48 protein-coding genes, 1 tRNA gene and 1 pseudogene (1 of these 50 running past the window's edge) are annotated in these 56,015 nt (G+C 68.1%); 26 read left to right on the top strand and 24 right to left on the bottom strand.

All coding sequences use genetic code 11. The annotated features are described in order from the left end of the window. The 5 genes from AC1DYP_RS20875 to AC1DYP_RS20855 all read left to right on the top strand — a co-directional run. Nucleotides 1-286, top strand: partial view of a hypothetical protein gene (locus AC1DYP_RS20875; protein WP_477047949.1) — the end only. 926 nt of this gene lie to the left of the window's left edge; 286 of the gene's 1,212 nt are visible here — the last part of the coding sequence; its start codon lies off the left edge, out of view; the stop codon is at nt 284-286. A gap of 172 nt (nt 287-458) precedes the next feature. Then, complete coding sequence (locus AC1DYP_RS20870; protein ID WP_477031901.1) at nt 459-1,061, top strand: RNA polymerase sigma factor; 603 nt, start codon at nt 459-461, stop codon at nt 1,059-1,061. Continuing rightward, on the top strand, nt 1,030-2,049 hold the full coding sequence (locus AC1DYP_RS20865; protein ID WP_477047948.1) for a FecR family protein: 1,020 nt from the start codon (nt 1,030-1,032) through the stop codon (nt 2,047-2,049). The genes AC1DYP_RS20870 and AC1DYP_RS20865 overlap by 32 nt, the downstream gene beginning before the upstream one ends. 92 nt (nt 2,050-2,141) lie before the next feature. Beyond that, nucleotides 2,142-5,315 carry an outer membrane beta-barrel protein gene (locus tag AC1DYP_RS20860; RefSeq protein ID WP_477047947.1) on the top strand — a complete coding sequence of 1,058 codons (3,174 nt, stop codon included), beginning with the start codon at nt 2,142-2,144 and terminating at the stop codon, nt 5,313-5,315. Between the two features lie 91 nt (nt 5,316-5,406). Beyond that, nucleotides 5,407-7,038, top strand: a complete 1,632-nt coding sequence (locus tag AC1DYP_RS20855) for an alkaline phosphatase D family protein (RefSeq protein WP_477047946.1) — start codon at nt 5,407-5,409, stop codon at nt 7,036-7,038. A gap of 32 nt (nt 7,039-7,070) precedes the next feature. Here the strand turns inward: AC1DYP_RS20855 and AC1DYP_RS20850 are convergent. Then, nucleotides 7,071-7,157 (bottom strand) — tRNA-Leu (locus tag AC1DYP_RS20850). A gap of 168 nt (nt 7,158-7,325) precedes the next feature. Here AC1DYP_RS20850 and AC1DYP_RS20845 point away from each other — a divergent pair. From AC1DYP_RS20845 to AC1DYP_RS20825, 5 genes are all read left to right on the top strand, one after another. Then, nucleotides 7,326-8,615, top strand: coding sequence for a Xaa-Pro dipeptidase (locus AC1DYP_RS20845; RefSeq protein ID WP_477047945.1), 1,290 nt, complete (start codon nt 7,326-7,328; stop codon nt 8,613-8,615). 104 nt (nt 8,616-8,719) lie between these two features. Next, a complete protein-coding gene (locus AC1DYP_RS20840; RefSeq protein WP_477047944.1) occupies nt 8,720-10,837 on the top strand; it encodes a hybrid sensor histidine kinase/response regulator in 2,118 nt (705 codons plus the stop codon). A gap of 110 nt (nt 10,838-10,947) precedes the next feature. Continuing rightward, nucleotides 10,948-11,961 carry a methionine ABC transporter ATP-binding protein gene (locus tag AC1DYP_RS20835; RefSeq protein ID WP_477047943.1) on the top strand — a complete coding sequence of 338 codons (1,014 nt, stop codon included), beginning with the start codon at nt 10,948-10,950 and terminating at the stop codon, nt 11,959-11,961. Further along, complete coding sequence (locus AC1DYP_RS20830) at nt 11,958-12,623, top strand: methionine ABC transporter permease (RefSeq protein WP_477047942.1); 666 nt, start codon at nt 11,958-11,960, stop codon at nt 12,621-12,623. The genes AC1DYP_RS20835 and AC1DYP_RS20830 overlap by 4 nt, the downstream gene beginning before the upstream one ends. Before the next feature lie 9 nt (nt 12,624-12,632). Further along, a complete protein-coding gene (locus AC1DYP_RS20825; RefSeq protein WP_477047941.1) occupies nt 12,633-13,001 on the top strand; it encodes a hypothetical protein in 369 nt (122 codons plus the stop codon). A gap of 3 nt (nt 13,002-13,004) precedes the next feature. Here AC1DYP_RS20825 and AC1DYP_RS20820 read toward each other — a convergent pair whose 3' ends face one another. Beyond that, nucleotides 13,005-13,253, bottom strand: coding sequence for a hypothetical protein (locus tag AC1DYP_RS20820; RefSeq protein ID WP_477031911.1), 249 nt, complete (start codon nt 13,251-13,253; stop codon nt 13,005-13,007). Between the two features lie 150 nt (nt 13,254-13,403). Here AC1DYP_RS20820 and AC1DYP_RS20815 point away from each other — a divergent pair, with 150 nt between their 5' ends. Beyond that, entirely contained in the window at nt 13,404-14,204 is an 801-nt protein-coding gene (locus AC1DYP_RS20815) for a MetQ/NlpA family ABC transporter substrate-binding protein (RefSeq protein WP_477047940.1), read from the top strand. A 4-nt stretch (nt 14,205-14,208) separates the two neighbouring features. Here the strand turns inward: AC1DYP_RS20815 and AC1DYP_RS20810 are convergent, their stop codons facing one another. Further along, nucleotides 14,209-14,703 carry a pyridoxamine 5'-phosphate oxidase family protein gene (locus AC1DYP_RS20810; protein ID WP_477047939.1) on the bottom strand — a complete coding sequence of 165 codons (495 nt, stop codon included), beginning with the start codon at nt 14,701-14,703 and terminating at the stop codon, nt 14,209-14,211. A 236-nt stretch (nt 14,704-14,939) separates the two neighbouring features. On the opposite strand from AC1DYP_RS20810, the gene AC1DYP_RS20805 reads away from it, so the two are divergent. The 3 genes from AC1DYP_RS20805 to AC1DYP_RS20795 all read left to right on the top strand — a co-directional run bounded on the left by AC1DYP_RS20805 (nt 14,940) and on the right by AC1DYP_RS20795 (nt 19,495). Beyond that, complete coding sequence (locus AC1DYP_RS20805; protein WP_477031937.1) at nt 14,940-15,683, top strand: GntR family transcriptional regulator; 744 nt, start codon at nt 14,940-14,942, stop codon at nt 15,681-15,683. A 147-nt stretch (nt 15,684-15,830) separates the two neighbouring features. Beyond that, nucleotides 15,831-18,230: a TonB-dependent siderophore receptor gene (locus AC1DYP_RS20800; RefSeq protein WP_477047938.1), complete on the top strand. Its 2,400-nt coding sequence runs from the start codon at nt 15,831-15,833 to the stop codon at nt 18,228-18,230. After that, entirely contained in the window at nt 18,230-19,495 is a 1,266-nt protein-coding gene (locus AC1DYP_RS20795) for an MFS transporter (RefSeq protein WP_477047937.1), read from the top strand. Before AC1DYP_RS20800 ends, AC1DYP_RS20795 begins: the two co-directional genes overlap by 1 nt. 69 nt (nt 19,496-19,564) lie before the next feature. Here AC1DYP_RS20795 and AC1DYP_RS20790 read toward each other — a convergent pair whose 3' ends face one another. Further along, on the bottom strand, nt 19,565-20,278 hold the full coding sequence (locus AC1DYP_RS20790; protein WP_477047936.1) for a TorF family putative porin: 714 nt from the start codon (nt 20,276-20,278) through the stop codon (nt 19,565-19,567). A 254-nt stretch (nt 20,279-20,532) separates the two neighbouring features. After that, a complete protein-coding gene (locus tag AC1DYP_RS20785) occupies nt 20,533-21,336 on the bottom strand; it encodes an SDR family NAD(P)-dependent oxidoreductase (RefSeq protein WP_477031917.1) in 804 nt (267 codons plus the stop codon). A gap of 103 nt (nt 21,337-21,439) precedes the next feature. Here AC1DYP_RS20785 and queF point away from each other — a divergent pair. Beyond that, nucleotides 21,440-21,859 (top strand): annotated as a pseudogene (gene queF, locus AC1DYP_RS20780) (preQ(1) synthase); the annotation flags it as partial. A gap of 43 nt (nt 21,860-21,902) precedes the next feature. On the opposite strand, the gene AC1DYP_RS20775 reads toward queF, so the two are convergent. After that, nucleotides 21,903-24,803, bottom strand: coding sequence for a TonB-dependent receptor (locus tag AC1DYP_RS20775; protein ID WP_477047935.1), 2,901 nt, complete (start codon nt 24,801-24,803; stop codon nt 21,903-21,905). A 330-nt stretch (nt 24,804-25,133) separates the two neighbouring features. Next, nucleotides 25,134-25,751, bottom strand: a complete 618-nt coding sequence (locus AC1DYP_RS20770) for a nitroreductase family protein (protein ID WP_477047934.1) — start codon at nt 25,749-25,751, stop codon at nt 25,134-25,136. A 157-nt stretch (nt 25,752-25,908) separates the two neighbouring features. Here AC1DYP_RS20770 and AC1DYP_RS20765 point away from each other — a divergent pair, with 157 nt between their 5' ends. Continuing rightward, nucleotides 25,909-26,517: an NUDIX domain-containing protein gene (locus AC1DYP_RS20765; RefSeq protein WP_477047933.1), complete on the top strand. Its 609-nt coding sequence runs from the start codon at nt 25,909-25,911 to the stop codon at nt 26,515-26,517. Nucleotides 26,518-26,645: 128 nt separating this feature from the next. Further along, the gene (gene cysE, locus AC1DYP_RS20760; RefSeq protein ID WP_477031922.1) at nt 26,646-27,476 is read left to right on the top strand and encodes a serine O-acetyltransferase; all 831 of its coding nucleotides are present in this window, start codon (nt 26,646-26,648) and stop codon (nt 27,474-27,476) included. A gap of 242 nt (nt 27,477-27,718) precedes the next feature. On the opposite strand, the gene AC1DYP_RS20755 is transcribed toward cysE, so the two are convergent. Beyond that, entirely contained in the window at nt 27,719-28,636 is a 918-nt protein-coding gene (locus AC1DYP_RS20755) for a hypothetical protein (RefSeq protein ID WP_477047932.1), read from the bottom strand. A gap of 187 nt (nt 28,637-28,823) precedes the next feature. Here AC1DYP_RS20755 and AC1DYP_RS20750 point away from each other — a divergent pair, with 187 nt between their 5' ends. Further along, nucleotides 28,824-29,372: a PAS domain-containing protein gene (locus tag AC1DYP_RS20750; RefSeq protein WP_477031924.1), complete on the top strand. Its 549-nt coding sequence runs from the start codon at nt 28,824-28,826 to the stop codon at nt 29,370-29,372. A gap of 120 nt (nt 29,373-29,492) precedes the next feature. Here the strand turns inward: AC1DYP_RS20750 and AC1DYP_RS20745 are convergent, their stop codons facing one another. The 3 genes from AC1DYP_RS20745 to AC1DYP_RS20735 form a co-directional block, all read right to left on the bottom strand. Continuing rightward, nucleotides 29,493-30,434: an aldo/keto reductase gene (locus AC1DYP_RS20745; RefSeq protein WP_477047931.1), complete on the bottom strand. Its 942-nt coding sequence runs from the start codon at nt 30,432-30,434 to the stop codon at nt 29,493-29,495. Between the two features lie 15 nt (nt 30,435-30,449). After that, nucleotides 30,450-32,114: a choline dehydrogenase gene (locus AC1DYP_RS20740; protein WP_477047930.1), complete on the bottom strand. Its 1,665-nt coding sequence runs from the start codon at nt 32,112-32,114 to the stop codon at nt 30,450-30,452. 84 nt (nt 32,115-32,198) lie between these two features. Continuing rightward, entirely contained in the window at nt 32,199-32,849 is a 651-nt protein-coding gene (locus tag AC1DYP_RS20735) for a glutathione S-transferase family protein (protein ID WP_477047929.1), read from the bottom strand. A 188-nt stretch (nt 32,850-33,037) separates the two neighbouring features. Here AC1DYP_RS20735 and AC1DYP_RS20730 point away from each other — a divergent pair, with 188 nt between their 5' ends. Beyond that, the gene (locus tag AC1DYP_RS20730; protein WP_477047928.1) at nt 33,038-33,271 is read left to right on the top strand and encodes a CsbD family protein; all 234 of its coding nucleotides are present in this window, start codon (nt 33,038-33,040) and stop codon (nt 33,269-33,271) included. Here the strand turns inward: AC1DYP_RS20730 and AC1DYP_RS20725 are convergent. Beyond that, on the bottom strand, nt 33,268-35,358 hold the full coding sequence (locus AC1DYP_RS20725; RefSeq protein ID WP_477047927.1) for an ATP-binding protein: 2,091 nt from the start codon (nt 35,356-35,358) through the stop codon (nt 33,268-33,270). The two genes, AC1DYP_RS20730 and AC1DYP_RS20725, sit on opposite strands and share 4 nt — an antisense overlap. A 125-nt stretch (nt 35,359-35,483) precedes the next feature. Further along, on the bottom strand, nt 35,484-36,014 hold the full coding sequence (locus AC1DYP_RS20720) for a gamma carbonic anhydrase family protein (protein WP_477047926.1): 531 nt from the start codon (nt 36,012-36,014) through the stop codon (nt 35,484-35,486). A 315-nt stretch (nt 36,015-36,329) separates the two neighbouring features. Here AC1DYP_RS20720 and AC1DYP_RS20715 point away from each other — a divergent pair, with 315 nt between their 5' ends. Both AC1DYP_RS20715 and AC1DYP_RS20710 read left to right on the top strand, forming a co-directional pair. Further along, entirely contained in the window at nt 36,330-37,115 is a 786-nt protein-coding gene (locus AC1DYP_RS20715) for a PhoH family protein (protein ID WP_477036193.1), read from the top strand. A gap of 127 nt (nt 37,116-37,242) precedes the next feature. Next, nucleotides 37,243-39,231, top strand: coding sequence for an OPT family oligopeptide transporter (locus AC1DYP_RS20710; protein WP_477047925.1), 1,989 nt, complete (start codon nt 37,243-37,245; stop codon nt 39,229-39,231). 216 nt (nt 39,232-39,447) lie between these two features. On the opposite strand, the gene AC1DYP_RS20705 is transcribed toward AC1DYP_RS20710, so the two are convergent. Together AC1DYP_RS20705 and AC1DYP_RS20700 are read right to left on the bottom strand one after the other, a co-directional pair. Beyond that, a complete protein-coding gene (locus tag AC1DYP_RS20705) occupies nt 39,448-40,134 on the bottom strand; it encodes a GNAT family N-acetyltransferase (RefSeq protein WP_477047924.1) in 687 nt (228 codons plus the stop codon). After that, a complete protein-coding gene (locus AC1DYP_RS20700; protein ID WP_477047923.1) occupies nt 40,131-40,772 on the bottom strand; it encodes a TetR/AcrR family transcriptional regulator in 642 nt (213 codons plus the stop codon). Before AC1DYP_RS20700 ends, AC1DYP_RS20705 begins: the two co-directional genes overlap by 4 nt. 69 nt (nt 40,773-40,841) lie before the next feature. Between AC1DYP_RS20700 and AC1DYP_RS20695 the strand changes: the two genes are divergently transcribed. Beyond that, nucleotides 40,842-42,107: an MFS transporter gene (locus AC1DYP_RS20695; protein ID WP_477047922.1), complete on the top strand. Its 1,266-nt coding sequence runs from the start codon at nt 40,842-40,844 to the stop codon at nt 42,105-42,107. Nucleotides 42,108-42,240: 133 nt separating this feature from the next. Here AC1DYP_RS20695 and AC1DYP_RS20690 read toward each other — a convergent pair whose 3' ends face one another. Both AC1DYP_RS20690 and AC1DYP_RS20685 read right to left on the bottom strand, forming a co-directional pair. Further along, nucleotides 42,241-42,450, bottom strand: coding sequence for a DUF3126 family protein (locus tag AC1DYP_RS20690; RefSeq protein ID WP_165189514.1), 210 nt, complete (start codon nt 42,448-42,450; stop codon nt 42,241-42,243). A 101-nt stretch (nt 42,451-42,551) separates the two neighbouring features. Further along, complete coding sequence (locus tag AC1DYP_RS20685; RefSeq protein WP_477047921.1) at nt 42,552-43,472, bottom strand: LysR substrate-binding domain-containing protein; 921 nt, start codon at nt 43,470-43,472, stop codon at nt 42,552-42,554. 71 nt (nt 43,473-43,543) lie between these two features. Between AC1DYP_RS20685 and AC1DYP_RS20680 the strand changes: the two genes are divergently transcribed. Further along, entirely contained in the window at nt 43,544-43,687 is a 144-nt protein-coding gene (locus AC1DYP_RS20680) for a hypothetical protein (RefSeq protein ID WP_477047920.1), read from the top strand. Between the two features lie 150 nt (nt 43,688-43,837). Here the strand turns inward: AC1DYP_RS20680 and AC1DYP_RS20675 are convergent, their stop codons facing one another. Continuing rightward, nucleotides 43,838-46,762, bottom strand: coding sequence for a M16 family metallopeptidase (locus AC1DYP_RS20675; RefSeq protein WP_477047919.1), 2,925 nt, complete (start codon nt 46,760-46,762; stop codon nt 43,838-43,840). 195 nt (nt 46,763-46,957) lie between these two features. Between AC1DYP_RS20675 and AC1DYP_RS20670 the strand changes: the two genes are divergently transcribed. Continuing rightward, complete coding sequence (locus AC1DYP_RS20670; RefSeq protein ID WP_477047918.1) at nt 46,958-48,838, top strand: hybrid sensor histidine kinase/response regulator; 1,881 nt, start codon at nt 46,958-46,960, stop codon at nt 48,836-48,838. A 405-nt stretch (nt 48,839-49,243) separates the two neighbouring features. Here AC1DYP_RS20670 and AC1DYP_RS20665 read toward each other — a convergent pair whose 3' ends face one another. Continuing rightward, the gene (locus tag AC1DYP_RS20665; protein ID WP_477047917.1) at nt 49,244-49,624 is read right to left on the bottom strand and encodes a hypothetical protein; all 381 of its coding nucleotides are present in this window, start codon (nt 49,622-49,624) and stop codon (nt 49,244-49,246) included. A 32-nt stretch (nt 49,625-49,656) separates the two neighbouring features. Continuing rightward, nucleotides 49,657-50,319, bottom strand: coding sequence for an HNH endonuclease (locus AC1DYP_RS20660; RefSeq protein ID WP_477047916.1), 663 nt, complete (start codon nt 50,317-50,319; stop codon nt 49,657-49,659). Between the two features lie 970 nt (nt 50,320-51,289). On the opposite strand from AC1DYP_RS20660, the gene AC1DYP_RS20655 reads away from it, so the two are divergent. Then, complete coding sequence (locus AC1DYP_RS20655; protein ID WP_477047915.1) at nt 51,290-51,547, top strand: hypothetical protein; 258 nt, start codon at nt 51,290-51,292, stop codon at nt 51,545-51,547. Nucleotides 51,548-51,564: 17 nt separating this feature from the next. Here the strand turns inward: AC1DYP_RS20655 and hfaD are convergent, their stop codons facing one another. The 3 genes from hfaD to hfaA are packed head-to-tail and all read right to left on the bottom strand — an operon-like array spanning nt 51,565 to nt 54,200. Continuing rightward, entirely contained in the window at nt 51,565-52,755 is a 1,191-nt protein-coding gene (gene hfaD / locus AC1DYP_RS20650; RefSeq protein WP_477047962.1) for a holdfast anchor protein HfaD, read from the bottom strand. Next, on the bottom strand, nt 52,721-53,734 hold the full coding sequence (gene hfaB / locus AC1DYP_RS20645) for a holdfast anchoring protein HfaB (protein WP_477047914.1): 1,014 nt from the start codon (nt 53,732-53,734) through the stop codon (nt 52,721-52,723). Before hfaB ends, hfaD begins: the two co-directional genes overlap by 35 nt. Next, complete coding sequence (gene hfaA / locus AC1DYP_RS20640; RefSeq protein ID WP_477036181.1) at nt 53,724-54,200, bottom strand: holdfast anchoring protein HfaA; 477 nt, start codon at nt 54,198-54,200, stop codon at nt 53,724-53,726. Before hfaA ends, hfaB begins: the two co-directional genes overlap by 11 nt. 238 nt (nt 54,201-54,438) lie before the next feature. Here hfaA and AC1DYP_RS20635 point away from each other — a divergent pair, with 238 nt between their 5' ends. Beyond that, entirely contained in the window at nt 54,439-54,870 is a 432-nt protein-coding gene (locus AC1DYP_RS20635) for a CBS domain-containing protein (RefSeq protein WP_477047913.1), read from the top strand. An 84-nt stretch (nt 54,871-54,954) separates the two neighbouring features. On the opposite strand, the gene AC1DYP_RS20630 is transcribed toward AC1DYP_RS20635, so the two are convergent. Beyond that, the gene (locus AC1DYP_RS20630) at nt 54,955-55,395 is read right to left on the bottom strand and encodes an RrF2 family transcriptional regulator (RefSeq protein ID WP_477047912.1); all 441 of its coding nucleotides are present in this window, start codon (nt 55,393-55,395) and stop codon (nt 54,955-54,957) included. Nucleotides 55,396-56,015: the final 620 nt, after the last annotated feature.

Raw genomic sequence — 56,015 nt, 5'->3', positions numbered from 1 at the left:
GCCCGGCCCCGGCGGCAAGGGATGGGAGCAGGGGCCGACGCTGGCGCTGGCCGACGAGGGCCTGAAGGACGCCGCCACGGGCGTCCGCGGATGGAACCAGAAGGCCGATGTCGGCCTCCAGCCCGTGGGCCATGGACTGTTCTACGCCGCCGTGAACGCCAAGGTCGAAGGCAAGCAGACCGCCGACCTGACGCTGATGCGCTGGACCGGCGACGCGCGAAAGCCGCTCGCCCCGGTGACGGCGCAGGAGCGGGACGCCTTGGCGAAAGCGTCGACCGCACCGTGAGTTTCGACGCGCGACCGGAGGTTGGAAACCTCCGAGATCGTCCGCCCGCGTGCAAAGAGGATTGAGTGTCACAATTGGCGTCTAGGCAGGGCGTCGAACCGAAGCGGCGCTGTCTCGTCGCTTCCGACGCTGGACCGCTCCGCCAGCGCAATGTCCAACCAACGGGTCAGGGATGAGCGGCGCCGACAGGCAAAGAACACGGTGGTTCCTGCGGAACATCCTGCCTCACGAGCCCGCGCTCAGAGGTTGGCTTTCGCGCAGCACGCCGTCGGGAGTCGATCCTGACGACGTCATCCAGGAGGCCTATACGATCCTGGCCGAGCTGGAGTCCGTGGACGCCATTCGTCATCCGCGCGCCTACCTGTTCCAGGTCGCGCGCTCGGTCATCATGCGTCACGTCCGTCGCGCGCGAATCGTGCCGATCCACACAGTCGACGATCTGGAACGGCTCGAGCATTTCGACGACGCGGCCTCGCCCGAGCAGCACGCGATAGACCGGGACGAATTACGCCAGTTGGCCCGGGCGATCGCGGCGATGCCCCTCAAGACCCGCGAGGCTTTTGTCCTTCGCCGGGTCCAGGGCATGCCGCAGCGGCAGATTGCGGCGCAGATGCGGATATCCGAGAATACGGTCGAGACCCATATTTCACGAGGCATCCTATTCTTGATTGATTGGTTCGGGCGTAGCGGAAACAAGCGGTCCCAAACCTCTAGGAATACGGAAGCGGAGATTGCCTCGATAGATGGCCGAGCGAGACACCAGTCGAGACATTGATCAGGCGGCGTCCGAGTGGACGGCGCGGCTGGATCGTGGGCCGCTGTCCCCGGAGGGAGAAGAGGCGTTCCAGGCTTGGCTGAGTGGGGATCCACGCAGCAAGGGCGCGTTGCTGCGCGCCCGCGCCGTGTCGATGATCAGCGAGTCCGCCCAGGCGCTCGGATCCAGCTTCGACCCGATCGCCTTCGAGGAGCCGAAGCGCTCGCGATTGGCGGGCGTGTCCCGTCGCCAGGCGCTGACCTGGACGGGGGGAGCGGCCGCCGCGGCCTCCCTGGTGGCGCTCGGCGTCGGCATGCCGGCCGCCGGGGCCGTCATCAGCACCGAGCGGGGCGAGATCCGCCTGGCGCCGCTCAAGGACGGTTCGACGGTGCTGCTGAACACCGAGACCAGGATCCGGGTCAGGTACAGCAAGGGCGAGCGCCTGGTTACCCTGCTCAAGGGCGAGGCCTATTTCTCGGTGGCGCGCGATGAAGAGCGCCCGTTCATCGTCGAGGTGGACGGTCGCCGCCTCAGCACGGTGCAGGCCGGCTTCCGGGTCCGCAAGCTCGACCAGGATCCGGTCGATGTACTGGTCAATCAGGGGCGGGTCGATGTCGCGGCCGCGCGGCCGTCCGCCTCGACCGGCGTCTTGGCGCTCAGGGACAACACGCGGCTGATCCTGTCCGATCCCGCCGGCTCCGCGGTCGAGCGTCCCCAGGCGATCACCCCGGAGACGGTCACCCGCGAGCTGGCCTGGCGCGAGGGCAAGCTGGCCTTCGAGGGGGAGACCCTGAAGCAGGCGGCGGACACCTTTGCGCGCTACAGCGGGACACGGATCCAGATCCGCGACGCGGGCCTGGCGCGTGAACCGGTGACCGGCCTGTTCGCCGCCAACGACCCCGTGGGCTTCAGCCGCGCCATCGCGCGCGTGTTCGACGCCAGGCTGGAACAGGACGGCGACGACGTCGTCCTGACCCGCGCCGCGTCCCAGGGTTCCGCCGCGCAATAAGAAGTTTTTGTTACCGATAGTGGAAGCCGCCGACTGACGGCTCTTAACCCCCGAACCTCGCGACTAACGCGATGACTGGGGGCTACCAGCCAATGAATTCTCGTCTTTCCGTCCTCGCCTGCGGGGCCGCCGTCGTGGCGCTCGCGGTCGCCGCGCCGGCCTATGCGCAGGAGCGCGTCTTCGACATTCCGGCCCAGGCCGCCGTTCGCGCCATTCCCGAACTGGCGCGCCAGGGGCAGGTGCAGATCGTGGCGCCCGCACGGAACCTGGAGGGTGTTCGGACCCCCGCCGTCAAAGGCCGGATGGACGTCCGCGCGGCGCTCCGCCTGCTGATCGCCGGCACGCCGCTGCAGATCGACACCGACGACGGCCAGATCATCACCCTGCGATCGTCCGGCCCCGGGGCGTCGAACGATGCCCCGTCCCAATCCCAGGCCGGCGTCGGCGTCGTGCGCGGCCGCATCCTCAACACCGCGACCGGCGAGTACGTCCGTAACGCCGAGATCCGTGTCGAAGGCACGACGATCGTCGCCTTCTCCGAGGACGGCGGCGACTTCCGCCTCGCCGGCGTGCCGAGCGGCGAGGCCACCGTCGTGGTCAAGTACACCGGCCTGCAGGAGACCAAGGTCGTCGTGGCGGTGACCGCCGGCCAGCAAGCGAACCTGGACGTCGCGCTGAGCCCGCAGTCCTACGCCGCCAGGGACGGCGAGGTGGAGGCGGTCATGATCGTCGCCCGCCGCGAGGGCCAGGCCGGCGCCATCATGGAGCGCCGCGCCTCGACCAACGCCAAGAACGTGGTCGCCGCCGACAACTTCGGCGCCCTGACCATGGGCGACGTGGGCGAGTTCATGAAGAACATGCCGGGCATCTCGATCGACTACACCGAGGTCGACGCCACCGCGGTGCGCATCGGCGGCCTGGACCCGAAGTACTCGACCTTCACCACCGACGGCGCCCGCATGGCGACGGCCACGTCGAACAACAACTCCGGCCGCCAGAACTCGTTCGAGCAGATGTCGATCACCGGCATCGACTCGATCGAGCTGAACAACACGCTGCAGGCCAACATGGACGCCGACTCCCCCGGCGGCGCCATCAACCTGCGCAGCAAGTACGCCTTCCAGCGCACCAGCCGCCTGCTGCGCTTCCAGGTCGGCGCCGTCGGCACGTCGGACTCCGGCCTCTCGCGGATCTATCTGCCCGACGACAAGCTGCACGCGCGGATCTTTCCCTCGGCCCAGGTCGGCTATGCCGACGTGTTCCTGGACGGTCGTCTGGGGATCGCGTTCAACGCCAGCTACAACGCCAACTACGTCCAGCAGGACCGCATCCAGACCGACTGGTCCTACCTTCCCGGCGGCCGGGTCATGCCCTACCAGGTGATGTGGCGTCCCGGCCCTAAGCTGACCAGCCGCAAGGCCGCCAACCTTTCCGTGGACTACAAGATAACCGACCAACTGGCGCTGTCGCTGCGCAGCACCTACTCGTTCTACGACGTCGAGTACTTCAACCAGTACACCTACCTGATCTTCGGCACGACGACGGTATTGCGGGCCACAGCGGACTCCACGCCCACCCACATCGTGGTCAATCCCAACGGGACCAACACCCGCCTGCATACGCAGTATTCCCACCGCTACGCCGGCACGCCCTCGGTGCTGTTCGCGCCCAAGCTGGAATACCGGGGCGACACGACCGAGGCCGTGCTGCGCACCAGCTATTCCAGCTCGCAGTTCAACTTTCGGGACAATGACGAGGGCTTCTTTCAGCGTACGGACAGCTACCTGACCCGCATCGGCTTCACCCTGGACCGCGCGTCACAGGATTCGAACGCCTGGACGCTGAAGCAGACCGCCGGCCGCGACTGGAGCGTGCCGTCGAACTTCAACCGCGACGACGACATCGGCAACAACATCCGCACGTCGCAGTCGAACGCCAACAACCAGATGTACAGCGCCTACCTGGACCTGAAGCAGCGGCTCAACATCGGCGAGGTGCAGGTCAAGGTCCTGGCCGGCGCCGGCGCCCGCACCAACGTCTGGAAGACCAATGAAGGGTCCTACAAGCAGTTCCAGTATGTCGGCCCGACCGGCGACCTGACCCAGAAGGCTCCCGAGGCCTACATTCCGTGGACCCAGAAATACCAGTTCAAGATGCTCGGTTTCGACGCGGGCAACATGAACGACCAGAACTGGCGCGCCGACAGCAACTACGCCGTCTACGACATCTACAAGGCGCACCCCGAGTACTTCGTGCCCGACACGGCGGGCAACCTGTCGCGCCAGTTCGCCAACAACAAGAAGGTCGGCGAGGAGATCGCCGCCGCCTATGTCGAAGTCCAGCCCCGCGTCGGCAAGGCGCAGTTCGACTTGGGCCTGCGCTTCGAGAACACCAAGACGGAGGCTCGGGTCGGCGAAAACGGGACCTACACCACGCGGCACGGCGAGTATGACGACTGGTTCCTCAGCGGCGGGGCCAAGTACGACCTCACCAAGAAGCTGGTCGGTCAACTGGCCTTCAGCCAATCCATCCTTCGCCCCGACTACGGCAACCTGGGCGGCGTCGTCTCGGTGGACGACAACAACCAGATCGTCACGGTGCCGAACCCGCTGCTCAAGCCCGAGCACTCGACCAAGTACTACGCCAGCCTGCAGTACTTCCTCGAGCCCTCCGGGATCATCGGCATCTCGGCCTACCAGCTGGACGTGGAGGACATGCAGGTGACCGGCCTCACGGTCGATCCCGAGGATGTCGGCTACGATCCCGACGCCTACGCCGGCTACACCTTCCGCAGCGCGCAGAACCTGCCGGGCACCAGCACCAACAAGGGCCTGACCCTGGAATACGACCAGCAGCTGACCTTCCTGCCGGGGGCGCTGAAGGGCCTGGGCCTGCGCGGTTCGATCACCAAGATCGATCCCGACGGCGAGCGCGTGAACCTGCCCAAGACGGCCGCCAACTGGGGCGTCCGCTACAGCAACGGCCGCTTCGACTTCCAGCTGACCGGCAACGCGCAAGGCAAGTATCGCACCAGCGCCTTGAGCAACACGCCGACCACCGCCAACAACGGCATCCTCTATCACACCGCGCGCGAGCTCTGGAACATCAGCGCCAGCTACAAGATCAACCGAAGCTTCGAGGTGATGCTGGCCGGGCGGAACATCTTCAACGCGCCTGACGTCATCTACTCCAACGTCCGCGACCGAGTGCAGCAGTACAGCATCTACGGTTCGATGTGGAACGTCGGGATCAAGGGCACCTTCTAGGCGCCGATCCCGTCCGTGGCCGCGCCGGCTCCCCTCGGCGCGGCCACTCTTCCTTCTGCCTCCCCCCCGCATTCCAGTCGAGGACCTCGTCATGGTTCTGAAGATCGATCGTCGCAGCATGGTTCTCGGCGCCGGGCTCGGGCTGAGCGCGCTCCTTCTGCCGGCCGGCCATGGCCTGGCCGCCGAACTGATCGGCGCCACCGGGTTCACCCACAGCGTGGCCAGCGGCGAGCCCGGCCCCGACGCCATGCTGCTGTGGACGCGCTACGTCCCCGCGAGCGGCGACGGCGTCATCCGGCTCGAGGCCGAGGTGGCGCTCGACCCGCAGTTCACGAAGGTGGTCTCGGGCGGCGTCGTCCGCACCGGCCCCTATCGCGACTGGACCGCCAAGATCACGGTCGACGGACTGAAGCCGGGAACGGTCTACTGGTATCGGTTCGCGGCCCCCGACGGGACCAAGTCCCCGGTCGGCCGCACCAAGACCCTGCCTGTGGGCGACGTCGCCCGCTTCAAGCTGGGCGTGTTCTCGTGCTCGAACCTGCCCGTGGGCTGGTTCAACGCCTATGGCCACGCGGCCGCCCGGCCCGACCTGGACCTGTGGCTGCACACCGGCGACTACATCTACGAATACGGCCTGGCCTCGGTCCGCGAGAGCGACCGGGCCGAAGGGCGGTCCCAGGAGCCGGCCCACGAGATCCTGGCCATCGCCGACTATCGCCTGCGGTTCGCGTCCTATCGCGCCGACCCCGATCTGCAGCGCCTGCACCAGATGGCGCCGATGGTCGCGCTCTGGGACGATCACGAGTCGGCCAACGACAGCTGGGAAGGCGGCGCGCAGAACCATCAGGCCGCGACAGAGGGAGACTGGAACATCCGCCGCGCCGCCGCGATGCAGGTCTATCGCGAGTGGATGCCGGTCTCGGACGAGCCCTGGAAGGCCTATCCGATCGGCACGCTGGCGACGCTGTACCGCACCGAATCCCGCCTGCTGGGCCGCACCCGCCCGGCCGACATCGGCGCCGCCTTCCGGTCGGACGATCCCGACGCCGCGCTCAAGGCGTTCCGCGACGGCGTCTGGCGCGATCCCTCGGCGACGATGCTGGGCTCGACCCAGGAAAGCTGGCTGGCGCACCAACTGAAGACCAACGCGCGCTCCACGGCGTGGCAGATGGTCGGCATGGGCACCATCATCGGGCGGACCGTGATGCCGCAGGACGCCGTCGGCTGGCTTCGCCCCGAGGTCACCGAGCGCAAGGTCGCCGGCTACAAGAACAACATCCGCGCCGCCAAGCTGGGCCTGCCGATGTGGATGGACCGCTGGGACGGCTATCCGGAGGCGCGGTCGCGACTGCTGAAGGCCGCGCAACAGGCCGATGCGGACCTGGTGATGCTGGCCGGCGACAGCCACAACGCCTGGGCCTACGGGCTGGTCGAGGACGGCCGGCCCGCCGGCGTCGAGTTCGCCGGCCAGGCCGTCACCTCGGGCGGCGCCGAGGGCGATTTCGGAGCCGATCCCAAGGTCGTCGCCCAAGGCTTCATGGCCGCCAATCCCGAACTGAAATGGGCGGACACCAGCCGGCGGGGCTACATGATGATCGACATCACGCCGCGGCGCGTGACCGGCGAGTGGCTGTTCATGAACACGATCAAGGCCCGCGACACCGCGCTTTCGGGAACCCACCGCATGCACGTCGAGCGCGGCCGGAAGGTGTTCGCGGCCTAGGTCCGCCAGTTCCCCGAGCCTAGGTCGGGAGCTGGTGCGGGCGGCCGGGGTCGAACCGGCATAGCCTTGCGGCTGACGGATTTTAAGTCCGTTGCGTCTACCAGTTTCGCCACGCCCGCGCTGGTCCTGCCCGTATAGGATGAGGGGAGAGTCTCGCCAAGGCCGTGCGAGCGCCGGGCGCCCTGGTTCGCGGCGCCGGCGTGAAACTTGACCGTTACGGCTCGACGTTCGGCGGGCGCGTGATAGCGTCGCCGTCCCCGATCGTCCGGGGACGGGGGATCGTGACCATGCAGCGCAAACTGGCCGTTCTGGCTTTCCTGACGGCGGCCTGCGCCGCGCCTCTGGCCCCCTCCGCGGTTTGGGCCGCCGACGTCGAGGTGGTGCGCGCCGCGCGGCTGCTCGACGTGGCCACGGGCAAGTACCTGGACAATCCGCAGGTGGTGGTCACCGACGGTCGGATCACGGCGGTGGGCAAGGCGGGCGACGCGGTTCCGGCCGGCGCGAAGGTGGTCGAGCTGCCGGGCGCGACCCTGCTGCCGGGCCTGATCGACATGCACGTGCACTTGGACAGCGTCGCCGAGATCGGCGGCTATCAGGGCCTGCAGTACAGCGACGCCTTCTGGAGCGTGGTCCAGACCCGCAACGCCAAGGTCACCCTGGAGGCCGGCTTCACCACCGTGCGCAATGTCGGCTCGGCCCAGTTCGACGACGTGGGCCTGCGCGAGGCGATCGACGAGGGTTACGTGCCCGGCCCGCGGGTGGTCAGCGCCGCCTATGCGATCGGCGCGACCGGCGGTCACTGCGACTCGACCTTCTTCCCGCCGTCGATGGACGAGAAGAGCCCCTACAACGTCGACAGCCCCGACGAGGGCCGCAAGCGCGTGCGGGAGCTGAAGAAGTACGGCGCCCGGGTGATCAAGATCTGCGCCACCGGCGGGGTGTTCTCGCGTGGCAACGAGCCGGGCCAGCAGCAGCTGACCCTGGCCGAGATGCAGGCGATCGTCGACGAGGCCCACATGGCCGGCCTGAAGGTCGCCGCCCATGCCCACGGCGCGGCCGGCATCAAGGACGCCATCCGCGCGGGCGTCGACACCATCGAGCATGTCAGCCTGGTCGACGACGAGGGGATCAAGCTGGCCGTCCAGAAGGGCGCCTACTTCTCGATGGACATCTACAACACCGACTACACCCAGGCCGAGGGCGCCAAGAACGGAGTGCTGGAGGACAACCTGCGCAAGGATCGCGACATCGGCGAGATCCAGCGCGAGAACTTCCGCAGGGCCCTGAAGGCTGGCGTGAAGATGGTCTACGGCACCGACGCCGGGGTCTATCCGCACGGCCAGAACGCCAAGCAGTTCGCCGTCATGGTGCGCTATGGCGCGACGCCGCTGCAGGCGATCCAGTCCGCGACGATCACCGCCGCCCAGGCCCTGGGCCAGGAGAAGGACGTCGGCCAGGTCGCCGTCGGCCGCTACGGCGACCTGATCGCGGTGGCCGGCGACCCGCTGAGCGACGTCACGACCCTGGAGAAGCCGGTGTTCGTGATGAAGGGCGGGGCGGTGGTCAAGCAGCCTTAAGCTCCGCCGCTTCAGAATGTCGCGGCGCCGCGAAGCCTGGACTTAACGCCAGGGCTTCGCGGCGGTGATAGTCCAGGATGGTCATTCCTCGGAGCCTCCCAGCCATGAGCCGGACCTCGGCCCACCGCGCGTTCAGGCGGACCATGACGCTGATCGCCGGCGGCAACCCGCTGTCGTCCGTGCTCCTGGCCATCGTCCAGGCGGTGGAGGCCGAGGACCCAGACATCCTGTGCAGCATCCTGCTGCTGGACGACGAGGGCCGCCACCTGCTGCTGGGCGCGGCGCCCGGGCTGCCCGACTTCTACAATCAGGCTCTGGACGGGGCCGAGATCGGGCCCGCCGCCGGCTCCTGCGGGACGGCCGCCTTCCTGGGACGCCGGGTGATCGTCGAGGATATTCAGACCGATCCCCTGTGGGCGGACTACAGGGACCTGGCCAGGCTCGCCGGCCAGGCCGGTCTCGCCGCCTGCTGGTCGCAACCGATCGTCGCCGCCGGCGGCGCGGTGGTCGGCACGTTCGCCATCTATCTCCGACAGATCCGCGCGCCGGACAGCGAGGACATCGCCTTCATCGAGGCCGCCGCCGAACTGGCCGCGATCGCCATCGACCGCCAGCGCGCCGAAGAGACCCTGGCCGCCAGCGAGGCCCGGGCCCGGCAAGCCGCCGAGGCGGCGCGGGAGACGGCGCGCGACCTGACGACCTTCTTCGACGTCTCGCTCGACATGCTGTGCATCCGCGACATGCGGGGCAATTTCGTCAAGCTGAGCCGGGCGTGGGAGGACGTCCTGGGCTACCCCATCGAGATGCTGGAGGGGACGCCGCTTCAGCCCCTGGTTCACCCGGACGACCTGCCCGCGACCCAGGACCTGATGGCGCGGGCCAATCTCGACGACGAGGTGGTCGGCTTCATCAACCGCTACCGCCATCGCGAGGGCCATTATCGTCAGCTGGAATGGCGGGCGCGGCGCTCGGGCGACCTGGTGTTCGCCGTGGCCCGCGACGTCACCGAACGGCTGAGCCAGCAGGCCGAGATCGAGGCGGCCAAGTCGGCCGCCGAAGCGGCCAACCGCGCCAAGACCGATTTCCTGGCCAATATGAGCCACGAGATCCGCACGCCCCTGAACGGGGTGATCGGCGTGGTCGCCGCCCTTGACCAGACCGACCTGACGCCGGCCCAGCGCGAGATGGTCGAGCTGATCCAGAGCTCCGGCGCGACCCTCGAGCGGCTGGTGTCGGACATCCTGGATGTCTCGAAGATCGAGGCCGGACGCCTGGCCATCGAGGAGCGCGACTTCGACCTCGACGCCGATTTGGGCGGCCTGCTGGAGATCACGCGCATCCGCGCCGGGGACAAGGGCCTGGCCTTCCGCGTCGAACGCTTTGGCGAGACGCGCGGCGTCTTCCGAGGCGACAGCGTCCGCATCAAGCAGGTGCTGGGCAACTTGCTGTCCAACGCCCTGAAATTCACCGACCAGGGCGAGATCGTCGCGCGGATCGCGGTGGTCGACCCCGCACCGGTCGACGAAGCCGCGCGCCTGATCATCGAGGTGGCCGACACCGGCGTCGGCTTCGATCCCGCCCTGGCGGCCACCCTGTTCCAGCGGTTCAGCCAGGCCGACACCACCATCACCCGCCGGTTCGGAGGCACGGGCCTGGGGTTGTCGATCAGCAAGACCCTGGTCGAGATGATGGGCGGCGAGATCGTCGCCGATTCCGAGCCCGCTCGCGGCAGCCTGTTCAAGGTGACCATCCCCCTGGCGCGCGCCCGCGGCCCGGCCGATCACGACGCGTCGCGCGAGGTCGCCGCGCCGCCGCTCGCTCGCTCGGACGGCCTGCGGGTGCTGCTGGCCGAGGACCATCCGGTCAACCAGAAGGTCGTGCAACTGATCCTCGCCCCGTACGGCGCGGAGGTGACGGTGGTCGAAAACGGCGCCCTGGCCGTCGAGGCGTTCGAGACCGGCCTGTTCGACGTGGTGCTGATGGACATGCAGATGCCGGTGATGGACGGGCTGGCCGCCACCCGCGTCATCAGAACCCGCGAACGCGAGCGCGGCGGCGCGCGTACGCCGATCATCATGCTCAGCGCCAACGCCATGGACCACCACCGGCAGGACGCCCTGGCGGCCGGCGCCGACCTGCATGTCGCCAAGCCGGTCGACGCGGTCGCCCTGATGACCGGCATCGGCCGGGCTCTGAACCCGGCCAGCGTCGCCGCGATCTGAGGGCGGCGGACCTGTCTGCGCGGGACAGGCTTCACCTTTCGCGCCGCAGCGCCTAAATCGGACGGCTCCCGGCCGCGTGACGGCCGCCCTTCCGCTTTCAGGCCTCGCCCTTGATCACCTTCGACGATGTTTCCAAGACCTATGCCGGAGCCGGCGCCAAGGACGATGGGCGCGCCGCTCTCAGCGGGGTCAGCCTGTCGGTCGCGCCCGGCGAGGTGTTCGGGGTGATCGGCGCGTCGGGCGCGGGCAAGTCGACGCTGATCCGGCTGATCAACGGCCTGGAGAAGCCGTCGGGCGGCAAGGTCGTGGTCGACGGCGACGACGTGGCGGCCCTGGGCGTCGAGGGGCTGCGGTCCCTGCGCCGCCGGGTCGGGATGATCTTCCAGCACTTCAACCTGCTGTCGTCCAAGACCGTGGCCGGCAACGTCGCCTTCCCGCTGAAACTGGCCGGTCGGCCAGAGGCCGAGGTCAAGGCGCGCACCGCCGAACTGCTGGCGCGGGTGGGGCTGAGCGATTTCGCGAACAAGTATCCGGCCCAGCTGTCGGGCGGCCAGAAGCAGCGGGTCGGCATCGCCCGCGCCCTGGCGACCGGTCCCAAGGTGCTGCTGTGCGACGAGGCCACCAGCGCCCTGGATCCCGAGACCACCGAACAGATCCTGGAGCTGGTCTCCAACCTCAACCGCGAACTGGGCCTGACCATCGTGCTGATCACCCACGAGATGGACGTGGTGCGCCGGGTCTGCGACCGGGTGGCGGTGCTGGAGGGCGGCAAGGTGGTCGAGACCGGGGCGGTCGAGGAGGTGTTCCTCCACCCGGCCAGCGCCACGGCCCGGCGGTTCGTCATGGAGGCCGACGGCGTTCCGGGCGAGGCCGGGGCGGCGGTCGACGGCCGCGTGGTGCGCCTGACCTTCCGCGGCGAGGCGACCTACAAGCCGATCCTGGGCGCGGTGGCCCGCGAGACCGGCGTCGACTATTCGATCCTGGGCGGCCGCATCCATCGTCTGCGCGAGACGCCCTATGGTCAGCTGACCCTGTCCCTGACCGGCGGCGACGTCGAGGCGGCGATCAGGCGGTTCCAGGCCGACGGCGTCCGGGTCGACCTGGTCACGGAGGCGGGCCGATGAGCGCCTTCATGGAGAACATCGACTGGTCGGAGATCGGCCAGGCGACGCTGGACACCCTGTCGATGCTGGGCGGCTCGATGGTGCTGACCGTGATCCTGGGCCTGCCGCTGGGCGTGATCCTGTTCCTGACCGGCAAGGGGCAGATGCTGCAGAACCGCGTGGCCAACGGCGTGCTGTCGCTGGTGATCAACATCCTGCGCTCGGTGCCGTTCGTGATCCTGCTGATCGTGATGATCCCGCTGACCGTGGCCCTGGTCGGCACCTCGCTGGGCGTGCCGGGGGCGATCCCGCCGCTGGTGGTCGGCGCCGCGCCGTTCTTCGCCCGCCTGGTCGAGACCGCTCTCCGTGAAGTGGACAAAGGCGTGATCGAGGCCAGCTTCGCCATGGGYGCCAAGCGGCGGCAGGTGGTGCTGGGCGCTCTGCTGCCCGAGGCCATGCCGGGCCTGATCGCCGCTGCGACCGTCACGGCCATCGCCCTGGTGTCCTACACCGCCATGGCCGGCGTGGTCGGCGCCGGCGGCCTGGGCGACCTAGCCATCCGCTTCGGCTACCAGCGCTTCCAGACCGACGTGATGGTGGTGACGGTGGTGGTGCTGCTGGTGCTGGTCCAGGCGCTGCAGATGGTCGGCGACGCGGTGGTGCGCCGCGTCTCGCACCGCTAGAACCCTCCCATGACCGACGACGACATCCCCATCCTGTCCGCCCCGCCGCCCGAGCACTGGGACGAAAGCTTCGCCCAGGGCCTGGTCGGCAAGATCATGCTGGTGAACCTGACCTATCTGGACGCCGACGGCGAACTGGAAGGGCGCGAGGCCTTCCACGGCGTGGTGATCACCGCCGATGCGGAGGAGGGGATCCTGCTCGACCTGCTGGGTCCGCAGGACGGCGACACCACGACCCTGCCGCCCCAGACCTCGAACATCACGGCCGCCAAGCCGGGTCTCTATCCGCTGACCGGCGGTGAGACGGTCGAGAACCCCGACTTCCTGTCCAGCTGGACCATCGCCGGGCCGGAAGAGCCGGCGAACGACGAGGAATAGGCCTCAGGCCTGATCGAACGGGAACGGCAGTCGGCCGGCCTTGAAGATGATCTGTGGATTCTCGTCGTAATCGCCCAGCTCGACGTCGGCCGAGGCGGCGAAGGCCACGACGCCTTCGCGGATCGGCGCCAGGCGCTCGGCCTTGCGGCGGGCTTCCTCGGCGTCCTTGCAGCCGACCTGCTGCTCGGCCTTCAGGCCCTTGCCGCGACCGGCCTTGTAGGCTTGGACGATATAGACGGTTTCTCTGGCCATCCTTCTCCAGGCGACCTGTTTGGCCTTCGGGTCAAGACGCGGGGCTGAAATGATCCAAGACTCTGCGCGTCGGTTCAGGAAAACTGATTTCCCGATCCGACGGGAAGCGGGCAATACCCGACCCGATTAATCGCCTTAACGGAGCCGTTCATGGTCGCCCGCCGCGCCCTTCTCGTCAGCCTCGCCGTTCTTTCGCTGGCCGCCTGTGGCAAGAAGCCCGCAGCCAGCAGCGCCGCCGACACCCTGACGGTCGCCGCCACGGCCATCCCGCACGCCGAAGTGCTGGAGTTCATCAAGCCGAAACTGGCCGCCGAAGGGCTGAAGATCGAGGTCAAGGTCTTCAACGACTACGTCCAGCCCAACATCCAGGTCGCCGAGAAGCGCATGGACGTCAGCTATTTCGAGACCCTGCCGTACCTGGAGACCTTCAACGCCGACAAGGGCACCAACCTGGTGCCGGTGATCGGCGTGCACATCGAGCCGATCGGCGCCTATTCCAGCCGCCACAAGGCGATCGCCGACCTGCCCCAGGGCGCGACGGTGGCCATTCCCAACGACGCCAGCACCGAGGACCGCGCCCTTCGCCTACTGGCGCGCGGCAATGTCATCGGCCTGGACACCAGCAAGAAGTCGCTGAGCCTCAAGGACATCGACAGCAACCCCAAGGGCCTGAAGTTCAAGGAACTGGAGGGCGCGACCCTGCCGCGCACCCTGGGCCAGGTCGACCTGGCGGTGATCAACACCAACTACGCCCTCGACGCCAAGCTGGACCCGTCCAAGGACGCCCTGCTGATCGAGGACAAGAACAGCCCTTATGTGAACTATCTGGTCGGACGGCCGGACAACAAGGACGACCCGCGCGTCCAGAAGCTGGCCAAGGCCCTGACCTCGCCGGAGGTGAAGGCGTTCATGGAGCGCAAGTACGGCGGCGCGGTGGTGCCGGCGTTCTAGGGCGCTAATCGGCCCGTCGGAGCGCGCCGGTCAGCGGGTCCACCCGCAGCAGCGGAGACTGGTCCAGGCCGCCGTGGGGATCGATCAGCGAGATCACCAACGGCGTAGCCTTCATCACCGCCACCGACGCGCCATGCGGATTGAAGACCTGTTGTTCTGGGTAGCGCTTCACGAGCATGGCGTTGAGGCGGCGAACCTCGTTGGCGTCGGTGACCTCGATGGCGTCGGCCGCCATCGACAGGCCGCGAAGATCGGAGCCGTCACCGTCATGCCGCCCGATCGCGATCGAGACCCGGGCGTCTCGCTGGATGTTGGCGAGCTTCTGTCCATCGCGGGCAACGACGAAATACAGCGTCAGGCCGTCATGGATGTAGCCGACCATGGTCGCCTGTGGCCAGCCGTCGGGACGCAGGGTGGCCACCGCCATGATCCGGTTCTCGGAGAGGATTTGCAGCGCCCTCTTGCCGGCTGCTTCGGCGGCTATGTCCGTGGAGGTCATGGCGTCGTCTCCTGCTCGCGTCGGATGACCGAAGGTCCGCGAAGAAAGCCGGCAGAAATCTCGGCGAAGAGCGGCGTGGCGCGGGCGCGGCTGCCGTGAAGACTAGCACAACCGCCGATTTCCGCTGGTGGTTTGCTTGCTTGCGTCCTGAAGTAGATCAGTCGCCCTAGGCGAAGCTGACATTTCACCGTACATATCAGGGCTTGCTTACTCGGAGCCCCGCCTTGCGACAGTTCATGGCCCCTGACGACGCCCTGGCCGGCGCCCAACCGGCTGGCGGCCGCGACCGGATGCTGGTGCTGGACATCTGCTCGTCTTCGGGGCTCGAGGACTGGTCGCCCGACCTGCAGAAGGCCAAGGTCTACGAGCGCATCCTGCTGGACCTGATCCTGGGTCGGCTGGCGCCGGGCGCGCGCCTGGACGAGCAGTCGTTGGCGGCGCGCTACGACGCCGGTCTGGCCGGGGTGCGCGACGCCCTGGGACGGCTGGCCCTGGAGGGGCTGGTGATCCGCCGCGCCCGCTCGGGCACCACGGTCGCGCCGCTGGACCTGGTCGAGCTGCGCCAGGGCTATGACGCCCGGGCCCTGATCGAGCCGCACTGCGCGGGTCTGGCCGCCAAGCACGCCAGCAAGGCCGAGGCCGACGCCATCCGCGCGGCCTTCGACGGCGGCGAGCAGGCCGCGCGCGACCGCGACCTGCCGGCCCTGGTGGCCATGGACCAGCGCTTCCACGCCGCCGTGGCCCGCGCCGGCGGCAACATGGCCCTGGCCCGCATCCTCATCCCCCTGCAGCACAAGGCCGCCCGCTACTGGGTGTTCTCGTTCGGCGCGGCCACCGAGGCCGAGCTGATCTCGGACGTCGAGCAGCACCGCGCCGTGGCTGACGTGATCGCCCGCGGCGACGTCGAGGGCGCCAAGCTGGCGATGATGCGCGTGCTCAACATCATGCCCGAGGCGACCCGGCCGCTGCTGGAAGGCTGAGAGCGTCCCGCGACGCCTTCTGCTTTCCTAATCGCGGCCTCAATATAATTTCTTCTGAAATGTTACATAACGTCTTGACGAACGTTGCGTAACATCCCATTTGCTAGCTCCACCGCTGCTCCCTCGGCGGATTTGGAGCTTTCCACGATGTCGATCCGCGTCTTCCTGCTGAGCAGCGCCATGGCGACCGGCCTGTTCACGGCCGGATACGCCTTGGCCCAGGATGCGCCCCAGGCCGACGCCGTAGACGAAGTCATCGTCCTGGCCCGCGACAAGGCGGGTCTGCTGGAGAAGCAGCCCAGCACCACGGTGTTCGGCCTGGAGAAGTCGCTGCTGGAGACGCCGCGCTCGGCCAGCTTCGTCAGCGACACCACCCTGCAGCGGTTCGGCATCGAGACCATCGACGGGCTGACGGCGGTCTCGCCGGGGACCTACACGGCCAGCTTCTATGGCGTCCCGGGCGCGCTCAACATCCGCGGCACCCTGGCCGAGAACTACTTCCGCGGCTTCAAGCGGGTCGAGAACCGCGGCACCTATTCCACCCCGATCGGCGGGGCGGCCCAGATCGAGATCGTGCGCGGTCCGCCGACCCCGATCTATGGCGCGGGCAAGGTCGGGGGCATGCTGAACTTCATCCCGAAGTCCGCGCGCGACGAGGGCCGCTTCCTGACCGATCCCAAGGGCGAGGTCACCGCCACCTTCGGGGCCTACGACAAGAAGAACCTGACCGGCCAGGCCGCCCTGCCAGTCAAGCTGGGTTCGGCCGATGGCGGGATCTACGCCTATAGCGAGCTGGACGACTCCAAGAGCTTCTACCGGGGCCTGCACCCCAAGCGGCAACTGGCCGAGATCTCGGCTGACTTCGACCTGAACAACGGCTGGAGCACGGCCTTCGGCGGCATGGTCTATCACTCGACCGGCGACATCCAGACGCCGGGCTGGGACCGCCTGACCCAGGACCTGATCGACCATCAGACCTACATCACCGGCCGCGACACCACCCTGGTCGACGCCGACGGCAACGGTCGGCTGACCCCGGGCGAGGTGGGCTTCTACCCGTTCGGCAGCGCCCTCTACATCCCGTATTTCGGGGCCCCCGCCACCGACGCCAACCACACGCTGGACACCGGGGTGGGAACGACGAAGCTGGACCCGCGCACGGTCTATGTCAGCGCCGCCGACTTCTCGAAGACCTGGACCAACACCCTCTATTTCGACCTGGCCAAGCGGTTCGACGACGACAGCGTGCTGAAGCTGCAGCTGTTCTACGACGACCAGGAGAACAAGCGCTTCGTCTCGTACGGCTATCCGGCCTGGTTCGACAGTTCGGTCTGGGAGGCGCGGGCCAGCTACGCCTTCAAGCGCGCGTTCGGGGCGGTGAGCACGAACACCATCGTCGGGGCGGGCTATCGGGCGTTCGACGGCCGTCGGCGCGAGAGCTTCAACAGCGGCATGATCGCCATCGATCGTCGCGACATCTCGGTCGGCGCCCAGCCCAACGACATCATCGACAGYCCGTTCAGCACCGAGCCGGCCGGCGTCCAGGGCCTGGAGTGGGAGAACGACAACAGGAGCACCTGGAGCCAGACGGGCCTGTTCTTCACCAGCGACATCAAGTTCGGCCAGCGCCTGACCCTGACCCTGGGCGGCCGCTACGACTGGTACGAGGTCGAGGCCGAGGACACCGGCTTCCTGCCGTTCACCGTCGCCGGCCGCCAGACCGACAACCGGGGGAAGGGGACCTACAGCGCCAGCCTGACCTACCAGACGCCGGTCGGGCTGATGCCCTATATCAGCTACGCCAAGGCCTCGGCCCTGGAGGTCAGCCAGGCGGGCGACATCGCCCCGGGCCTGGTCGCCGACGGCTCGTGGCTGTCGGACAGCGACCTTGCCGAGGCCGGGGTGAAATTCCAGCTGCTGCGCGGAACCCTGGTCGGCTCGCTCGCCGCCTATCGCCAGAACCGCACCCAGCTATCGGGCCTGACGCCGGTGGTGCAGGGCACGCGGGCCAAGGGCGTGGAACTGGAGGTCCGGTGGCTGGCCTCCGAGCATCTGAGCTTCACGGCGACCGGGAACACCCAGCACACCACCGTCAAGGGGCCGGACCAGTCGTTCCAGTACATCCCGGCCTATACGGCGGGCGTGCCCGGCGCGCAGGGCTATGGCGGCAGCTATGTCGTCTGGACCTTCAACACCTTGCCGGGACGGGCGGGCGACTACGACTACACCCTGATCCCCAAGTCGGTGGTCAGCCTGTACGGCGCCTATACCAGCGACGCCCATGACTGGGGTTCGGCGGGCGCCACCCTGGGCGTCACCCATGTGACCAAGACCTCGGGCACGGTGCAGGACGCGGTGACCTATCCCGCCTACGCCGTGGTCAACGCCTCGGCCTATGTGACGCGCGGGCCGTACACCGCAGAGCTCAACGTCGATAACCTGCTCGACAAGCTCTATTTCACCCCGGATGCCGACACCTATGCCAATCTCGGGGCCTTGCCCGGCAAGGGGCGGGAATGGCGCGTGACCCTGAAGCGGACGTTCTGATGACCGACCTGTCGATTTCCCGGACCACGACCGCGTGGCGTCCCTGGCTGCTGGTCGGCGTGTTCAGCCTGCTGCTGTTCCTGATCACGGCGGCGACCTATTCGTCGCTGGGCGTGGTGATCCCGGCCATGGTTCCGGAGCTGGGCTGGAGCTGGGAGCATGCCTTTCTCGGCTTCACGATCCTGGGGGTGTTCACGGGCCTCTCGTCCTGGCTGCCGGCCCTGCTGATCCGCCGGATCGGGGTGCGCGGCGCGATCCTGGTGGGGGTGGCGGTGATGGCCGGCGGCCTGGCCTGCCTGTCGCGGGTCCACGCCCTGCCGATCTATTTCTTCGGGACAGCCCTATGCGGGATCGGCTTCCAGATGGCGGCCCTGATCCCCGGCACCCACGTGCTGTCGGCGATCTTCAAGGAACGGGCCCTGCCGTTCGGGATCTATTTCACCTTCGGCGCGCTGGGCGGGGTGGCGGGACCGTGGATGGTGGTCAGCGTCCTGGGGGCGACCCACAACGACTGGCGGCTTTATTGGGCGCTGCAGGCGGTGGCCGTGGGGCTGGTGGGCCTGATCTGCGCCGTCGCCGTGGGCGGCCCGCGCTGGCTGGAGCAGGCCGGCGCCGCGCTGGACCGGGAGCTGGACGCCGAAGCCAAGGCCGGCAAGACGCCAAGCCACGTCTATCACACCGACCACGAATGGAGCGTCCGCGACGCGGTGCGCACGCCGCAGTTCTACGTGCTGCTGGCCGCCTATTTCAGCCATCTGCTGGCCGGGATCAGCGCCGCCAGCCTGACCCAGGCCCACCTGACCCAGCTGGGCGTCGCGGGCGCGGTGGCGGCGGGCATGCTCAGCCTCGAAGGCGGCATGCAGGTGGTCGCGCGGCTGGGCGGCGGGGCGATCGGCGATCGGATCGATCCGCGCTGGCTGCTGGTGTTCGCCCAGGGCCTGCTGGTGGTCGGGCTGCTGGCCCTGTCGCAAGCCGCGACGCCGTTCCTGCTGACCCTCTACGCGGTCGGGGTGGGCGTCGGTTTCGGCCTGACCGTGCTGGCCGTCAGCCTGCTGCTGCTGAACTACTTCGGACGCCGCAACAATGTCGAGCTGTTCTCGCTGACCTGCCTGATCGGGGCGGTGTCGGCGGCGGGACCGTTCATCGGCGGCGCCATCCGCGACCGCGTCGGTTCGTTCACCCCGGCCTTCCTGCTGTTCGCGGCGCTGACGGCGGTGGTGTTCGTGGCCGCGCTGTTCATGCGGCCGCCGAAGCCGACCGCATGATCGCCGCCCAAAGAAAAAGCCGCCCCGACCGAAGTCGGGGCGGCTCGTTCGTCAGGCAGTTCTAAAAGCTTAGAACGAGGCCTTCAGCGAGGCGGTGAAGGCTTCGCCGAAGATTTCGCCGAACTTGTGTTGGCTGGTGTCCGAGTAGCGGAAGTCAGCCGACAGGTGGTCGGTGATCGCGGCGGTGACGCCGATGTTGTAGGTGGTGTAGCTGCTGCTGATGCCGGCGTAGTAGCCGTCGGCGTCGACTTCCTGACGGCCCAGGGCGCCAGTCAGGGTCAGCTTTTCACCGATCGGAACCGAACCGTTGATTTCGCCGTAGAGGGCTTCGCCGCCTTCGCCCGGGAATTCCGGCGAGTAGTACAGGGCGGCGCCGACGGTGCCCGGGCCGACCGCGGTCGAGGCGGCGGCCTTGACTTCGATGTAGCCGTACTGGCCCGGAGCGCCGTTCTTGTCCTTGTCGTAGCCGTAGTAGATGACGCCGAAGTCCAGCGCGGCGGCGCCGATGGTCGGCTTCACGCCGGCGTAGACGTCGATTTCGGTGTCGGGGTTCGGCGTGCCGAAGTCGACGTTCGAGGCCCACACGCCCGCGTAGCCGATGCCGTAGGTGGCGTCGACGCCGCCGAAGACCTGGCCCTTGCCGTTGGTGTTGCTGACGCCGCGGAAGATGTAGTCGCTGGCGACGCCGACGTTGTACGAGAGCTTCAGCTCTTCAGCCATGGCGGCGCCGCTCATGGCGACCGAGGCGGCGGCGGCGACCAGCGCCAGTTTCAGAAACTTCATGTGTTCTATCCCCTTATTTCGTTTTGCCGACCGAAGGGTTTGGAGCCTTCGCCGTCCAGCGACGCCTGCAAGCGTGTTTGGCCACAACAGGAATAGTTGTCGGCTTAGCCCTAGTTGCAATCGCAGTGGTTAAATCGCCAGCACAAACGGCGCCCTGGGCACAAAGAATGGGCGAAGTGTGACGATTTTGCTTCAGAAGTGACGTTGGGCGCCACAGTGTCGACGGAACGTTTGTTTGGGCTTTACCTGCGGCTTTAGCGCATCGCCAGACTCGCTCCGCCCAAGTGCAGTCCGGCGTCTACCAACAGCGTTTCGCCGGTGACGTGCCTTGATGCGGGCGAGGCCAGGAACACGGCGGATCCGGCGATGTCCTCGGCGGTCGAGGCGACCTTCAGCGGCGTGGCCGCGGCCGCTCCCGTGCGCAAACGATCAACACGTTCGGCGTCCATCGCCTTGCCGAACCAGGGCGTGTCGATGAATCCGGGGCAGACGGCGTTGACCCGGATGCGGGGCGCCAGGGCCCGGGCCAGCGAAAGGGTCATGGTGGTCAAGGCGCCCTTCGAGGCGGCGTAGGGCACGGACGAGCCGTTGCCGACCACCCCGGCGATCGAGGCGGTGTTGACCACGGCCCCCGGCTGGGGCGCGGCCTCCAGCAGGCTGCGGGCGGCGCGGACCATCTGGAACGCGCCGACCACGTTGACAGCGTAGAGCCGCAGGAAGTCCTCGGCGTCGACCGCGTCGAGGTCGGAATGGTCTGGCGCGAACTTGGTGACGCCGGCGTTGTTGAACAGCGCGTCGATCCGGCCCGTGCCGGCCGCCGCCTCGGCGATCCGACGACAGTCGGCGTCCTGGGCCACGTCGCCCTGGACCAGGACGGCCTTGGAGCCCTCGGCCGCGATCAGCCGCGCGGTTTCCTCGGCTTCCTGCGCGCTGCTGGCGAAGTTGACGACCACCAGGCCGGCGCCGCGCCGGGCGGTCTCGACCGCCATGGCCCGGCCCAGGCCCGTGGAGGCGCCGGTGACCACCACCGTGAAGCCGTCGAAATCCCGTCCGCTCATCTGCCGTCTCCCCAGGCCCTTGGGCCTAAACGCTTGTTTGGTGCGACGATAGCGACGCCGCGCGCGCTTGTCTCGCGGCGGTCCGGGGCCTAGATGACCGCCCATGACCGAACTTCATGTCACCCAACTGGGCCAGGTGGTCGAACCCGCCGCCAGTCCCGACCAGGCCGTTCTCGAGCGGGTGCCCAACCCGCAGAGCGACGTGACCTATCTGGCCCGTTTCGTGGCCCCGGAATTCACCTCGCTGTGCCCGGTGACCGGCCAGCCGGACTTCGCGCACCTGGTGATCGACTATGCGCCCGGCGACTGGCTTATCGAGAGCAAGTCGCTGAAGCTCTATCTGACCAGCTTCCGCAACCATGGCTCGTTCCACGAGGACTGCACGGTCAAGATCGGCCGCAAGATCGTCGAGATCGCCCAGCCCCGCTGGCTGCGCATCGGCGGCTACTGGTATCCGCGCGGGGGCATCCCGATCGACGTGTTCTGGCAGACCGGCCCGGCGCCGGAAGGGCTGTGGGTGCCCGGAGGGGCGCGTCCGGCCGGMCGCGCCCCTTTTTTCTTTGCGCCTAGCGCGGCTGTTGCGCCGGCGCGGGCGGCGGGGTCGGAACCGGGGGCGGGCGGCGGCCTGGCGGCTGCACCGGGCGGGCCGGGCCGATCAGCTTGCGGAAGCTGATCCGCACCGTCCGGCCGATCGGGTCGCGATAGTCCGGCTGATAGGCCTGGGGCGTGATGCCGAGGCGGTCGTGCACGTCCTGACGGGTGTCGAACAGGTTCTGGGCCTGCAACTGCACCCGCGAACCGCGCAGCCACGGATGGGCCCGCAGCAGGTCGGGGCGCGACGACAGGTCCGCGAACAGGTTCAGGCTGACCGTCGACAGGTCCCCGAAGAACAGGTCGCTATCGGCGGTCCTGCCGTTCAGGCGATAGCCGCTACGCCAGCTGCCGTTCAGGAACGCGCCCATGCCGCTCTTGGAGAGGCCCGCCTGGAGCTGGACCTCGTGCTCGGGACTGGCGCCCGAACCGCCGTTCAGGCGATCGATGATCGGCAGGCCGTCGCGGATGGTGATCTCGTCCTTCAGTTTCCAGGTGTGGTAGAGCGAGACCTGGAACTGGCCCTGGCCGGGGCGCGGACCACGGAAACCACCGCCGCCGCCACCACCGCCGCCACCGCCTCGGAAGCCGCCTCCGCCTCCTCCGCCTCCGCCGGTCGCGCTGGGACCGCCGGTGTTCTCACCGCCGCCGCTCGGGCCGGGGCCGCCGCCGGGGCCTTCGCCGCCACCGCCGCCACCACTGCCGGAAGGCGGACCGCCGCCGCCGCCCGGGAAGCCGGCCGGCGCGGGACGTGGCTGGCCGAACGGCCGCGACAGGTTGAAGCCCCAGCGGATCTGCTGCTGCTGGGTCTTGGCATAGTTCACCGGCCGCGCGTCGACCGAGAGCAGGTTGCCGTCGACGTCGCGGCGGATGCGGTCGGGGAAGGCTTGTTCGATGTCGGCCGTGATGGCCGGGAAGTTGTTGGTCGAATCGTCGACCCGCGTGGCCGTGTAGTTGGCGTTGATCTGCAGGTTGGTCTTGGCCGTGCGGGGCAGGGGCCGGATGGTGGCGCTCAGCCTCAGCACCTGGCGGCTGTCGGACAGCAGGTTCGGATTGCCGCCTTCGATGCGGGTGGCCAGCACGGTCCGATTGTTCCTGAAGTCGAAGATCGAGACGTTCGGCGTCGAGAGGATCGGATCGTTCAGTTGCGAGGCGCTGGGCGCGCCCTGGTCGTCGCTGTAGCTGACGATGAAGGTGACCGGATCGACCGGCGTCCAGTTGGCGCCGGCCCCCACGGTGGTCAGGCCGCCGAAGTCCGACACCTCCTCGTACTGGCCGTTGAAGTTGACCGACAGGTCGCCCAGGAACGGCAGCACGTCCTTGGAGCGACTGGTCAGCGGGACGCTGATATTGGCCTGCAGGTTGCCGCTGGTGCGGGAGATGTCCCGGTCGACCGCAATGCCCTGGCGGGTGCTGCGGGAATCCTGGTTCTGGGTGTCGGCGCCGGCCTTGAAGGTGGTCGAAACACCGCCGGCCGGGACCTGCATCAGTTTGCCGATCAGCACGACCTCGCCGTTGGCGGTGTTGGAGGTCGAATGGGCGGTGTCGGGCGAGACGCGGCTCATCAGTTCCGACGGGATGTTGCCGAACGGGTTCAGCGCCGGGTTGCCGGCGGCGACGCCTTGGATGAAGGCCGTGGCGTCCAGGCCGCGTCCGGTGGTGGTCTCGCTGGTCGAATAGACGTAGCCGCCGGTGGCGCTCCAGCGCCACTCGTCGATCCGGCCGTTGGCCGCCGCCGACACCGTGGCCTTCTGGGTGTCGGTCTTGCGCAGCATCGACACGTAGTCGTCGGCGAAGCGATAGACCGCGACGTCGGTGGTGAACGGCGAGAACGGATTGCCGGTCGGCACGATCAGGCGCTGATCCGGGCCGCCCACGGCGAGGGGCAGACCTCGGACGCCGGGCAGGCCCAGATAGCTGAGCGAGCTGGTGTCGTCGAAGCCGCCGCTGATCGTGATCATGGACGCCTTGCCCAGCGGCCGGGTCACCGCGCCGGTCAGGCTGGCGGTGGTGTTGTTGGGGGCCAGGCTGCGCCAGGCGGTCAGGTCGTCGCTGGCCGGAACGCCTGCGTTCGCGGCGAAGTCGGCCAGGGTCGGCGCGCCGAGCGCGGCCGAGGCGGGGACGGGGGCGTACCGGACAGGCGACCCGACAATGGCGCTCAGGGCCGGATCGATCTCCCCGCCGTTCACGCCGACGACGTTGCCGGTCAGGTCGTAGGGTTGGCTCAGCTGCGCGCGCGTGATGTCGCGTTCCGTCTCGAACAGCGTCGAGTCATGCGTGACCTTGCCGTTGAACAGCCAGCGCTGGTCGCCCTGCACCCGGAACAGCGTGCTCTGCAGGTCTTCGCTGGTGCGCCCGCCGTTCGTGGCGCCCTTGAGGCCCGCCTCGGTGGTCACGGCGCGGAAGCGGCGGCGCAGGACGATGTTCACCACCCGCTGGTCGGCGCGGTAGCCGTAGGTCAGCGAGACTTCCTCGGGAAGGATGTCCCAGCGCTCGATGGCCTCGGGCGGGATGTCGCGGATTTCCTGCATGCCGGAGGTGCGACGGCCGTTGATCAGGATCACCGGCTGGCCGTCGCCTCGGCTCGAACCCGTGCGAAGCTGGGGCTCCATGAACGCCAGAAGTTCCGTGATGCTGCCGGCGCCGTAGGCGCGGATCTGGGCGGCGTTGAGGCTCAGCTCTGGCTTGACGTCGCCCTCGACGGAGCCGCGCGGCTTGCCGGCCACGACCTCGACCGCGTCGACCTCGGCGGCGTACGGATCGGCCTCGGCGCCGGCAGCCGCCCCGGAGGCCTGCTGCGGCGTCTGCTGGACCTGCGCCGCCGGTTGTTGCTGCGCGGGAGCGGCTTCAGGCGCGCCTTCGAGGGCGGCGGACATGCCGAGAATTAACAGTGAGAGCGTCATAAACCCCGTCGGCCGAAAAGTTTTGGTCGGCGTGTAAGTACGCAGACAACGTCGAGCTTGGCCTTAGGCAACCCAAGGCAAGATGACAAGTTACCGATACTTAAGGTCGAATTGATGCAGGACTGTTACATAAAATGTCGCGCATGATGCACGACGAAGCTTGCGCTCTTTAAGTCCCACGCTTTGGGAGTAGAGACTAGCCAAGTGGCCATTCTATGGCGTTAGCTGTCATTTCGAGCGGGACGAGCCCGAATAAAGGCGCGGGACCGATGCGGAAACGCAACAGGCGGCGCCATGGGTCTCTCAGTCGGCGGACCATTCCGTGGTGATCGCCGCCACGTCGGGCCGCACGCGCTCCTGCGGAGCCTCGGTCGAGGTCCCCAGATAGAGGAAGCCCGCCACGAGTTCGCCGTCGGCCACGCCCAGGACGGCCTTGGCGCGCGAATCGTAGGAATACCAGTCGGTGATCCAGTTGGCGCCCCAGCCCATGGCGGCGGCGGCCAGCAGCATCTGCTGGCAGACGGCCGAGGCGCTCTGGCGCTGCTCCCACTCGGGGATCTCGCCGGGAATGAAGCGCGAGATCACCGCCACGGCGACCGGCGGGCGGGTCAGCTTGCGCAGGGCTGCGTTGGCCTTGACCGGATTGGCCTGGCTGTCGGCCAGGGCGGTGATCTTCTCGGCAAAGGCGTCCTTGGCCGGTCCGCGCAGGATCACGAACCGCCAGGGCGACAGCTTGCCGTGATCGGGCACGCGGGCGGCCAGGCGGAGAAGGTCGGTCAGTTGGGCGTCGTCGGGACCCGGCGCGGTCAGGCTCATGGCGGACGCCGAGCGCCGCTTGGCCAGGAAGTCCAGCACCGCCTGCGACGGCTCGATCGGCAGCACTTCGCCAAATTCGGGGGCAGGGGGAACGGAACCGGTCAAGACGACCTCCAGGAAGCGCGGCCGGAGACCGTGCCGGTCTCCAGATTTTTGTTTGGCGCATTTTCTTCACGCGAACCGGAATCCACTTCGCTCGAAAATGCTAGAGCGAGCACACCTATGGCCGAGCCTCGGTCACCACAAGTCGCGAGTCGTTCGCATGACCGATAAACCTGCCTGGCTCAAAGCGCACGGGACGCCGTGGTCGGTGACCAGCGAAACGATCGTCTACGACAATCCCTGGATCACCCTGACCGAGTATCAGACGATCGCTCCGACGGGCCGGCCGGCCCTCTACGGCAAGGTGGCGTTCAAGAACCGGGCGATCGGGATCGTGCCGCTGCACGCCGACGGTACGGTGACCCTGGTGGGCCAGAACCGCTTCACCCATGCCAACTACAGTTGGGAGATTCCCGAAGGCGGCGCGCCGCTGGACGAGGATCCGCTGGAGGGCGCCAAGCGCGAACTGGCCGAGGAAGTCGGCCTGCTGGCCGGCGACTGGCGACTGATCCTGAAGATGGAGCTGTCCAACTCGATCACCGACGAGTTCTGCCACGGCTATCTGGCCCTGGACCTGACGCCCACGGCGACCGCGCCGGACGAGACCGAGGACCTGGCGATGGTCCGCGTGCCGTTCGGAGAGGCCCTCGACGCAGCGGTTTTGGGCCACATGCCGGACTCTTTGACGGTGGCTTTACTGCTTCGAGTGCACCATATGGCGGTGAAGGGCGAGCTGCCGGTCGACCTGGCGCGACTTGTGCTGGCTTAGGCGCGTTCTTAAATGCCTGAGTGTTTTTTGAAAATGGCGGTTCGGCGGCTTGGCCGTTGAATCCAAAGGACGTCTGGAGCATCTTCAAAAAGGATGCTCTATAGGCGACGTGGGCGAGGGAGATCCCGGTGGCCAAGCATCTTGAGGTCGTGACGCAGGAAACGACGCCCCCCGTGTGGGCCGCGCTGCGCAACCAGGCCGAACACGCCGCCAAGGCCGAGCCGGCCCTGGCCTCGCTGCTCAACGCCGTGATCCTCAGCCACGACAACCTGGCCGACGCCCTGACGTTCCAATTGGCGCGCAAGCTGGGCGACCAGGAGATGCGGGCCATGACCGCCCGCGAGTTCGCCGCCGACGCCTTCGAGAGCGACCCGTCGCTGGTCGCCGCCGCCGAGGCCGACCTGATGGCGGTGTTCGAGCGCGACCCGGCCACGAAGGGCTATGTCCAGCCGTTCCTGTTCTTCAAGGGCTTCCTGGCCCTGCAGACCCACCGCGTGTCGCACTGGCTGTGGGCCCAGGGCCGCGAGACCCTGGCCTTTTACCTGCAGAGCCGGGCCAGCGAGGTCTTCCAGGTCGACATCAATCCGGCCGCCCGCATCGGCAAGGGCGTGTTCATCGACCACGGCACCGGCATCGTCATCGGCGAGACCGCGGTGGTCGGCGACGACGTCTCGATGCTGCACGGCGTGACGCTGGGCGGCACCGGCGCGGACCGGGGCGACCGCCACCCCAAGATCGGCAAGGGCGTGCTGCTGGGTGCGGGCGCCAAGGTGCTGGGCAACATCACGATCGGCGAATACGCCAAGATCGCTTCCGGTTCGGTGGTGCTCAAGCCCGTGCCGCCGCACTGCACGGCCGCCGGCGTGCCGGCCCGGATCGTCAACTGCCCCACCTGCGAAGAGCCGGCCCGGACGATGGACCATACGCTGGCCGACGTGGTCTACGACTACGTGATCTAGAGCGCGCGGGTTACACACCGGCCGCCCCTACCCACCCACCGTCATCCTCGGACTTGTTCCGAGGACCCCTCGTTCAACTGAGCTGTCGGCTCAATGGCGGGCAGGCCCGCCACCCCACGGCCGTCGCGGCGGACCTAGGGATCCTCGGAACAAGTCCGAGGATGACGGGCGTTTGAGGTGTCAAAAAGAAAGGGCCGCTCCCCGAGGAAGCGGCCCTTCTGCCTTCTGGATTATCCGCCGTCCTAGTAGACGACGCCGCCGACGCCGCCGTCGAGGCTGAGGCTCAGGCCCGAGCTGGACTGCTCGCGCACCGTTTCCTCGCGATAGGCGGTGTACTTCTCGGTGGTCAGCATGGTCAGGACCTTCACGCCGGCGCCGTAGCGGCGCAGCAGCGAGCGCTCGTTGCAGTCGCGGGCCGGGCGTTGCGGCCGGCAGGCCACGGTGCCGCCTTGGGCGCCGGGGGCGTAGTAGAGAGCGTCGTTCTTGCCGCAGACATAGGTCTCGCCGGCGAAGTTGTTTTCGCTGGAGCCCTCGTAGGCGCCGATCACGTACTGCATGCGCGAGCCGGCGATGCAGCGGTAGAGCTCGCCGTCGTAACCGTTGTCGATGTCGCGGTCGGGGGTGACCTGCGAGGCGGGGTGGGGCACGTCGCGGTCGTCCAGGCAGACGGCGCGGATGACCACGCGCTTGAACTTGGTGCGGGTGGCTTCGTAGGACGCGCGACGGCGGGCCTCGCTGCCCTCGACGTTCAGGCCCTGGATGTAGCCGGTCGAGACCGGGCCGGAATAGTAGCCGCCATGCGTGCCGCCGCCGTAATAGACGGTCGTGCCGGCCGAGGCGCCGGCGCCGGCCCCCGCGCCGGCCCCCGCGCCGGCCGAGGCCGAGCTGGTGGCCGAGGCGCTGGCGTTGACGACGACCGAGCCGCCGACATGGATGTTGATGCCGGGCACATAGACGTTATGGCCGCCGCCGCAGGTGTTGCAGCTGGGCGGGGTGGGCGGACGCGGCGGGGCCGGGGGCGGCGCGCAGCAGGGCGGCGGCGTGCAACTGCCGCATTGGGCTTGGGCGGCCCCGCCCAGCACCAGCGCGCCCAATCCTCCGAGGAGGCCGGCGGCGAGGCTGATCCACAGCTTGGGCAAGGTCAATTTCGGCGCCCGCATAGGCCTCTTCCCTTCACAACACGTCGGCGTGCCGCTCGGCCAAAAGCCAAGCAAGAACCACGCCATGGTCGCCGTTCGACCGAGAAACTGTCCCAGGACGATACGGTCCGGGGGCTGGCCCGGTTCTCCCTGCAAGCCCGGTGCGGTCGAAAAAGGGACCGCGAGCGAGCCCGCGAGGGGAACGACGATGTTCCATCCAAGCACGGAACGGTTGATAGACTATTGGCGTAGCAAGGCCGTTAACGACGGCGTGCCCGCGCGCGCCAGCGTCAATCCGGGCGAATTCCTGGATCTGCTGCCCCAGGTGTTCATTCTCGGGCGCGACGAGAAGGGTCGCTATCCCGTGCGTCTGGCCGGCGGTTTCGTCACCGACCTGCACGCCCGCGACCTGCGCGGCGAGGACGCCCTGGGCTTCTGGGCGCTGTCGCATCGGCTGGAGGTCAAGTCAGCCCTGGAGGTCGCGCGCCGCCGGGGCGAGCCTGTCGTGATCACCGCCGACATCCGCGCCGTGGGGGCGCCGTCGGTGGGCATGGAGGTGCTGCTGGCGCCGATGGTCGGCGCCGACGGCCAGACCGACCGTTTCCTGGGCCTTTACCAGCCTGTCGCCATGATCCAGCGCCTGATGGGCCGTCCGGCCTCTGAACTGGGCGTGCGCAAGATCCAGAGCCTGGGCCCGGCCAACGAGGAATCGCCGCGCCTGCGGCTGGCGACGCTGCACGGACGGCGCATCGCCTAGAGAGACATTTCGAGCTTTTCCGTGCCGGGGGGACGGAAAGGGCGGCGCGGGGGCTTCGGGGGCGCGCCGCGGATGGGGAGGGGGCGCTGAGGGGCGACCCCTCCCCATTGATCTTCAAGCCTAGCCCGCCGCGTTCAGCGCCTCGATCACCTCGGCCGGCAGGGCCAGCCGGGCCGCGCCCATCAGTTCGTCCAGTTGCTCGACGCTGGTGGCGCTGGCCAGCGGGGCCGTGATCGCCGGATGGGCCATGATCCAGGCCAGGGCGACCTGGGCCGGGCTGGCCGACACCGCCTTGGCGGCCGCGTCCAGGGCGACCAGGATCCGCTTGCCCTTGTCGTTCCAGTAGTCGCGCAGGATGGTCCGCGACCGCGCCTTGCCCTCCAGGTCGGCGTCGGTGCGGTATTTCCCGGTCAGGAAGCCGGCGGCCAGGCCGTAAAAGGGGATGACGCCCAAGCCCTCTCGCGCCGCCAGTTCGGCCAGCGGCCCCTCTACCTCATGGCGGTCATAGAGATTGAATTTCGGCTGGATGGTCTCGTAGCGGGCCAGACCCAGCGTCTCCGACGTCTTGAGCGAAGCCGACAGCCGCTCGGGCGAGAAGTTCGAGGCGCCGATCGCCCGCACCTTGCCCGCCTTCACCAGCCGGTCGAAGGCCTCCAGCGTCTCCTCGATCGGGGTGGCGTCGTCGTCCTGGTGGGCCTGGTAGAGGTCGATGTAGTCGGTCTGCAGCCGCTTCAACGACCCCTCGACCGCCGAGGCGATGTTGGCCGCCGACAGCCCGGGCTGGGCCGGCCACATCGCGACCTTGGTCAGGATCAGCACGTCGTCGCGTTTGCCCCGCGGCTTCAGCCAGCGGCCGATCACGCTTTCGGACTCGCCGCCCACGTGACCGGGGACCCAGGCCGAATAGACGTCGGCGGTGTCGACCGCGTTGAAGCCGCCGTCGACGAAGGCGTCGAGCAGCCGGAACGAGGTCGCTTCGTCCGCGGTCCAACCGAACACATTGCCGCCGAACACCAGCGGCGCGACGGAGAGGCCTGAGCGGCCCAGGGGGCGGTGGTTCATTGGGTTTCCCTGCCGCTAGGCCGCCGCCGCCCGGCCGTCCTCGAACACCGGTACGTCCACGGCCGGCAGAACGGCCTTGCCGCGGATCAGGTCCGAGGCGCGTTCGGCGATCATGATGGTCGGGGCGTTGGTGTTGCCGCCGATCAGGTTGGGCATGACCGAGGCGTCGATCACCCGCAGTCCCGAAATCCCCTGCACCCGCAGCTGGTCGTCGACCACGGCCAGCGGATCGCCCGTCGCGCCCATCCGGCAGGTGCCGACCGGGTGGTAGATGGTCTCGGCCTTGGCCCGCACCCAGGCGTCGATGTCGGCGTCGCTCTTGATGTCGGCGCCGGGCGCGTATTCGGCCTCGCGATAGGGATCGAAGGCGGCCTGGGCCACCACCTCGCGGGCGATCTTCACGCCCTCGCGGATGGCGCGGCGGTCTTCCTCGGTCGCCAGGTAGTTGCCCAGGATGGTGGGATCGTCGAACGGATCGGCCGAGCGCAGGCCGACCTTGCCGCGGCTCTCGGGACGCAGCTGGCAGACGTGCAGGGTGAAGCCGTCCTTCTCGACCTGGGTCTTGCCGTGGTCCTGCATGATCGCCAGCACGCCGTGGATCTGCAGGTCGGGACGGTCGAGGTCGGGACGCGACTTCAGGAATGCGCCGCTCTCCAGGAACTGCTGCCGGCCCAGGCCCTTGCCCATCAGCATGTAGGACAGGCCCGTGCCCAGCTTCTTCAGGCCCTTGTTGGCCGAATAGGCGGTGACCAGGTTCTTGGTCGTCCACGACAGGCAGACGTCCAGGTGGTCCTGCAGGTTGGCGCCGACGCCCTTGGCCGCGTGGGTCACCGCGATGCCCTGGGCCTTCAGGTCGTCCGGATCGCCGATGCCCGACAGCTGCAGGATGTGCGGCGACTGCACGGCGCCGGCGCTGAGCAGCACCTCGGCGTCGGCATGGGCGACGACGCGTTCCGGGCTGGTCCCGACCACGTACTCGACGCCGATCGCCTTGCCGTTCTCGATCAGGATGCGGGTGGTGCGGGCCTCGGTCACGCAGGTCAGGTTCGGCCGGGTCAGGGCCGCCGTCAGATAGGCCGCCGCCGCGCTCCAGCGCTTGCCGTCGCGGATCGTCAGGTCGTAGGGGCCGAAGCCCTCCTGCCGGTAGCCGTTGAAGTCCTTGGTCGTCGCATGGCCCGCCTGACGGCCGGCCTCGATCAGGGTCGGATAGAATGGGCTCTTGGATTCGCCGTGCGACACGTGCAGCGGTCCCGAGCCGCCGTGATAGGCGTCGCCGCCGCCATGGTGGCTTTCCGAGCGCTTGAAGTAGGGCAGGACCTCGGCATAGGACCAGCCCGACAGCCCCATCTGCCGCCACTGGTCGTAGTCGCGCGCATGGCCCCGGATGTAGATCATGCCGTTGATGGCCGAGCTTCCGCCCAGGCCCTTGCCGCGCGGCCACCACAGCTTGCGATCGTTGAGATGCGGCTCGGCCTCGGTCCAGAAGCCCCAGTTCTGGTCGCCCTTGGCCTTGATCAGCTCGCCCACGCCGGCGGGCATCCGCACCAGGATCGAGGTGTTCTTGCCGCCGGCCTCCAGCAGCAGGACCTTGACGTCCGGATCCTCGGTCAGCCGGGCCGCCAGGACGCAGCCGGCCGAGCCGGCGCCGATGATGACGTAGTCGTAGCGCGTGCTGGCCATGGCCCGACGTCGCCTCCCTGGAATGTTATCGTTGTTAAGACAGAGAGTGACGCGGGTTTGGACGGGCGGCAAGAGGCCGTTACGTCAGCCTGCCGAGCCGGCGTTGAACACCGCCAGCTGAGCGTCGAACGCGCGCTTGAAGGCGGGGCGCGCTTCGGCGCGGGCGACGTAGGCGGCCAGGTTCGGATAGTCCTGGACCAAGCCCGACGACCCCAGTCTGCGCAGCACGGTCACCATCGCGATGTCGCCCGCGCTGAACACGCCGTCGAGCCATTCGGCGTCGCCGAGCCGGTTGGAAAGGTCGCCCAGCCGGACGCGGACCTGTTGCTCGAGGCCGGACAGACGGTCCTCGAACCAGGGCTTGTCGCGTTCGAACAGCGTGGCCATGCCGTGCTCGACGATCGGCGGCTGCATCGTGACGAGCGCGGCGAACATCCAGGCGATCGCGCGCCCCCGGGCGTTGGCGTCGTCCGGCAACAGGCCCGGATGGCGCTCGGCGATGTGCAGCACGATGGCGCCCGACTCGAACAGCGTCAGCTCGCCGTCCTCATAGGTGGGGATCTGGCCGAAGGGCTGGATCGCGCGATGCGCGGGCTCCTTCATTTCCGTGAAGGTGACGAGCCGCACGTCATAGGGTTGGCCGACTTCCTCGAGCGCCCAGCGAACCGACATGTCGCGCGCCAGGCCACGGCCGCGATCGGGCGAAGTCTTGAAGGCGGTGATGGTGGGGCTCATCGTCTTTCTCCGAGGTCCAGGTATCTAGATGACGAACGACCGGACGGCTTCGCGACATGCGCGCCGAGTTTTTATCGCGGATCGCGGCGTCGCGCCGAGAATGCAAGTCTCTGGATCGTTATGGCTCCGCTTGCGTTGAAGGCGTCTGGCCGCTCTGGCCGCATCCCCTTCCAACGGAGTTTTCGACCATGAGCCAGCTGCGCCCCCTTTGCCTTGCCTTGACGCTCATGATCGCGGTGGCGGGATTGAGCGCTTGCGACAAGGAGGCCGGGCGCAAGCAGGAGACCGTGGGAAAGGTCGAGTCCGGAGTCGGCAAGGTCATCGGCGACAAGGACCTGAAGAAGCAGGGCAAGGAAGACAAGGTCGTCGGCGGCGTCAAGCAAGGCGACCTGAAGGGCGCGGTCAAGGACGCCAAGGACTAACTGGCCCGCGTCCGCGTCGTCTCTCCACGGTCCATCCCCAACGCTCGCGAAACCGCGGCCAGCAGGTCTTCCCGGCGGATCGGCTTGGCGACGTGGTCGTCCATGCCGGCCTGGCGGCAGCGGGCGATCTGTTCGGGCAGAACGTCGGCGCTGAGGGCGATGATCGGCACCGAGCCTTGCGGACCGGGCAGGGCGCGGATGGCGCGGGCGGCGGCCAGGCCGTCCATGCCGGGCATGTGGACGTCCATCAGGATCAGGTCGAAGTCGTCCAGGCGCGCGGCCGCCAGGGCCTGGGCGCCGTCGTCGGCCGTGGTGACCTCGCAGCCGGCCAGGGTCAGCAGGGCGTGGCCCAGTTCGCGGTTCATCGGATGATCGTCGACAAGCAGCACGCGGGCGGGGCGGGTCGCCTCCAGCTCGACCGGCGCGGGCGTCGCGGGCTCCGGCCGGGCGACGACCTCGGCGGACAACGCCACCCAGAACCGCGAGCCCTCGCCGAGCGTGCTGGCGACGCCGATCTGCCCGCCCATCTGGCTGACGAGGGATTTGCTGATCGCCAAGCCCAGCCCCGCGCCGCCATATCCGCGGCTGATCGAGCTGTCGGCCTGGCTGAAGCGCTGGAACAGGCGGGCCTGGACGTCGGGCGCGATGCCGATGCCGGTGTCGCTGATCTCGAAGCGCAGGTCGCCGGGACCCGGGCCGATCGTCAGCCGCGCGGCGACCTCGCCCTGGGCGGTGAACTTCAGCGCGTTGGCCAGCAGGTTCAGCAGCACCTGGCGCAGGCGGGTCTCGTCCAGGGCCAGCAGGGCGGCCTCGTCGCCCTCACCGGTCGTCTCGACGGTCACCGCGAGCGGCAGGTCCTTGGCCTGGGCGGCCGGGGTGACGATGGCGACGGCGTCGGCCAGCAAGTCGGCGGGCGAGACGGGGGCCAGGGCCAGGTCCAGGCGGCCCGCCTCGACCTTGGCGAAGTCCAGCAGGTCGTTGACGATCTCGGCCAGGGAGCGGCCGGCGCTGCCGACCAGGTCCAGGCGACGACGGCTCTCGGGCGAGAGGTCGGGGTCGTCCCTGACCAGGGCCGCGAAGCCGATGATGCTGTTGAGCGGGGTGCGGATCTCGTGACTGATCGTGGCCAGGAAGTCCGACTTGGCCTGGTTGGCGGCCTGGGCCTTGGCCTGGGCGGCCCGCGCCGCGGCCTGGCGGCGGACCAGCAGGGCCTGCAGGCGCGACTGGCGGCTCAGCGCCAGGGCGGCGGCCAGGCAGACGGCATAGAGCACCAGGTGGAAGATCTGGGCCTCGCGCAGCGGCGGCACGGCGGCGACGGGGTTCAGACCGGTCTTGTGCAGGATCGCCGGGATGGTCGCCGCCAGCGAGCCGGTCACCAGCACCGCCGCCGCGCGCGGTCCGCCGCGGAACACCGCCAGCAGGGCGGGCGCGAACAACAGCACCTGCAGCGAGGCGTCGGCGGTGAACACGGTCACGGCGGTGGCCAGCACCAGCGCCAGGACCAGCACGGACTCCAGCGTGCTGATGCGGAAGCTCTCGCGGTGACGGCGGTCGAACAGGATCAGCAGGGTCGGCAGGGCGATGGCCACGCCCAGCACGTTGGAGGTCGTCCATTCGCTCCAGGCGCGCAGGAACGGGCCGCCGAAGCTCATCGACAGCAGGCCGTTGACGACGATCGCGCTCGCGGCGGTCAGCGCGGTCGCGGCGGCCATCAGGGCCAGGAAGCCGCGCATCGAGCGCACGCGGATCGGCAGATGCATCAGCCGCAGCACGGCCGCCGTCGCCGTCGTCTGCAGGACGTCCAGCACGGTGACGGTCAGCACGAACCGGGGCGAGTCGCCGACCGACAGCTCCATCAGCACATGGACCACGGCGGTCAGGCCCAGAAGGGCCAGGCCTTGCCGGCGGTTGAGCAGCAATAGGCCGCCGATCAGCACGGCGTTGGCGGTCCAGATCGTCGGGATGCGCTGGGCGGCGCCGGCCAGGAACAGGCTGTAGGCCATGCACCCGGCGTAGGCGAGCGTCAGCACCGCCAGGCGTTGCTGCGCCGGATTCCAAACTCGTCTCGGGTTCGCCGCGATACGCATTTCCCAGGCCATGGCCTTAAGGATGAACGCAAACCGTCGGTATTTTATTAAGTCGGGCTGCCGACGTATCGGAGGCTGGGGCGTAACGGGCGCCGAGGCCGGCATCCGCTTTCGGCTGTCACCTCCTAGTCGATCCGCGTCAATTCAGCCCGGTATCGCTTCCAGTTCTCGACATAGTGCAGGGCAGAGGCCTGCAGGATCAGGGCGTGGCCTTCGCTGATTTCGCGCACGACCTTGCCGGGCGCGCCCATGACCATCGAATTGTYGGGGATTTCCTTGCCCTCGGTGATCAGGGCGCCGGCGCCGATCAGGCAGTTCTTCCCGATCCTGGCCCCGTTCAGGATGATCGAGCCGATGCCGATCAGCGAGCCGTCGCCGATCGTGCAGCCGTGAAGCATCACCATGTGGCCGATTGTCACGTTCGCCCCGATGGTCAGCGGGCTGCCGACGTCGGTGTGCAGTACTGAGCCGTCCTGGACGTTGCTGTTCTCGCCGATCTCGATCGGATCGTTGTCGCCGCGAACTATTGCACCCCACCAAATGCTCGAGTTCTTCCGCATGATGACGTTTCCCATCACCGAGGCACTGGGCGCGATCCAATATTCGCCATCCGCGGGAAGCGAGGGATCTGTGGCGCCCAAGGAATAGACAGTCATCCGTACACCTCGTGTTCTAAAATCGGGCAAAGCCTTAACGGCTCATAAACCATGCTCGCCCCATTGTGTTTGTGCGATTCGAGGGGGAACACTCCCATATCGGGAGACATTCTTCTCGTATCCGAGCCGTGCTCGATCATCGATCACGGCCTCCCGACGACGGAGACCTTGGGTGTCGGTTTTGGGGTTTGGGCGTACGCTACCGCCTTCGGGGGCAAGCTCCGAACCGCCCGGCCGCGCTCGCGTCTCTGTTTTTCTCCTCCCCACCTGCTCCAAGGACGTCGCCATTCGGCCACGTCCTTTTTTCATGCCTGAATGGAGGCTTACATGACCAAGCGAGCTCTCAAGCGGATGGTGCGCGAAGGCGCGAACGACGCTGGCCGTTACGACGACGACGCCAAGGTGCGCCGCCTGCCGGTGGAGCATCGCCAAGCTTGGTCGCCCTTGGGCAATCCGGGGCATGAGGACCGGGACCAGAGTTACCTCAAAACGATCAAACCCAAATCGCCAGGCCAGGCCAGCCTGATGGAGGCGATCGACGACAAGAACCTGATCATGGCGCTGGGTCCGGCGGGCACCGGCAAGACCTACATCGCGATCGCCAAGGCCGTCGAAGCTCTGGAGGCCGGCAAGGTCGGCCGCATCGTGTTGTCGCGTCCCGCCGTCGAGGCCGGCGAGTCGCTGGGCTACCTGCCGGGCGACATGGAAGAGAAGCTGGCCCCCTATCTGCGCCCGCTCTACGACGCCATGAGCGACCGTCTGTCGGTCAAGCGGATGCGCGCCCTGATGGCCGAGGGGGCGATCGAGATCGCGCCGGTCGGCTTCATGCGCGGCCGCACGCTCAACAACGCCTTCGTGGTGATCGACGAGGCCCAGAACTGCACCTACATGCAGCTGAAGATGCTGCTGACCCGCCTGGGCTGGAACTCGACCATGGTGGTCACGGGCGACCCGAACCAATCGGACCTGCTGCCGGGCATCTCGGGCCTGGGCGACGTGGCCGAGAAGTTCGAGGCGCTCGAGAACATCGCGGTGGTCCGTCTGGCCGACCGCGACATCGTCCGCCACCCGCTGGTCGCCGAAATGCTGGGCGTTCTCTGAAGCCTTCCTGAAAAGGCGCTCTGAAGGGTAGCGCCGACCCGCAAAACGCGAAAATGCGGAACAACACTTGAGTTTGGGGCGGTCGGACGTGCAAGGTCCGACCGCCTTAACTGTTTTGGGACCCTTCATGTCGTCCGACGCCGCCGCGACTCCTCGTTCGGAGTTCACTATCCGAGGGGTCCTTCTCGGGATCGCCATCACCGTCATCTTCACGATGGCCCAGGTCTATCTGGGTCTTAAGGTCGGTCTGACCTTCGCCACTTCGATCCCGGCCGCCGTCATCTCGATGGCCCTGCTGCGGCTGTTCCGCACCGGCACGATCCAGGAAAACAACATTGTCCAGACCATCGCCTCGGCGGCGGGGACGCTGTCGTCGGTGATCTTCGTCCTGCCGGGCCTGCTGATGATCGGCTGGTGGAGCAAGGTGCCGTTCCTGGCCACCTTCGGCGCCTGTCTCGTCGGCGGGATCCTGGGCGTGATGTACACCATCCCCCTGCGCCGGGCCCTGGTGACCAATTCCGACCTGCCCTATCCGGAGGGCGTCGCCGCCGCCGAGGTGCTGAAGGTCGGCACCGGGTCGCGGGCCGGCGCCGCCGAGGGCGTCTTCGGTCTCGTCGCCGTGGTGCTGGGCACCGTCGCCTCGGCTCTGTTCGCCGCCCTGGCCGCCGCCAAGATCTTCGCCGCCGAAGTGGCGGGCTACTTCAAGGCCGGGGCCGGCGCGACCGGCCTGGGCGCCTCCAGCTCGCTGGCCCTGATGGGCGCGGGCCACCTGATGGGCATCACCGTCGGCGTCGCCATGTTCGCCGGCCTGGCCATCGCCTGGGGCGTTTTGGTCCCCGTCATGACCAGCCTGCATCCGATGCCCGGCGCCGACGTCGCCAAGCACGCCCTGACCGTCTGGAAGACCGAGGTGCGGTTCATGGGCGCCGGCGTTATCGGCGCCGCCGCCATCTGGACCCTGGGCAAGCTGGCCCTGCCGATCTGGGCCGGCCTGATGTCGGCCTTCGAGGCCAACAAGGCCCGCAAGGTCGGCGGCGCGGTGATCCCGCGCACCGAACAGGACATCCCGATCGGCATCGTCGGCCTGGTGTCGCTGCTGCTGCTGGCCCCGGCCGGCTGGTTCCTGGCCCACTTCCTGACCGGCGGCCCGATCGCCAGCCTGGCCGCGCCGCTGGTGGCCATCGGCATCGGCTACGTGCTGATCGCCGGCCTGCTGGCCGCCGCCGTCTGCGGCTACATGGCCGGCCTGATCGGCTCGTCCAACAGCCCGGTCTCGGGCATCGCCATCCTGACCGTGCTGGGCGCCTCGCTGATGGTCGGCGTCGTCGGCCGCGGCGTGATCGGCCCCGACATCGCCAAGGCCCTGGTCGCCTACGCCCTCTATGTCACCACCATGGTTCTGGCCGTGGCCGTGGTCGCCAACGACAACCTGCAGGACCTGAAGACCGGCCAACTGGTCGACGCCACGCCGTGGAAGCAGCAGGTGGCCCTGGTCATCGGCGTCACCGCCGGCGCGATCGTGATCCCCTTCGTGCTGGAGCTGCTGAACCAGTCGAACGGCTTCTCGGGCGCGGCCAACCTCAACACCGTCGCCGGCGCCACGCCGCTGGACGCCCCGCAGGCGACCCTGATCTCGACCCTGGCCAAGGGCGTGATCGCCCACGACCTGAACTGGACCCTGCTGGGCTACGGCGCCCTGATCGGCCTGGGCCTGGTGCTGGTCGACATCATCCTGCGCAAATCCAGCAACGGCCGGTTCAGCCTGCCGCCGCTGGGCGTGGGCCTGGCCATCTACCTGCCCAGCGCGGTGACCGCGCCGGTCGTGGTCGGGGCCCTGGCCGGCTGGATCTACGAGAAGGTCGTCGCCAAGGACCGCATGGCCGAGCCGGCCAAGCGCCTGGGCGTGCTGGTCGCCTCGGGCTTCATCGTCGGCGAGAGCCTGTTCAACGTGGCCCTGGCCGTGCTGATTGTCGCCACCCAGAAGGCCTCGCCCCTGGAAGTTCCCTTCGCGCCGTCCGAGCACGTGGGCATGATCTTCGCCCTGATCGCCGCGGCGGTCGTGGTCGTGGGGCTGTACGGCTGGGCGAGGCGCTCGGCGAACAAGATCCAGGCCTAGGTACGGGTCTGAGCGTTCAAAGGGACCCGGAAGGCGAAAGCTTTCTGGGTCCTTTTTGTTTCGGTCCTAGTTACTCCGCTTTTCCCGGCGAAGGCCGGGACCCAGATGGAATAGCGGTGGGTCTGACCCCACGAATGCTGAGCCACTCCAACCCACCACACAGCCATGGGATCTGGGTCCCGGCCTTCGCCGGGAAGAGCGGTGTTTTGGGGGAATTTAGGCCGGCGCCAGAACGGTCAGCACCTGCTCGCACCGGAACCGGAACCCCAGCGCCTCGTACAGCGCGATGGCCCCGGCGTTGTCGGCGTAGCTGTGCAGGAACGGGGTCTCGCCGCGCGCCACGATCTTATGGGCCACGTGCAGCATCAGCTTCGCCGCATAGCCCTTGCCGCGATGGTCTGGATGGGCGCAGACGGCGCTGACCTCGGTGAACCCCGTGGGCCGTAGGCGCTCGCCGGCCATGGCGACCAGCCGGCCGTCGACCTTCACGCCGACGAATTCTCCCAACTGATGGGTGCGCGAGAAGAACGGGCCGGGCGCGGTCAGGATGGCCAGGGCCAGCATCTCGGGCGCGTCGACGTCAGCGAGGGGCAGGATCTCGAAATCGACCGGCCTCGGCGCGGCCAGGGTCTCGGCGACCATCTGGTTGAGCACCGCGCGCCGCGTGACTTCCGTGCCGGGAACGGCCGGCGGGTCGAACCGTTCGACGACGCCCACCTCGCCCGGATGGGCGTGCACCAGGCGGGAAAGGGCGGCCAGGGTCTCCGGCGCGTGATCCGCCGTGGCGACGAACAGGCCAAAGTCGGGATGGACCCGCAGGGCTCCGCCGTCCCGCAGCGCCAAGTGCGCCTGCCGGCTGGTGAAGGCGTTCCAGATCACGCGATCGAGGGGATGCTCGCTCATCGTCCCTCAGTTGGGGAGCAATACGCCCCGATCAACGCCTTGACCGCCCCGACCACGGCCAGGGCCGGCTTGTCGTCGTCGTCGAACATCTGGCTGGAGGTGAACACCCCCTCGACCAGCAACATCATCGCGTCGCCCAGGCCGCCGGGATCGGAGGCGCCCATCGCCTCGGCCTTGGCCCGCAGCCGGGTGCGCAGGTCCTGCTTGTGCACCTGGGCCACGGCCCGGCCGGCATGGTCGCGGTCCGGATACTCGACCACGGCGTTGCTGAGCGCGCAGCCGCGATAGTCGGCCCCGCCCGAACGCGCGGCCAGGCCTTCGAAAAAGGCGACCATCTGGGCCTTGGGATCGTTCGGGAACGCCGCTTCGGCCGCGTCGAAGCGGTCCCAGAAACCGACCTCGACCTCGCGCAGCACCGCGGCCACCAGGTCGTCCTTGGACTTGAAGCCGCGATAGAGGCTGGGCTTGGTCACGCCGGCCTTGGTGACGATCTCGTCGACCCCGACCGCCCGGATGCCTTCACGGTAGAACAGCTCCCGCGCGGTCTCGAAGATCCGCTCGGCCGCGCGCGGTCCGGGGCCGTAGGGCAGGTGGTGTTCGGGGATCAAACCCGAAGATTTCTCGTCGTTCTTGGCCATGGCTCTTGACGATGTTACTTACCGGTACGTATGCAGGGCGACAAGCCCCGTACCGATCGGTCACATCGCATGCAGATCCTTCGCCGCACCCTGGGAAATCGCTACGCCTTCGTCGTCGCCGCAGCGACTTTTCTAGCGCTCTTGTCGGCCGCTGGCCTCCGGGCCGCGCCGGGCGTGCTGATCCTGCCGCTGGAGAAGGCCTTCCACTGGGATCGGGCCTCGATCTCGTTGGCGGCCGGGATCGGCATCTTCCTCTACGGCCTGACCGGACCGTTCGCGGCGGCGCTGATGCAGTCGTTCGGCGTGCGGCGCACGATCAGCCTGGCTCTGCTGCTGATGGCGGTCTCGACCGGGCTTTCGGCCTTCATGACCCAAAGCTGGCAGTACGTGGCCACCTGGGGCGTGATGGCGGGCGTGGGCAGCGGGGCGGTGGCCATGGTGCTGGGCGCGACCATCGTCAATCGCTGGTTCGTCCAGCGGCGCGGCCTGATGCTGGGCCTGCTGACCGCCGCCACGGCCACGGGTTCGCTGATCTTCCTGCCGGCCATGGCCTGGATCGCCGATCACGGCGGCTGGCGGCCGGTGGTGCTGACCGTGGCCGCCGTCGCCGCGATCATGGCCCCGATCTGCTGGCTGCTGATCCCCGAGAGCCCCGACGCCATCGGACAGCGTCCGTTCGGCGCGCCCGACGACTGGACCCCGCCGCCCAAGGGCTCGGCCTCGAACGCCCTGGCGACCGCGTTCGGCGCCCTGCACCGGGCCAGCAAGACCCGCACCTTCTGGCTGCTGTTCGGCGGCTTCTTCATCTGCGGCCTGACCACCAACGGCCTGATCGGCGTGCACATGATCGCCTTCTGCGGCGACCGGGGCCTGCCCGAGGTCAAGGCCGCCGGCCTGTTGGCGCTGATGGGCCTGTTCGACCTGTTCGGCACCACGGCCTCGGGTTGGCTGACCGACCGCTACGATCCGCGCAAACTGCTGTTCGTCTACTACGCCCTGCGCGGACTCTCGCTGATCTACCTGCCGTTCTCGGACTTCTCGCTGATGAGCCTCTCGGTGTTCGCGGTGTTCTACGGGTTGGACTGGATCGCGACGGTGCCGCCGACGGTGCGGCTGGCGACCGAGGCGTTCGGGGATCGCGACGGGCCGATCGTGTTCGGCTGGATCGGGGCGGGCCACCAGCTGGGCGCGGCGACGGCGGCGATCGGCGCGGGGGTGATCCGCGCGCAGCAGGGGCAGTATCTGGAGGCCTTCGTCATCGCCGGCGTCGCGGGACTGCTGGCGGCTGGGGCGTCGCTGATGGTGCGGCGGAGCTTGGTCGTGAGCGCGGCCTGACTTGCCCCCTACGGGTCGCTTCGCGACCGTCTTCCCCCATAGGGGGAAGAGGTTCTTGAGCGCTGCGTCCTCCGACCCCTATGGGGGCGGACAGGCGGCGAAGCCGCCAGGTGGGGGCAAGTCGAAAGCCGAACTAGCCTTCCAGGTCTTCGGCCAGGATCGCCATCTCGAACATGAACGAGCCGTCCTCGTCCTCGTCCTGGAAGATGACGCCGATGAATTCGCCGGCCACTTCGACCTCGGCGGAATCCTTCTGCTTGGGACGGGCCTTGAGGGCGATGTGCGGGTTGCCGAAGGTGCGCTTCAGATGGCCTTCGAGCTTGGCGATGGTGGCGGCGTCCATGACGGGCTCCTGATATCGATGGGGCGCGCGGGGCGCGGGGGATCGGCGGAAACTAGAGGGCGTCAGCGCAAAGTGTAAGGGGTTTTGCGTCCGAAGGCGGCTCAGCTTGTTGAGAACCCGGTTCCGATGTCGGACGGCGGGGCCGTCGCCGCGCCCTGGACGACCAGCCAATCGCGGAACCGGCGGGCCGCCTGGGTGGCCTTGCCCTTGGGCGTAAGGGCGCAGACCCCGGCGTGGCCGGGGACGAAGCCCAGCGGCGCGACAAGGCGTCCGGCCCGCAGGTCGTTCTCGACGAAGGCGAACGGGCTGAGCGCCACGCCCAGGCCCGCGGCGGCCGCTTCCAGCATGTAGAAATAGTGGTCGAACTCGCGGTTCATCGCCGCTGGCGATACGGTGACGCCCGCTGCGGCCTCCCATTCGGCCCAGGCCTCCATGAAGGTGCGGGTGTGCAGGCGCGGCGGGCGGGCCAGGCTGTCCAGGTCGTGGACCTGGGCGGCGAGGTCGGGCGAGGCTACGGGGCCGACATAGTGCTTGAGGAACGGCGTGACGTCGGCGTCGGTCGAGGGCGGCGCGTCGGGCAGCCGCATGCGGATGGCCAGGTCGACGCCGTCGGCGCGGAAGTCGAACGGTCCGTTGGACTCCACGATCCGCGCCTGGATTTCCGGACGGGCGGCTACGAAGTCGGGCAGGCGCGGGATCAGCCACTTCATGGCGAAGGTCGGCAGGCACGAGACCACCAGGGTCCCGTCACCGCCGGCGGGTCGGGGCAGGGCGGCCTCGATCTGGTCCAGCGCCACGGTCAGGGCCTGGGTCAGGGTCAGGCCGGTCTCGGTCAGGGTCAGGCGGTTGCGCGGCCCGTCTGTGAGCGCAACGCCCAGGTGGTCCTCGAGCTGGCGGATCTGGCGGCTGATCGCCCCGTGGCTGACGCACAGCTCGTCGGCCGCCAGGGTCATCCGGCCGCGCCGACCGAACGCCTCGAAGGCGCGCAGGGCGTTGAGCGGCGGAAGCGAGCGGGCGGCCATGTGACGAAACCTCACAGATGTCCGCTGATAAGTCGTTATTCGAGGAAGGGCAACTGGGGGATAGGGAGGGCATGAACCGGACCAAGCCCCACCAAGTCACCTTTGCCCAATGGCTGGCCGTGGTGGCGATCTGGAGCCTGGCGGCCTACGGGGTGCTGGCCTCGCCGAAAGCCGAGGCGCGGCGGGATCAGGTCCACCTGATCGCCTGCCGGTAGCTCTGTTCCCTCACTCCATTCATCCCGGCGAAAGCCGGGACCCAAGCCGAGCCTAGAGTTTGGCTTGGCGGACCCAGTCGCACAGACCTATCCTGATCGTCAGCTTGGGTCCCGGCTTTCGCCGGGATGAATGGAAGTTTGAGTTGGACCCTACTTCCCCTCCGGCTTGACGATCATCGTCCACGACTTGTCGTCGCCCAGGAAGGTCTGGGCGGCCTTCTGGACGTCGGCGATCGTCACACGTTGCAGGCCGGCGATCACCGAGCGGGTGGCGGTCAGCAGGCGCGGATCGGTCTGGGCGCCCGACAGCGCCCCCAGCCAGTATTCGTTGGTCTCGCGGGCCTTCTCGATCTGGTCGATGCGCGGCTTCTTGGCCCGCTCCAGCTCGTCGGCGCTGACCGGCTTGTCGCGCAGGTCGGCGGCGATCTTGCGGATGCTGGCCACGACGCCGTCGATCTTGTCGGGCGGGGTCTCGACGCTGACCGCCAGATAGCCCCAGCCGGTGAAGGCCACGCTGGCCGTCGCCGAGGCCGAGGGCGAATAGGTCGCCCCCTGCTTCTCGCGCAGTTCGTCGGTCAGGCGCAACTGCATCACCTGGGCCAGGACCTGGGTGTTGCGGGCGCGCTGCAGATCGCTGAACAGGTCGTCGGTCTTCCAGGCCATGAAGAGCTGGCCTTGGTCGGCCCGACCCTTGTGGGTGCGGACGATCGGGGTCGGCGATGGGGCGGGGAAGGGCGCCTTCTCGGCCCCGGCCGGGGCGGGGGTGTCGGCGCGGGTCGGCAGGGCGCCGAAGGTCTGGGCCACCGCCGCCACGGCCTTGTCGACCGTGATGTCGCCGACGATCACCACCTCGATGGAGTCGGCGGCCAGCGGGCCGGACACCGTGGTCTTCAGCTGGTCCAGCGACGTCGCGGCGATCTGCTGGCGGCTGGGGAAGGTCCAGCGGCCGTCGCCGCCGTGCAGCAGTCCGCCCAGGTCACGGCCCATCACGCCGCCGGGGGTGCTCTCCAGTTGATCGTGGATCGAGCCGTAGTAGGTCTTGATGCGGTTGAAGGCCTCGGGCCGCCAGCCGCCCTCGGTGGCGTAGGCGGCCAGGACCTGCAACTCGGTGTCGAAGTCTTCCGGACGCGTGCGGCCCGACAGGCTGAAGGCGTCGTCCTCGACCCCCAGGCCGGCGTTGTAGACCTTGCCGTTCAGCACCCGCTCCATGTCCTGGGTGCTGATCTGCTTGAGGCCGCCCTCGATGAAGGCCGAGCCGGCCCACATCGGGCTCTGGCTGTTCGCGGGCAGGTCCAGCAGGCCGTGGCCGATCCGGGCCTTCACCAGGATCTGGTCGTCGCGGAACTTGGTCGGCTTGACCGTCAGGCGCACGCCGTTGGCGAAGCGCACGAAGACGGCGTCCAGGTCGGCGACGTCCTTCTGCTCGACGACCGCGCCCTTGGGACCGAAGCTGGCATAGGGCCAGTTGGTGACGCCCGGCGCGGCCGGGGCGGCGACCGGGGTCTTGGCCGAGGTGGCGTAGGCGTCGGTGACAGCCTTTTCCGCGCCCTCGATGGCGGTCGGCGTCGGGATGACGATCAGCGGGCCGGAGCCAACGAACTGGTCCTTCAGCAGGACCGAGACCTTGTCGGCGGTCAGGCCTTTCGTGGCTTCGTCGAAGACGACGAGGTTCTGGGAGGGGCTGGTGACGACCTCGCGGTCGCCCAGCGTGCCGACGATGCCGCCGGCCAGGGCCGTGGTGCGCTGGGTGGCCTCGCCGGCGGCGGCGGCCACGAAGCCGGCGCGCATGGACGCGATCTCGCGATCCAGCTCGTCCTGGCGCACGCCGTACTGCACGATGCGGCGCTGTTCCTGTTCGAGCGCGGTCAGGGCCTCGTTCCAGTGGCCCGGCTGGACCGTGGCGGCCAGGGTGGTGATGTCGGCGGCGTGCTCCTGGTCGTTCTGCACGGCCATGGCGACGATGAACGGCGGGTTGTCCGACCGGGTCAGCACCTGCAGCCGGCGGTTCAGCACCGCGAAGCCCAGGGCCTTGGCCAGCTCTTCCTTGTCCTTGGCGCGGGTCTCCAGCTCCAGGTCGGGCGGCAGGATCCAGGCCATCTGGACCGAGGTCTGGGCGCCGGGCTCGACCAGCACCTTGGCGGTCAGGCCGCGCTTGGCCACGGGGCCCAGGTCCGGCTTCACGCCCGGCTGGCCCTGGCCCTTCCAGTCGCCGAACCGGGCCTTGATCTTGGCCTCCATGGCGTCGACGTCGAAGTCGCCGACGGCCACGACCACGGCGTTCTCGGGCCGGTACCAGGCCTGGTAGAAGTCGCGGATGGTCTGGGCCGGGGCGGTCTTGAGGATCTCGGTCTTGCCGATCGGCAGGCGCTGAGGCGGCCGCTGGCCTTCCAGCTGGAAGCCGAAGGTGTTGACGAACACCCGGTAGCCGGGGCTGTCGCGGGTGCGTTCCTCCGACAGCACCACGCCGCGCTCGCGGTCGACGGCGTCGGGCGCGATAGTCAGCTCGCCGGCCGCCTCGCGCAGCAACATCAGCGAGGTGTCGACCGTGTCGTCGTCGGTCTTGGGCAGGTCCAGCTGATAGGTGGTCTCGCTGAAATTGGTCGAGGCGTTGGTGTCGGCGCCGAAGGCCAGGCCGTGGCGCTCGAGGATCTTGGTCATCTCGTTTTCGGGCACGTTCTTGGAGCCGTTGAAGGCCATGTGCTCCAGGAAGTGGGCCAGGCCCTGCTGCTCGTCGGTTTCGTCCAGCGAGCCGGCGTCGAACCACAGGCGCAGGGCGGCCTGGCCGGGCGGGGTGGCGTTCTTCTGGATCGCGTAGCGCATGCCGTTGGACAGCACGCCGAACCGCACGCGCGGATCGGGCGCGACGTCAGACACCGCCTGCGGCCACTGGCCGGGCTTCACCTGGTCGATGGTCGGGACGGCGCCGGACACGGCGGGCGTCGCGGCCGCCTTGGGCGCTGACGACGGCGCGGCCGCCTTGTCGTCCCCGCCGGGCATCAGGTTGGAAACGGTCGCGCAGGCGGAGAGGCTGAGCCCGGCCGAGAGAACGAGCGCCAGGCGCGAAACGCGGATCATGTGCGACCTTGCAGTAAGAAGTAGAGCGATTGAAGGGGCGCACCTTGGCCGGAGCGCGTGGCGCAAGCAAGGCGTCGGTTGGGCGGAACGGCCACGCTTGGCTGTCGGCCGTGCGACATTAGGTCCGTGCGAATGCACGTCGAACTGTCGTCGGGATGGACTACTTTAAAGAGCCCCGCAGCAGCGCCCCCGATCATGTCCTCCGCCAACCCCACGTCCGCGCTAGCCGGCCTGCCGTTCGACGCGGCGGGGCTCGACCGCCTGCGCCGGCCGGTCTGGGTGTTCGACGACGTGCGCAAGCGCAAGGTCTACGCCAATCCGGCGGCGGTGGCCCTGTGGGGCGCCGAGAGCCTGGAAGCGCTGCTGGCCCGCGACTTCTCCGCCCAGTCGCCGGCCGTGCGGGCCCGCATGGACGCCCTCGCCCAGAGGGTGGCCAGCGGCGAGACCGTGACCGAGCGCTGGACCTTCTATCCGCTGGGCCTGCCCGTCTCGGTGCAGGCGACGATCTCGGCGATCACCCTGAGCGACGGCGGCGAAGCCATGCTGTTCGAGGCGGTGCCCGACGACCGCTCGGCCGACGAACAGCGGGCCACCGAAGCCCTGCGCCATACGCCGGTGCTGGTCGGCCTGTTCGACGCCAAGGGCCGCCGGCTGTTCGCCAATCCCAGTCGCCAGGCCGCCTTTCCCGAACAGACGACGTTCGACCAGATCTTCGTCGACCCGTGCGAGGCGGGCGGCATCTGGAAGACGGCCCTGGAGCGGGGCTTCTGGGTCGGCTCCTGCCGGGTTGTGGTCGACGGCCAGACGATGTGGCACGGCCTGGATGCTCGCCGGACGCTGGACCCGGTGACCGGCGCCGTCAGCGTGCTGGTCAACCAGGTCGACATGACCGACGAGATCGAGGCCCGCCGCGAACTGGCCGTGGCCCACGCCCGGGCCGAGGCCGCGGCCCGGGTCAAGGAAGAGTTCCTGGCCAATATGAGCCACGAACTGCGCACGCCCCTGACCAGCGTGATCGGCTTCGCCGGCCTGCTGCGCGACGCTTCGTTGAGCCCCGAGCAGCGTCGCTATCTGAGCCGCATCGAGGACGCCGGCCAGGCCCTGATGTCGACGCTGAACGACGTGCTGGACCTGTCGAAGCTGGACGCCGGCGGGGTCGAGCTGGACCCGCGGCCGTTCGCGCTGGAGACCGTGCTGGACCAGGCCCTGGGCATCATCGAGGCTCAGGCCGGGCCCAAGGGCCTGTCGCTGAGCAAGCAGGTCGACGCCGACACGCCCCGGTTCGTGGTCGGCGACCCCGAGCGCCTGCGTCAGATCCTGCTGAACCTGCTGGGCAATGCGGTGAAGTTCACGACCGAGGGTTCGGTGACCCTGACGGCCCGATGTCTCGACCACGACGGTCCGGACGGGGCGGCCCGGATCGAGCTGTCGGTCACCGACACCGGCGTCGGCGTGGCCGAGGACATGATCGAGCACGTCTTCGAGCGGTTCACCCAGGCCGACGCCACGGTCACGCGCCAGTTCGGCGGCACCGGCCTTGGCCTGTCGATCACCCGGCGGCTGGCCCAGGCGATGGGCGGCGAGGTCGGGGCGTCCAGCACGCTGGGGCAGGGCTCGCGGTTCTGGTGCGTGCTGCCCTTGCTGGTCGCCGCCGACGGCGGGCCCGCCCCGGAGGAGGCGCTCCCCCACGCACCGGCGCCGGGTGTCCGGGTGCTGCTGGCCGACGACAACGAGGCCAATCGCGAGCTGGTCGGCGCGATCCTGCGGTCGGTCGGCCACCAGGTCGACCTGGCCGTCAACGGCGTCGAGGCCGTCGCCCTGGCGGCGCGCGGCGAGCACGACCTGGTGTTGATGGACGTGCAGATGCCGCTGCAGGACGGGGTCAGCGCCACCCGCGCCATCCGTCGGCTGCACGGGCCCGCCGCGGAGGTGCCGATCATCGCGCTGAGCGCCAACGCCCTGGCCCACCAGGTCGAGCTCTACCGAGCCTGCGGCATGAACGACCACATCGCCAAGCCGATCGCCACCGGCGAGCTGCTGAGCAAGGTGGCGCTGTGGGGCGCGGCGGAGGGCTGAGGGCGTCTGCTTCGCGGGGCAGTATCGATGACGGCTTTCGACCCCATTGCGGACCTTTTACGCCTCGGCTGACCGCACAGGCCTGACTCAACGTGGCTGTTGGGGGTGTCCGCTATTGGTGCCATTGCAGAGCTAGATTTTTGGACCGGGACCGTCGCTCATGTGCGAGCCAACAGGACAAGCTTCCCCATGTCGCGAAGCGGCTTTGCTGCGAACTCGGGCTCCGTGAAGACGGTGATGTCGAATGTGACGCTCAGCTCCCGCCCCGTTTTAACAGCGGCCTGCCTGAACGCTCTTGTGGACCGTGCTGGCGTCGACCTGTCCGACGTCACGACCACCAGATCCACATCTCTAAAGGTCTCTCGACCTTCGAAGAACGATCCGATGCCGTATAGCTCGCACCCTTCAGGAAGGATGGATTGCATTTGTGCTATTGCCGTCCGAATCGACACCAACATAGGTCCAGAAATCACCTTTGTGTAGCGCGCCCGCCATGCCGCCAGCGTTGAAGATGCCGATGCCGCGTTCTTGGCAATAATCATAAGCCTCCTGAGTCCACCCTGCCCACTTGCCTCCAACAAAGATTATCCCGACACGAGGGAACGCGTCGATGATACGCTGTACCAAGTCCAAGGAAGCGGTGTAGGGATCGACGACCACAACATCGATCTCACGGCCGCTGCGCGTGAACCGGATCGCAAAGGCAATGTCGTCGTGGCGGCCTAGTATTTCAACGTTCGAATGCTGGCGCAGAATTCGTTCAAGAAACGTGATGCGGCTATACAAGACGCCCCACGCGTTGCCTCCATTTCCGGACATCACTTGAAAACCTCTGCGAACTTTGCAGGAAATAAAGGGTAGTGATCGAGCCGCTCCTGAACGTGATGGGCAAAGCCCTCCGCGTGCGCGATGAAGGCGGGCACAGCCGCCTTCTGCTCAAGCGTCAGGACGTCCGCATTTGTTCTAAGCATATTGAGGATACGGACGTTGTTCGGCACAAGCTTCGCAGCTCGGCCGATCTCCCACACATTATAGGCGTTCGAGGAGGGATTTGCCTCAGCGATATCGGAATTGGGACCATACTCTTTGAAGAATACATGGTTCTCGTCGAGGATCGCCTTGATGGCGGAGGTAAGTTGCTCGTTCGATGCGTAGTGCTGTTCCGAGCCGTAGGCTGCGACTGCCTCCTCATGCTTGTTCTTCCATGCGAGGAGTAAGTCCTTGGGGAACAGGTCAGGCTTCTTGTCGATCTCGGTATGGCAGGTTGGGCATAGCAGGATCATGTTCTCGTAGGTGTCCGGCCCACCTTGCTGGATCGGGCGCGGCCCCGCAGGCGATTGGCCAGTAACATGTGCTTGCTCGCCAAGAACGTAGTGCTGGCCTTGGTTGGAGCGGGTTAGGTCGCAGCCGCAACCGTCGCGCGAGCAGTGCCCGGCCGCGCGACCCCAAAGCAGCTTCGTGTCGGGCAGTGAGAGAGCCATGCTGTTAAGATGGAGGTTCCCCCGCGCGAAGGCAACTGTAGCGCTCGGCTCCGCTCACCACCCTTTAACGACGAGCGCGGACGTCCCCTAACCACCCTTCTCGGACACTCGGAACGTCAGCTTCCGGCGCAAGCCATCCATCCGCCAGAGCAGGCTCGCCATCAAGGTTTCAAGGCGCGGTCTCGCCGCTGGCCCATGGCGTCAGGGACGCCTTCTTGACCCCCTCCCGGAGGAGAGAGAGGGGTTTTCGGGGATCGAGCCGTCTCCATCCCCACCAGCGCCGCGCGGAACCCCAGCGATCCCAACGTCCTGCAGAAAAAGCAGCGTCACCAGTCCTCGGACCTCAAACCCGCGGCACAATCAGAGCTGTCCCCATCGCGGGGGAGGGCTCTTGGTACCGGCCCAAGCAGGCGATGGGGATCGAACCGAGCGGGGCCTGGCTGGCTTGGCGGGCGTGGTGTCTTGGGCGGCGGGTCTCAGAAGGATCCAAGGCCCGGGACGGGCGAACGTCGGACAGCCGGGGACGACGGGGCCGGGATGTTCAAACCGGCCTGTTCGAGGATCAGTCGGGGGTCGTTGACGGCACAGCCGGGCGACCTTTGATCCTGCCCGTCCGAGGGGAACTGGAGAACGGGGTTAAACAAGCCCCCTCAGTCTCGAGCCCTCGTGAACAACGGTTCGGCGGAGCGGTCAGGTCTAGCCGAAACGCATCATTCCATCACGGTCATCCGGGCTCGGCCCGGACCGCTCCGCGCCTCTCCAACCCACTCGTAGCGAAAGCTCGAGGTCGAAGAGCCGTGCCTGTCAGATCGTGCCCGCTAACACTTGCCCCCACCTGGCGGCTTCGCCGCCTGTCCGCCCCCAGAGGGGGCGGAGGACGCCCTCTTCCCCCTGCGGGGGAAGACGACCGCGAAGCGGTCCGTAGGGGGCAAGTGTTCGCCGCACCAAACCCAGAAAAGGAGAACACCCCATGCCCAAGTCCAAACCGCCCCGCACACGCCGTCCCAAGCCCCGCCGCCTCTGCGGGATGCGCAAGGCGATGCTGGACGCCATCGACCAAGTGCTGGTGTTGAACGACGCCACGTTTCGCGAAATGGAGGACGCGGCCCGCCGCTTTCCAAGCGCCAGCATGGCCAAGACGCTGGCCAAGCTGCGGGTGGAGACGGAGTTCCATCGGCGCGAGCTTCTGGAAAGCCGGGCCGATGCGCTCGGATGGCCCTCTAGCTAGGACGAGAGCGGATGCCTCTAGTAGCCGCTGTTCGTCACCGAGAACGTCGCGTTGTTGCCGGTCGCCGTGGAGATGCCGACCACCGAGCGTCCGGCGCCGACGGTCACCGTCGAGCGGGCGCTGACATCGACATTGTTGGACTGGCTGTTGGTGGCCGTCATGGCGCCGCCGCACTGATTGCAGGCATAGCCGCTGACCGCGTTGCCGATCGCCGTGGCGCTGGCGCCGGCGTCGTAGCCGCTGGTTCCCTCGAAGCTGGCGATCACCTCGACCCCGCCGCCGTCGTTGACCTGGACGTTGTCGAGCACCAGGCCCGGGCCGTTGGCGTTGCTGGCCATGACCGAGTTGCCGACACCGTAGGCCGTGGCCTGGGCGCCGCCGAATTGGTACGAGCTTTCCTCGGCCTGGGCCCGCACATAGGCGGTGTTGTACTGGTGGCTGGCCACGTCCAGCAGCGTGCCGTCGTTGCTGGCGTTCAGGTTGTTGCCCGAGGCGGTCGCGCCGGTGGTGGTCAGGTTGCTGTTGCCGTAGGCGGCGAACTTGGTGGCCGTGACATTGGCCGCGCCGTTGTTCTGGTCGGTGATCACCCGGGCGGCGGACTGGTTGGCGCCGGTCAGATCGATGTTGTTGCCCGCGGCGGTGCCGGCCACGACCGCGGTCCCGGCCACGTACTGCAGCACGGCCCCGCCGTCGGCGGCGACGTCGGCCTGGTTGTTCTGGCTGACCCGCGCGCCGATCGAGCCGTTGACCATCAGCAGGCCCTGGCTGTTGCCGGCCGCCGTGGTGCTTTCGATCACGTCGCCGGCCTGGGCGGTCTCGCCCTCGATCTGGCTGCGCGCGGTGACCGCGCCGGTGTTGGTCTGGACCATGAAGCCGCTCAGCGTGCCATAGGCCGTCGTGGCCGTGCCGCTGTTGCCGACCGCCGTGGTGGTGACGGAGCTGGAGTCGCCCATGGAGCTTGAGACATTGACCACGCCGTGGGCGGTGACCGCGCCCTGGTTGACCTGGTTCGAGGTCAGGCCGCCGTCGGCGTTGACCACCGTCATGCCGAAGGTGTTGGCCCCGGCCGTGGTGGTGGCGGTGACGCCTTCGTCGGCGGTGACGACGTTCAGGGTCTGGTCGGCGAAAAGATTGCCGACGTTCAACTGGTCGTTCGAGCCCTGGGTGGTCTGGCTAGTAGCGACCCCGCTTGCCAGCATCACGCACACTGGGATCGCTGCGATCGTTCCAGCGAGACGGGTCTTCGCGGGTCTGCGCATTGTTGGTTCCCAGGTTGTTGTAGGCGGGGACGAAGGCCCCGGTCGCGCCCACAGTGTTGCCGGCGTAGGGGTCGAACTGCAGGCAGCTCTGCGGACCCGGCATGCCGTAGAGGTTGGCGCTCATCTCGATGGTGGCCCGCTCGATCAGCGAGCGCACGGCCAGCTGCATCGGCTCCAGCGCGCCGCGGCCCGCCGAGATGTCGAAGATGTTGCCGTTGAGGAAGTCGAAGACGCCGACGCTGATCTCGCGGCCGACCACCTGCTTCTGGTAGGAGATCACGTCGACCACCTCCAGCGTGCGGGTGTTGATCAGGCGCAGGTCCAGCGCGATGTTCATCACGAACACCCGGCGGCGGAAGTTGCCCTTCAGCCCGTCGGTGTCCTTGTCGCCGATATAGGCGTCGGCCCCGACCGAGCGGATGTTGTAGTTCAGCTCGGTGATGCCGCCGGCCACGTAGAAGTCCGACCCCGGGACCTGGCCGGCCAGGATGCGGCGATAGTCGGCCGGCGCGTCGGCGCCCGGCTTGGGGTTGTCGGAGATCAGCTTGTTGTTGGCGTATTTCAGCTCGTACTCCGACACCGAGGTGTCGAAGCGCTCGACCATCGGCATGCCAGCCTTGGCGAAGGCGGTCATGGCCAGCAGCGAGGCGCCCTGGGTGACCTTGCGGCCCGAACCGTCGGACTCTTCCTTGCCGGTGTAGTCGGCGATGCGGCCGATGGCGACGCGCGGCGCGACCACGTGGTTGGTCCGGGCGTACTGGGCCAGGCAGACCAGGCCGGCGGTGTAGGGCGTCGGGTTGGCGGTCACCGGCGCCGAGCCGATCGGCGTGGCGTAGTTGCCGTCGCTCATCGACTTGGGAACGCCGCCGCAGGCGCTCAGCGCGGCGCAGGCGCCCGCCAGCAGGAGGTTGAGGCGCTTACTGGCCATTTCCCGTTTTCCCGACGTTCGTTCCGGCGCTGATGTTGCCGTTGTTGATCTGACTGGAGTTGACGATCACGGTGTTGTTGTTGCCCTGGGTGATGACCGTCAGGTTGTTGCCGATCGCCGTGGAGCTGCCGTAGCCCCCCAGGCTGCCGACCCCCGAATAGCTGTCCAACGACCCCGACGAGTGGCTGGACGAATAGACGCTCTGGTCCGCGCCGGTCAGCATCACGCCGTCGACGATGACCCGGTTGCCGTTGGCGTCGCGGGTCGAATACTGGACCACGTGGTTCTCGGAACCCGCCACGCGGCCGTAGCCGGCGTTGAACGACGCGGAGTTGGTCTCGAGGGTCTGGGCGTGGGCCGGGCTGGAGAGCACCAGGCCGGTCGCGGCCATGGCCAGAGCCAGAACGGCCGCGCTGATCGCCAGCGAACGCCCGGCGCCCGGCAGTTTCTTCTCACTCGCAGCCATCAGGAACCTCGTGAACACCGACGTGTCCGACGGCTAGCAACCCCCGTGCCAATATCGGACAGCGTTCGGTCTACGCCCGAAGGTCTCGCGATTTGGTTAAGCTCGTCGGTTCCAGGGCGCGACCTTTGACGGGCGCGACAATATGCGGCCCCGTCGGCTCCCCGGTGATCCAGCCCATTGATAAGGGGGCCGCTTTGCGAGACCCTGCTTCGAAATAAGTATCAGGGAGGATTAAGCTTTGCTGGTTTCTCAAATCCTGAAGGACAAGGGCGACCTCGTCTTCACCGCCTCGCCCAACGAGACGGTGGGCGCGGCGGCGGCCCTGCTGCACACCCGGCGCGTCGGCGCGATGGTCGTGCTCGAGGAGGACGAGACGATCGCCGGCATCCTGTCCGAACGCGACATCGTGCGGGTGATCGCCGAGGGCGGCGCGGCCGCCCTGTCCAAGCCGATCTCCTCCTGCATGACCCGCGACGTGGTCTTCGCCCAGCCTGAAGAGACGGTCGACGCCCTGCTCGAGCGGATGACCGATCGCCGGATCCGCCACCTGCCGGTCTGCAAGGGCAAGCGCCTGGCGGGCATCATCTCGATCGGCGACCTGGTCAAATACAAGATCAGCGAGACCCAGGCCGAGGCCGACGGGCTGAAGGCCTATATCGCGGCCGGCTGAAGCGGCGTCCGAACAGGGCGTTCGGGGCGGCCGAATCCGGGCCGCCCGCTGCTCTATATATAGGGCGCCTATATAGAGCGTGGTTCAGCGCGCCAGTTCGCCGATTAGTTCAGCGCCCGAGCCGGCGACCGCGTCCGCCAGGCTGTAGCCCTCCAGCACCGCCGCCGTCGCGTCGCGGGCCTGCAGCAGGGCCTCGCGCAGGGCGCAGGTCGCCAGGTCGCGACAGTCCTCGCAACGGCGGAAGGCCGTGCGGCTGACGCAGGGGGTGAGCGCCAGGGGCCCGTCGACCAGGCGGATGATCTCGGCGAAGCTGATCGCTGCGGGTTCGCGGCCCAGCAGGTAGCCGCCGAACTTGCCTCGCCGGCTGGCGACCAGGCCCTGGCGCGACAGTGTAAGAAGTATGGCCTCGAGGAACTTGCGCGGCGCGTCGGCGCGGATCGCCAGTTCGCCGGCGGTGACCTGCCCGTTCTCGCGGGCCAGTTCGATCATGGCGCGCAGGGCGTAGCGCGCTTTCTGGGACAACATGGACGCGGGGCCTCCTATTGCAGAGGTCTATGGAGGCAGGGGAGGGGACAGCGCAAGCGCCGTCGCCCCGGCGGATATGAGCCTGGGTCCAAACCATTCACAGATCCACGCACAGGGAAAGCGATGCGTGCGGTTGATCAGGTCGCTTTTGCGGTTGCGACTCCCCGGGGCGGTGGCTACACACCGCCCTCGCTTCGGGGCCAACGCCCGCCGGACGAATTCGGGGCCTTCGGGCCTTGCATTTGGAAAGGCGGATCGCTAGGTTCCGCAGCCTCAATCGACTCGGTGACGAATTTGCGAAGACCCTGTCTTCAAGGGCTTCGTCGCCGCGCTTTTGTCCTTCGAAGCGGCCTCGGCCAGCTCATCGACAAAAGTAAAAAGGCCGGTTGACAGGGAATGGCGGCTTCAATAGAAACCGCCCTCCCGAGAGTAAGAAAGGAAGTTCGCAAGAACTTCTGGAACTACTCTTCAAGTTCTTCGAGGGTTTCTTTGGAATTCTTGCTTGACTTGATTGGCGGCTTTCACTAGAAGGTCGCTTCGGTCTACTGGGTTTGCTTTGGTGCGGATTTGGTGGATTGGTTCGGACGGTTTTGTAAAAAACGGTTTGACACGGAATTCGA

The organism is Caulobacter sp. P1_D6, assembly GCF_056406095.1.
The sequence above is the reverse complement of the archived record's forward strand: the minus strand, read 5'-3'. Positions and strand labels throughout refer to the sequence as shown.

What these genes read in the sequence shown, in the direction of transcription:
- AC1DYP_RS20685 (WP_477047921.1), bottom strand. Translation starts at nt 43,472, where the DNA reads ATGGCCGCCCGCTCGCTTCCGCCGCTCAACGCCCTGCGCGCCTTCGAG.
- AC1DYP_RS20775 (WP_477047935.1), bottom strand. Translation starts at nt 24,803, where the DNA reads ATGTCCGCCGCCCTCGAAGGCGCGCCTGAAGCCGCTCCCGCGCAGCAA.
- AC1DYP_RS20705 (WP_477047924.1), bottom strand. Translation starts at nt 40,134, where the DNA reads ATGAGCGAGCATCCCCTCGATCGCGTGATCTGGAACGCCTTCACCAGC.
- AC1DYP_RS20785 (WP_477031917.1), bottom strand. Translation starts at nt 21,336, where the DNA reads ATGAGCGGACGGGATTTCGACGGCTTCACGGTGGTGGTCACCGGCGCC.
- AC1DYP_RS20755 (WP_477047932.1), bottom strand. Translation starts at nt 28,636, where the DNA reads ATGCGGGCGCCGAAATTGACCTTGCCCAAGCTGTGGATCAGCCTCGCC.
- AC1DYP_RS20655 (WP_477047915.1), top strand. Translation starts at nt 51,290, where the DNA reads ATGCCCAAGTCCAAACCGCCCCGCACACGCCGTCCCAAGCCCCGCCGC.
- AC1DYP_RS20680 (WP_477047920.1), top strand. Translation starts at nt 43,544, where the DNA reads ATGAACCGGACCAAGCCCCACCAAGTCACCTTTGCCCAATGGCTGGCC.
- AC1DYP_RS20745 (WP_477047931.1), bottom strand. Translation starts at nt 30,434, where the DNA reads ATGAACCACCGCCCCCTGGGCCGCTCAGGCCTCTCCGTCGCGCCGCTG.
- AC1DYP_RS20735 (WP_477047929.1), bottom strand. Translation starts at nt 32,849, where the DNA reads ATGAGCCCCACCATCACCGCCTTCAAGACTTCGCCCGATCGCGGCCGT.
- AC1DYP_RS20730 (WP_477047928.1), top strand. Translation starts at nt 33,038, where the DNA reads ATGAGCCAGCTGCGCCCCCTTTGCCTTGCCTTGACGCTCATGATCGCG.
- AC1DYP_RS20825 (WP_477047941.1), top strand. Translation starts at nt 12,633, where the DNA reads ATGACCGACGACGACATCCCCATCCTGTCCGCCCCGCCGCCCGAGCAC.
- AC1DYP_RS20795 (WP_477047937.1), top strand. Translation starts at nt 18,230, where the DNA reads ATGACCGACCTGTCGATTTCCCGGACCACGACCGCGTGGCGTCCCTGG.
- AC1DYP_RS20815 (WP_477047940.1), top strand. Translation starts at nt 13,404, where the DNA reads ATGGTCGCCCGCCGCGCCCTTCTCGTCAGCCTCGCCGTTCTTTCGCTG.
- AC1DYP_RS20715 (WP_477036193.1), top strand. Translation starts at nt 36,330, where the DNA reads ATGGAGGCTTACATGACCAAGCGAGCTCTCAAGCGGATGGTGCGCGAA.
- AC1DYP_RS20840 (WP_477047944.1), top strand. Translation starts at nt 8,720, where the DNA reads ATGAGCCGGACCTCGGCCCACCGCGCGTTCAGGCGGACCATGACGCTG.
- AC1DYP_RS20870 (WP_477031901.1), top strand. Translation starts at nt 459, where the DNA reads ATGAGCGGCGCCGACAGGCAAAGAACACGGTGGTTCCTGCGGAACATC.
- AC1DYP_RS20740 (WP_477047930.1), bottom strand. Translation starts at nt 32,114, where the DNA reads ATGGCCAGCACGCGCTACGACTACGTCATCATCGGCGCCGGCTCGGCC.
- AC1DYP_RS20790 (WP_477047936.1), bottom strand. Translation starts at nt 20,278, where the DNA reads ATGAAGTTTCTGAAACTGGCGCTGGTCGCCGCCGCCGCCTCGGTCGCC.
- AC1DYP_RS20855 (WP_477047946.1), top strand. Translation starts at nt 5,407, where the DNA reads ATGGTTCTGAAGATCGATCGTCGCAGCATGGTTCTCGGCGCCGGGCTC.
- AC1DYP_RS20750 (WP_477031924.1), top strand. Translation starts at nt 28,824, where the DNA reads ATGTTCCATCCAAGCACGGAACGGTTGATAGACTATTGGCGTAGCAAG.
- hfaA (WP_477036181.1), bottom strand. Translation starts at nt 54,200, where the DNA reads ATGGCTGCGAGTGAGAAGAAACTGCCGGGCGCCGGGCGTTCGCTGGCG.
- AC1DYP_RS20860 (WP_477047947.1), top strand. Translation starts at nt 2,142, where the DNA reads ATGAATTCTCGTCTTTCCGTCCTCGCCTGCGGGGCCGCCGTCGTGGCG.
- AC1DYP_RS20660 (WP_477047916.1), bottom strand. Translation starts at nt 50,319, where the DNA reads ATGGCTCTCTCACTGCCCGACACGAAGCTGCTTTGGGGTCGCGCGGCC.
- AC1DYP_RS20845 (WP_477047945.1), top strand. Translation starts at nt 7,326, where the DNA reads ATGCAGCGCAAACTGGCCGTTCTGGCTTTCCTGACGGCGGCCTGCGCC.
- AC1DYP_RS20675 (WP_477047919.1), bottom strand. Translation starts at nt 46,762, where the DNA reads ATGATCCGCGTTTCGCGCCTGGCGCTCGTTCTCTCGGCCGGGCTCAGC.
- AC1DYP_RS20700 (WP_477047923.1), bottom strand. Translation starts at nt 40,772, where the DNA reads ATGGCCAAGAACGACGAGAAATCTTCGGGTTTGATCCCCGAACACCAC.
- AC1DYP_RS20820 (WP_477031911.1), bottom strand. Translation starts at nt 13,253, where the DNA reads ATGGCCAGAGAAACCGTCTATATCGTCCAAGCCTACAAGGCCGGTCGC.
- AC1DYP_RS20865 (WP_477047948.1), top strand. Translation starts at nt 1,030, where the DNA reads ATGGCCGAGCGAGACACCAGTCGAGACATTGATCAGGCGGCGTCCGAG.
- AC1DYP_RS20725 (WP_477047927.1), bottom strand. Translation starts at nt 35,358, where the DNA reads ATGCGTATCGCGGCGAACCCGAGACGAGTTTGGAATCCGGCGCAGCAA.
- AC1DYP_RS20695 (WP_477047922.1), top strand. Translation starts at nt 40,842, where the DNA reads ATGCAGATCCTTCGCCGCACCCTGGGAAATCGCTACGCCTTCGTCGTC.
- AC1DYP_RS20670 (WP_477047918.1), top strand. Translation starts at nt 46,958, where the DNA reads ATGTCCTCCGCCAACCCCACGTCCGCGCTAGCCGGCCTGCCGTTCGAC.
- AC1DYP_RS20630 (WP_477047912.1), bottom strand. Translation starts at nt 55,395, where the DNA reads ATGTTGTCCCAGAAAGCGCGCTACGCCCTGCGCGCCATGATCGAACTG.
- AC1DYP_RS20710 (WP_477047925.1), top strand. Translation starts at nt 37,243, where the DNA reads ATGTCGTCCGACGCCGCCGCGACTCCTCGTTCGGAGTTCACTATCCGA.
- hfaB (WP_477047914.1), bottom strand. Translation starts at nt 53,734, where the DNA reads ATGGCCAGTAAGCGCCTCAACCTCCTGCTGGCGGGCGCCTGCGCCGCG.
- AC1DYP_RS20765 (WP_477047933.1), top strand. Translation starts at nt 25,909, where the DNA reads ATGACCGATAAACCTGCCTGGCTCAAAGCGCACGGGACGCCGTGGTCG.
- AC1DYP_RS20810 (WP_477047939.1), bottom strand. Translation starts at nt 14,703, where the DNA reads ATGACCTCCACGGACATAGCCGCCGAAGCAGCCGGCAAGAGGGCGCTG.
- AC1DYP_RS20690 (WP_165189514.1), bottom strand. Translation starts at nt 42,450, where the DNA reads ATGGACGCCGCCACCATCGCCAAGCTCGAAGGCCATCTGAAGCGCACC.
- AC1DYP_RS20805 (WP_477031937.1), top strand. Translation starts at nt 14,940, where the DNA reads ATGGCCCCTGACGACGCCCTGGCCGGCGCCCAACCGGCTGGCGGCCGC.